This window comes from Succinimonas amylolytica DSM 2873, assembly GCF_000378405.1.
Lineage (GTDB): Bacteria > Pseudomonadota > Gammaproteobacteria > Enterobacterales > Succinivibrionaceae > Succinimonas > Succinimonas amylolytica.
In genome coordinates, this window is the sequence record NZ_KB899636.1 from 60,760 (window position 1) to 118,430 (window position 57,671).

The 57,671-nt window shown below is 49.8% G+C and carries 46 protein-coding genes and 2 tRNA genes (2 of these 48 only partly in view); 12 read left to right on the forward strand and 36 right to left on the reverse strand.

The window, feature by feature from the left end:
* The 3 genes from F557_RS18230 to F557_RS0100305 form a co-directional block, all read left to right on the forward strand.
* Positions 1-652, forward strand: partial view of an aminotransferase class I/II-fold pyridoxal phosphate-dependent enzyme gene (locus tag F557_RS18230; RefSeq protein WP_019000273.1) — the 3' portion only. 584 nt of this gene lie to the left of the window's left edge; the window shows 652 of its 1,236 coding nt (coding positions 585-1,236); its start codon lies off the left edge, out of view; the stop codon is at positions 650-652.
* Entirely contained in the window at positions 649-1,437 is a 789-nt protein-coding gene (locus tag F557_RS20825) for a methyltransferase domain-containing protein (protein ID WP_019000274.1), read from the forward strand. Before F557_RS18230 ends, F557_RS20825 begins: the two co-directional genes overlap by 4 nt.
* A gap of 80 nt (positions 1,438-1,517) precedes the next feature.
* The gene (locus F557_RS0100305; RefSeq protein WP_019000275.1) at positions 1,518-2,207 is read left to right on the forward strand and encodes a hypothetical protein; all 690 of its coding nucleotides are present in this window, start codon (positions 1,518-1,520) and stop codon (positions 2,205-2,207) included.
* A gap of 161 nt (positions 2,208-2,368) precedes the next feature.
* Here F557_RS0100305 and F557_RS0100315 read toward each other — a convergent pair whose 3' ends face one another.
* From F557_RS0100315 to flgE, 5 genes are all read right to left on the reverse strand, one after another.
* Positions 2,369-3,466, reverse strand: coding sequence for a flagellar basal body P-ring protein FlgI (locus tag F557_RS0100315; RefSeq protein ID WP_026297642.1), 1,098 nt, complete (start codon positions 3,464-3,466; stop codon positions 2,369-2,371).
* Between the two features lie 145 nt (positions 3,467-3,611).
* Positions 3,612-4,295 (reverse strand): flagellar basal body L-ring protein FlgH, encoded by a 684-nt coding sequence (gene flgH / locus F557_RS0100320; RefSeq protein WP_019000278.1) that lies wholly within the window; start codon positions 4,293-4,295, stop codon positions 3,612-3,614.
* A gap of 153 nt (positions 4,296-4,448) precedes the next feature.
* Entirely contained in the window at positions 4,449-5,237 is a 789-nt protein-coding gene (gene flgG / locus F557_RS0100325) for a flagellar basal-body rod protein FlgG (protein WP_019000279.1), read from the reverse strand.
* Between the two features lie 85 nt (positions 5,238-5,322).
* Positions 5,323-6,069 carry a flagellar basal body rod protein FlgF gene (locus F557_RS0100330; protein ID WP_019000280.1) on the reverse strand — a complete coding sequence of 249 codons (747 nt, stop codon included), beginning with the start codon at positions 6,067-6,069 and terminating at the stop codon, positions 5,323-5,325.
* Positions 6,070-6,335: 266 nt separating this feature from the next.
* Complete coding sequence (gene flgE / locus F557_RS0100340; RefSeq protein ID WP_019000282.1) at positions 6,336-7,727, reverse strand: flagellar hook protein FlgE; 1,392 nt, start codon at positions 7,725-7,727, stop codon at positions 6,336-6,338.
* 439 nt (positions 7,728-8,166) lie between these two features.
* On the opposite strand from flgE, the gene F557_RS0100350 reads away from it, so the two are divergent.
* On the forward strand, positions 8,167-9,015 hold the full coding sequence (locus tag F557_RS0100350) for a hypothetical protein (RefSeq protein WP_019000284.1): 849 nt from the start codon (positions 8,167-8,169) through the stop codon (positions 9,013-9,015).
* A 283-nt stretch (positions 9,016-9,298) separates the two neighbouring features.
* On the opposite strand, the gene F557_RS0100355 is transcribed toward F557_RS0100350, so the two are convergent.
* The 5 genes from F557_RS0100355 to F557_RS0100375 all read right to left on the reverse strand — a co-directional run bounded on the left by F557_RS0100355 (position 9,299) and on the right by F557_RS0100375 (position 12,788).
* Positions 9,299-9,979, reverse strand: a complete 681-nt coding sequence (locus tag F557_RS0100355; protein WP_019000285.1) for a flagellar hook assembly protein FlgD — start codon at positions 9,977-9,979, stop codon at positions 9,299-9,301.
* Between the two features lie 13 nt (positions 9,980-9,992).
* The gene (flgC, locus tag F557_RS0100360) at positions 9,993-10,421 is read right to left on the reverse strand and encodes a flagellar basal body rod protein FlgC (RefSeq protein ID WP_019000286.1); all 429 of its coding nucleotides are present in this window, start codon (positions 10,419-10,421) and stop codon (positions 9,993-9,995) included.
* A 14-nt stretch (positions 10,422-10,435) separates the two neighbouring features.
* On the reverse strand, positions 10,436-10,846 hold the full coding sequence (flgB, locus tag F557_RS0100365) for a flagellar basal body rod protein FlgB (RefSeq protein ID WP_019000287.1): 411 nt from the start codon (positions 10,844-10,846) through the stop codon (positions 10,436-10,438).
* 107 nt (positions 10,847-10,953) lie between these two features.
* Positions 10,954-11,802, reverse strand: a complete 849-nt coding sequence (locus F557_RS0100370) for a CheR family methyltransferase (protein WP_019000288.1) — start codon at positions 11,800-11,802, stop codon at positions 10,954-10,956.
* Positions 11,802-12,788, reverse strand: a complete 987-nt coding sequence (locus F557_RS0100375; protein ID WP_019000289.1) for a chemotaxis protein CheV — start codon at positions 12,786-12,788, stop codon at positions 11,802-11,804. Before F557_RS0100375 ends, F557_RS0100370 begins: the two co-directional genes overlap by 1 nt.
* Before the next feature lie 192 nt (positions 12,789-12,980).
* Here F557_RS0100375 and flgA point away from each other — a divergent pair, with 192 nt between their 5' ends.
* The 3 genes from flgA to flgN all read left to right on the forward strand — a co-directional run bounded on the left by flgA (position 12,981) and on the right by flgN (position 14,807).
* The gene (gene flgA, locus F557_RS0100385; protein ID WP_019000291.1) at positions 12,981-13,685 is read left to right on the forward strand and encodes a flagellar basal body P-ring formation chaperone FlgA; all 705 of its coding nucleotides are present in this window, start codon (positions 12,981-12,983) and stop codon (positions 13,683-13,685) included.
* A gap of 189 nt (positions 13,686-13,874) precedes the next feature.
* Positions 13,875-14,189 (forward strand): flagellar biosynthesis anti-sigma factor FlgM, encoded by a 315-nt coding sequence (gene flgM, locus F557_RS18240; RefSeq protein WP_019000292.1) that lies wholly within the window; start codon positions 13,875-13,877, stop codon positions 14,187-14,189.
* Positions 14,190-14,381: 192 nt separating this feature from the next.
* Positions 14,382-14,807, forward strand: a complete 426-nt coding sequence (gene flgN, locus F557_RS0100395; protein WP_157617709.1) for a flagellar export chaperone FlgN — start codon at positions 14,382-14,384, stop codon at positions 14,805-14,807.
* A gap of 48 nt (positions 14,808-14,855) precedes the next feature.
* Here the strand turns inward: flgN and F557_RS0100400 are convergent, their stop codons facing one another.
* Positions 14,856-15,284 (reverse strand): LPP20 family lipoprotein, encoded by a 429-nt coding sequence (locus F557_RS0100400; protein ID WP_019000293.1) that lies wholly within the window; start codon positions 15,282-15,284, stop codon positions 14,856-14,858.
* 12 nt (positions 15,285-15,296) lie between these two features.
* Positions 15,297-16,274 carry a FlgO family outer membrane protein gene (locus tag F557_RS0100405; RefSeq protein ID WP_026297647.1) on the reverse strand — a complete coding sequence of 326 codons (978 nt, stop codon included), beginning with the start codon at positions 16,272-16,274 and terminating at the stop codon, positions 15,297-15,299.
* 108 nt (positions 16,275-16,382) lie between these two features.
* Here F557_RS0100405 and F557_RS0100410 point away from each other — a divergent pair, with 108 nt between their 5' ends.
* Positions 16,383-17,549 carry a flagellar assembly protein T N-terminal domain-containing protein gene (locus tag F557_RS0100410; RefSeq protein ID WP_169335140.1) on the forward strand — a complete coding sequence of 389 codons (1,167 nt, stop codon included), beginning with the start codon at positions 16,383-16,385 and terminating at the stop codon, positions 17,547-17,549.
* A gap of 61 nt (positions 17,550-17,610) precedes the next feature.
* Here F557_RS0100410 and zapB read toward each other — a convergent pair whose 3' ends face one another.
* Positions 17,611-17,850: a cell division protein ZapB gene (zapB, locus tag F557_RS0100415; RefSeq protein ID WP_019000295.1), complete on the reverse strand. Its 240-nt coding sequence runs from the start codon at positions 17,848-17,850 to the stop codon at positions 17,611-17,613.
* Between the two features lie 3 nt (positions 17,851-17,853).
* Positions 17,854-18,708 carry an HDOD domain-containing protein gene (locus F557_RS0100420; RefSeq protein WP_019000296.1) on the reverse strand — a complete coding sequence of 285 codons (855 nt, stop codon included), beginning with the start codon at positions 18,706-18,708 and terminating at the stop codon, positions 17,854-17,856.
* A gap of 242 nt (positions 18,709-18,950) precedes the next feature.
* Here F557_RS0100420 and F557_RS0100425 point away from each other — a divergent pair, with 242 nt between their 5' ends.
* The 3 genes from F557_RS0100425 to F557_RS0100435 all read left to right on the forward strand — a co-directional run bounded on the left by F557_RS0100425 (position 18,951) and on the right by F557_RS0100435 (position 21,560).
* Complete coding sequence (locus F557_RS0100425) at positions 18,951-19,721, forward strand: tRNA threonylcarbamoyladenosine dehydratase (RefSeq protein WP_019000297.1); 771 nt, start codon at positions 18,951-18,953, stop codon at positions 19,719-19,721.
* A 54-nt stretch (positions 19,722-19,775) separates the two neighbouring features.
* The gene (locus F557_RS0100430) at positions 19,776-21,401 is read left to right on the forward strand and encodes a DNA primase (RefSeq protein WP_019000298.1); all 1,626 of its coding nucleotides are present in this window, start codon (positions 19,776-19,778) and stop codon (positions 21,399-21,401) included.
* Between the two features lie 84 nt (positions 21,402-21,485).
* Positions 21,486-21,560 (forward strand) — tRNA-Arg (locus F557_RS0100435).
* Positions 21,561-21,621: 61 nt separating this feature from the next.
* Here the strand turns inward: F557_RS0100435 and dusA are convergent.
* The 16 genes from dusA to murJ form a co-directional block, all read right to left on the reverse strand.
* Positions 21,622-22,650 (reverse strand): tRNA dihydrouridine(20/20a) synthase DusA, encoded by a 1,029-nt coding sequence (gene dusA / locus F557_RS0100440; RefSeq protein WP_019000299.1) that lies wholly within the window; start codon positions 22,648-22,650, stop codon positions 21,622-21,624.
* A gap of 136 nt (positions 22,651-22,786) precedes the next feature.
* On the reverse strand, positions 22,787-23,713 hold the full coding sequence (locus F557_RS0100445) for a TPM domain-containing protein (RefSeq protein WP_019000300.1): 927 nt from the start codon (positions 23,711-23,713) through the stop codon (positions 22,787-22,789).
* Positions 23,714-23,751: 38 nt separating this feature from the next.
* On the reverse strand, positions 23,752-24,648 hold the full coding sequence (locus F557_RS0100450; protein WP_019000301.1) for a tetratricopeptide repeat protein: 897 nt from the start codon (positions 24,646-24,648) through the stop codon (positions 23,752-23,754).
* Between the two features lie 259 nt (positions 24,649-24,907).
* A tRNA-Leu gene (locus tag F557_RS0100455) sits at positions 24,908-24,994 on the reverse strand.
* Positions 24,995-25,116: 122 nt separating this feature from the next.
* Entirely contained in the window at positions 25,117-26,193 is a 1,077-nt protein-coding gene (gene lptG / locus F557_RS0100460) for an LPS export ABC transporter permease LptG (RefSeq protein ID WP_019000302.1), read from the reverse strand.
* A complete protein-coding gene (locus F557_RS0100465; protein ID WP_019000303.1) occupies positions 26,186-27,382 on the reverse strand; it encodes an LPS export ABC transporter permease LptF in 1,197 nt (398 codons plus the stop codon). The genes lptG and F557_RS0100465 overlap by 8 nt, the downstream gene beginning before the upstream one ends.
* 103 nt (positions 27,383-27,485) lie before the next feature.
* A complete protein-coding gene (locus F557_RS20830; RefSeq protein WP_019000304.1) occupies positions 27,486-28,460 on the reverse strand; it encodes an AAA family ATPase in 975 nt (324 codons plus the stop codon).
* Positions 28,445-29,086: a dTMP kinase gene (gene tmk, locus F557_RS0100475; protein WP_019000305.1), complete on the reverse strand. Its 642-nt coding sequence runs from the start codon at positions 29,084-29,086 to the stop codon at positions 28,445-28,447. Before tmk ends, F557_RS20830 begins: the two co-directional genes overlap by 16 nt.
* Positions 29,087-29,136: 50 nt before the next feature.
* Positions 29,137-30,261, reverse strand: coding sequence for an endolytic transglycosylase MltG (mltG, locus tag F557_RS18250; protein ID WP_019000306.1), 1,125 nt, complete (start codon positions 30,259-30,261; stop codon positions 29,137-29,139).
* A gap of 554 nt (positions 30,262-30,815) precedes the next feature.
* Positions 30,816-33,689, reverse strand: a complete 2,874-nt coding sequence (locus F557_RS0100490) for a valine--tRNA ligase (RefSeq protein ID WP_019000308.1) — start codon at positions 33,687-33,689, stop codon at positions 30,816-30,818.
* 421 nt (positions 33,690-34,110) lie between these two features.
* Complete coding sequence (locus F557_RS0100500) at positions 34,111-39,753, reverse strand: pilus assembly protein (protein WP_019000310.1); 5,643 nt, start codon at positions 39,751-39,753, stop codon at positions 34,111-34,113.
* A gap of 1,016 nt (positions 39,754-40,769) precedes the next feature.
* Positions 40,770-41,708: a 4-hydroxy-3-methylbut-2-enyl diphosphate reductase gene (ispH, locus tag F557_RS0100505; protein WP_019000311.1), complete on the reverse strand. Its 939-nt coding sequence runs from the start codon at positions 41,706-41,708 to the stop codon at positions 40,770-40,772.
* A 58-nt stretch (positions 41,709-41,766) separates the two neighbouring features.
* Positions 41,767-42,291 (reverse strand): signal peptidase II, encoded by a 525-nt coding sequence (gene lspA / locus F557_RS0100510; protein ID WP_019000312.1) that lies wholly within the window; start codon positions 42,289-42,291, stop codon positions 41,767-41,769.
* A gap of 90 nt (positions 42,292-42,381) precedes the next feature.
* Positions 42,382-45,204 carry an isoleucine--tRNA ligase gene (gene ileS, locus F557_RS0100515; RefSeq protein ID WP_019000313.1) on the reverse strand — a complete coding sequence of 941 codons (2,823 nt, stop codon included), beginning with the start codon at positions 45,202-45,204 and terminating at the stop codon, positions 42,382-42,384.
* A 156-nt stretch (positions 45,205-45,360) separates the two neighbouring features.
* The gene (gene ribF, locus F557_RS0100520; RefSeq protein ID WP_019000314.1) at positions 45,361-46,326 is read right to left on the reverse strand and encodes a bifunctional riboflavin kinase/FAD synthetase; all 966 of its coding nucleotides are present in this window, start codon (positions 46,324-46,326) and stop codon (positions 45,361-45,363) included.
* An 85-nt stretch (positions 46,327-46,411) separates the two neighbouring features.
* Positions 46,412-47,992 (reverse strand): murein biosynthesis integral membrane protein MurJ, encoded by a 1,581-nt coding sequence (murJ, locus tag F557_RS0100525; RefSeq protein WP_019000315.1) that lies wholly within the window; start codon positions 47,990-47,992, stop codon positions 46,412-46,414.
* Between the two features lie 619 nt (positions 47,993-48,611).
* Between murJ and rpsT the strand changes: the two genes are divergently transcribed.
* Positions 48,612-48,875 (forward strand): 30S ribosomal protein S20, encoded by a 264-nt coding sequence (gene rpsT / locus F557_RS0100535; protein WP_019000316.1) that lies wholly within the window; start codon positions 48,612-48,614, stop codon positions 48,873-48,875.
* A 1,087-nt stretch (positions 48,876-49,962) separates the two neighbouring features.
* Here the strand turns inward: rpsT and accA are convergent.
* From accA to fabZ, 6 genes are all read right to left on the reverse strand, one after another.
* Complete coding sequence (gene accA / locus F557_RS0100545; RefSeq protein ID WP_019000318.1) at positions 49,963-50,919, reverse strand: acetyl-CoA carboxylase carboxyl transferase subunit alpha; 957 nt, start codon at positions 50,917-50,919, stop codon at positions 49,963-49,965.
* 201 nt (positions 50,920-51,120) lie between these two features.
* A complete protein-coding gene (gene dnaE, locus F557_RS0100550; protein ID WP_019000319.1) occupies positions 51,121-54,675 on the reverse strand; it encodes a DNA polymerase III subunit alpha in 3,555 nt (1,184 codons plus the stop codon).
* 63 nt (positions 54,676-54,738) lie between these two features.
* The gene (gene rnhB / locus F557_RS0100555; protein ID WP_019000320.1) at positions 54,739-55,419 is read right to left on the reverse strand and encodes a ribonuclease HII; all 681 of its coding nucleotides are present in this window, start codon (positions 55,417-55,419) and stop codon (positions 54,739-54,741) included.
* Between the two features lie 138 nt (positions 55,420-55,557).
* Positions 55,558-56,727 carry a lipid-A-disaccharide synthase gene (lpxB, locus tag F557_RS0100560; protein WP_019000321.1) on the reverse strand — a complete coding sequence of 390 codons (1,170 nt, stop codon included), beginning with the start codon at positions 56,725-56,727 and terminating at the stop codon, positions 55,558-55,560.
* 11 nt (positions 56,728-56,738) lie between these two features.
* Positions 56,739-57,527: an acyl-ACP--UDP-N-acetylglucosamine O-acyltransferase gene (gene lpxA, locus F557_RS0100565; RefSeq protein ID WP_019000322.1), complete on the reverse strand. Its 789-nt coding sequence runs from the start codon at positions 57,525-57,527 to the stop codon at positions 56,739-56,741.
* Positions 57,528-57,547: 20 nt separating this feature from the next.
* A protein-coding gene (fabZ, locus tag F557_RS0100570; protein WP_019000323.1) for a 3-hydroxyacyl-ACP dehydratase FabZ crosses the window boundary here: on the reverse strand, positions 57,548-57,671 show its 3' portion. It continues 347 nt past the right edge of the window; the window shows 124 of its 471 coding nt (coding positions 348-471); its start codon lies off the right edge, out of view — the gene reads right to left on this strand; its stop codon occupies positions 57,548-57,550.

A 57,671-nucleotide genomic window follows, 5' to 3' on the forward strand; every position in this document is an offset into this window, starting at 1 on the left:
GCTTCAGGATCTCCGGGAAAAGTTCCGTGCTCCTCTGATTCTCGATGATGCCCATGGCTTCGGCGTGCACGGTTTCCGGGGACACGGCACCGCCGCTCTCCTGTGCGGCGGATTTCAAAACACCGATATCTATATGGGAACTCTGAGCAAGGCGGCAGGACTTTCCGGAGCATTTATTGCCGGGGATCGGGAATTTCTGAGTTTTATGACCAACACCTCCCGGGAGTATATCTATTCCACCATGGCTCCGGCTTTTCTGGCTCACGGGATCCTAAAATCTCTGGATATCATCGAGGGCGACGAGGGAGAGGATCGCCGCTTACAGCTTGCAGCGCGCATCCGGAACTTTCATACTGCCATGCGGGAACTCCTGCCAGAATACTGTCCGCAATCGGAAACCGCCATTCAGCCCGTGATTATCGGAAATACCGGAATCCTGATCCGGGTAGCGGAGGAACTCCGCCGGGAAGGCATTATCGCCGGCGGCATGAGACCGCCCACTGTGCCTGAGGGTACCGCCCGGCTCAGAATAACGCTGACCGCAGCACACCAAAAACAGGATACAGATTATCTTGCAGAAAAGCTTTCCGGCATTATCAGCAGAATAAGAAACAGCGGTGCAGACAGTAGCAGCACCGGAATCTCGCCATGAACCTTATAGAAAAAAGATTTTCCAAAGCCGCTATGGCTTATGACTCCCGGGCCCTGATTCAGAAAAGAATTGCCGCCGCCCTTCTTGCTGAAATACCGGATGGGTTTTCCCACGCGGCGGATCTCGGTTCCGGTCCCGGAGTAAACTTTAAAAGGCTGCGCCAAAAAGCCATCCAGGTCACCGGCATCGATTTTTCCCCGGCAATGACCGGCATTGCTGCCAGCCTTGGAATCCCCGGAGTCCGGGCTGTTACCGGCAATATCGAGGAAATTCCCCTGCCTGATAACTCCTGCGATCTGCTGTTTTCCTCCCTGGCCTTGCAATGGTGCCGGATGGATCGGGTCTTCCGGGAAATCCGCCGCGTAAGCCGGAACAGATCCTTCATCGCTCTGGCATTTCCGGTTTCGGGAACACTCACCGAGCTCGAAGAGGCCCTCCGGAAGGCGGGACTCCAAAATCGTATCATCAGATTCCATGAGCCGGAAGAAATAAAACAGATCCTTAAAAACACCGGTATTTCCGGAAATATCCGGCTCTCCGAACAGGACTTTACAGAATGTTACTCTTCGGCCAGGGACTATCTGGACTCCATCCGGAAAATCGGGGCCGGATCAGCTCCCGAAAATTCCCCGGTTTCCCGGGACTCCTACCGGAGACTTCATGACCTTCTCAGGGAGCTTGAACGGCAAAACCGTCTTGTCCATACCTACAGAACTCTTTTCATTACAGGATATCTGCTCAAAAACGCTGCCCCGCCCCTACCGGCGCAGAAGTTCATTTGTTAAACAGTCAGAATCTGGGATAATATGGCGATAGCATTACGGCAGTACTGCACTAAAGAGACCAATCACCCGGAGGAAACTCTATGAACAATCTCAAATACCTGATCTCAGCCCTGACCCTCGGGGCCGTTCTGACAGTTCCCGTTCAAGCCTCAGCAAAGGAGGCGGTGACAGCCCCAGGTAATGAAACCGCCAGCAGAATTCTCTCCGCAGAGAGTTCATCCCAGGACCCAGATGACGATACCGAAAAACAGGAGATGCCACGGAATACCGCCCCCGCTCTCCTGCCGGAGAACTGCACCCTTCTGAGCTACACCAAAGACGGGGTCTTTACCTCCTACCGCTGTCCGGATCATGACATCATGGGAATTGTTATCGAACCAAAAAACAACCTGACTGCCGATCTGCTTATTCAGGATCTGGTCACCTCCGGAGACTGTACGGAGCAGGTGAATGAGAACTATATATACGGACAGCGGCTTTCCTGCCGGAATGGCGATGAAACCTATGACGCCTATGTGGGAAAAAGCCCCACCGGATTTCTGATTATGCTGACCGCAGATTCCAGCTATAACGACAGCATCGTGCTGAGCGCTCTCCAGAACCTGACCCTGACCATTTATTTCTTCCAGCGCCATGTGGCCAAGGATCAGGAACAGATCGACTACCTGCACGACATTCTTAATAAGGCCACACCGGCCCGGGATGCCATGGAAATGAACGACATCCGCATGAAAAGCAAAGAGAGAAAAGAAACAAAATCCCGGCAGTGATTCGCATCAGCCCTAACCGCATACTCATCCGCTGTTTTTTTTCCTCCTGACAAAAACCGGAAAAATGAACAAAAAGAGACTTTGCAGTACTGCAAGGTCTCCTTTTTACGAAGCGGCAAGAGACCGGAAGATGAAGGATTCCGGTTATCCCCATAGCGACATCAGATAATCACCAGTTCTCCCTCAATGGCCCCGGCCTGCTCCAAAGCCTCCAGAACGCTCATCAGATCACCCGGAGCCATGCCCACCTGATTTATAGCCCGTACCAGATCATCAAGAGTGGTGCCGGTATCCAGCTTGAACATTTTGCCAGTCTTTTCGGTAACCGAAATATTGCTGTTGGGAACCACTACCGTCTCTCCGCCGGAGAAGGGCTCCGGCTGCGACACCTGAGTGTTCTCCTTGATAGAAACCGTAAGACCGCCATGCGTTATGGCCACCGGCCGCAGTCTGACGTTCTGGCCGATAACAATGGTGCCGGTACGGGAATTTACAATGATTTTGGCAGCTTCATTGCCCTGCTCCACATCCAGATTCTCTATCTGGGACAGATATTCCACTCTCTGATTGGAATCCCGGGGAGCCTGAATTCTGATGGTAACTCCGTCCACAGCCGTAGCAGTACCGTTACCATACTTGCTGTTAATTATCCCTGCCACTCTTTTGGCGGTGGTGAAATCGGATCTCACCAGATTCAGATTGATGGTGTCACCGATATTAAAGGCTGACGGAACCTCTCTCTCCACGGTGGCTCCGTTGGCAATACGTCCCACTGTCGGGGTATTGACTACCACCTTTGATCCATCGGCGCCTTCCACACCAAGACCGGATACCACCAGGGATCCCTGAGCTACAGCATAAATATTGCCGTCAACGCCCTTAAGAAAGGTCTGCAGCAGCGTACCGCCCCTGAGACTCTTTGCTTCACCGATAGCGGAAACCGTAACGTCTATAACCTGACCAGGCTTGGCAAACGGCGGCAGATCGGCATGGACAATTACCGGAGCCACATCCTTGATCTTGGGCCGCACACTGGGATCAACCTTGATCCCGAAATTATTAAGCATGGTTCGAAAGCTCTGTTCAGAAAAGGCATTATTCTTTTCACCAGTGCCGTTAAGCCCCACCACCAGGCCATAACCGATAAGCTGGTTGGATCTGACACCGCCAACATTGGCGATATCCTTGATTCTGGCAGCCTCGGAAATGCCCGGAACAGCAACCGCTATCAGCATCCCCAGCGCCATCAGAACAATCATCAAAAATCTTTTAGTCATAACAGACTCCCGCAAGACAATTCTGTCAGCTCATGTCAGCTAACCGACGCAAACTCCATCTCTGCTTATGATTATTCAAGATATGTGCCAGAATCCCCCGGGGAAATTCCCCGGGAACTCCGCCCGGTCAGAACGGCATCCATTTGCTGTTAAAGAATTTGGACAGCCAGCCCTTTTCAGTTGTATTGGAAAAGTCACCGGTACCGCCGTACTGAATTCTGGCGTCGGCAATTTTCTGAGAGGAAACCGTATTGTCGGCATTTACATCCTCGGATCTGACAATGCCGGTAATTCTGATATACTCGTTGCCATTGGTCAGCATTACCCATTTCTCACCGCGCACCACCAGATTTCCGTTGGCCAGTACCTTGACCACGCTCACAGAAATATTGCCGGTAAGACTGTTACTCTGAGAGGCCTTTGCCGATCCCGAAAAGTCTCCGGAACTTCCCATTCCGGCCTCGGTGGTATAGCCGCCGATTCTGACCGGTTTTCCGCCAAGAGTCAGTGCGGAAAGGCTGTTTTTGTTCTTCTTTTCGGTTTCATTGCTGGCATTCTTGCTGGCACGGGTACTTTCCCGAAGCTCCACGCTGATAATGTCTCCCACCCGGTGGGCCTTGATATCAGTGTACAGATTGTCAGGTCTGGCAATTCCGAAAATCGATCCGTCGGGAACAATGTCCGCCACCGTATCCTCAGGAAGCGCCGGAGCGTACTTGGGATCATCCGGCACCGGATCCATCATGCCGGCGCACCCGGCATTTAACACTGCAATGCCGGCAAATGTCAGGGCTGCTATCGTTCTGTTCATAAAATCACCCTCCGGAGGCTATAACTTTTTCTCTCTTTCCCGGGAAAACCCGCATTGTATTTCCAGGCTGTCAAAATTCTGAATGCTCCCCGGCCGGTTCCGGCACCGGAACTCCGGTACTAAACAATCAGGGAGCTGGTACTAATACCGGTATTAAAGCGTCTGAACCAGATTGCCCATCATCTGATCCACTGTATGAAGAACCTTGGAGTTCATTTCATATACTCTCTGGGCAGTAATGAGGTTAACCAGCTCCTCAGTAACATTAACATTGGAGACTTCAAGACAGCACTGATTGATGGTGCCCACGCCGTCAGCGCCGGCAATACCCTGAATTGGAGCCCCGGATGCCGAGGTTTCGGCAAAAAGGTTTTCTCCGATGGGCTCAAGACCGGTATTGTTAACAAAAGTGGTAACAGTAATCTGCCCCAGAACCTGGGATTCGGCCTGATCAGCAGTGGTTATGCTTACCTGGCCATCCTTGCCCACGGTAATGCTCTTGGCATTTTCCGGAACCTGAATCTCCGGCAGCAGCGGGTAGCCGCTGCCCACGGTAACAATAGTTCCTTCCTGATTCAGGGTAAACTGGCCGTTTCTGGTATATTTGGTGGTGCCATCCGGCATCTGTATCTCAAAAAAGCCATCGCCGGAAATCATCAGATCCAGAGTATTATTGGTGGTCTGCACGTCCCCCTGACCGAACTGCTTCTGGGTAGCAACCACCTTGGCACCGGCCCCCAGCATCAGTCCCGAAGGCAGCGTAGTATCCGCAGAGGAACGGCCACCCGGCTGATTCACATTCTGATAAAGCAGATCCTCAAATACGGCCCGCCCTTTCTTGTAGCCTACTGTTGAAGCATTGGCCAGATTGTTCGAGGTAACGGAAATATTGGTCTGCTGCGCATCCAGTCCGCTTTTGCTAATCCACAATGCCGGTATCATACGTTATTCCTCTTTTCAAAAATCCGTTAATAGTTTTCAGGTACTATCAATATTGCAAGGTCCATGCCATTATCAGCTGACGTGTTTATGACATTCTGAGCAGGGAATTCTGAGCTTCGTCATTCTGCTCGGCATTCCGCATCATCTTGAGCTGCATGTCAAACTGCCGCTGCAGACTGATAATGCTGGTCATCTCATGAACCACATTGACATTGCTGGCCTCCAGAGCACCTCCTATCACACCGACATCTTCATTGAAGGGCACAGTCCCCCCGTCTGCCGGACGGAACAGTCCGTCCGCCCCCTTGACCGTCAGATTATCGGGAATCTTGACCAGCTTAATCTGGGCAAATTCCTCCACAATGGTAATATCCGCTCCGGCCGGCCGGCCGCTTATCACGCCGTCATTGTTTATGGATACCTTATCCAGCGGCACCGGAAGCACAATCTCGTTTCCGGAATCATCCAGGAGTATCTGTCCGTTTGAGGTCTTTAGGACGCCGTTTTCATCAATGGTCAGACTGCCATTTCTGGTATATGCCTCCGCACCATTGCGGTCCTGTACCGCAAAGTAGCCCTCCCCGCGAACCGCCAGATCCAGATCCCTGCCGGTAGTCATCAAAGTGCCAGATTCCAGGTTGTAGCCCGGTCTCTCAGTCATGGAAAAAGCCCGAGATTTAAACCCGGGACCGTAGGCATTGATGGTTCTGGCCTGTTCCAGATCCGCTTTGAAGGCCGTAGTGGACGCGTTAGCCAGGTTGTTGCCGTGAAGTGCAATGCCATGAAAGTTTTCTTTGGCGCCTGACATGGCGATATAGAGCATTCTGTCCATAATCGTTACCTCTTGTACTGATATTTATAGAGAAGCAAATGTCATGCCAGTAAACAGAAAAGCGGGAAAATCTCAGAGAAACAGAGAAATGAGAAGGCAAAGCACCAGGAAAAAGGCCGTAAAAACGACAAAAACCGGAAATCCGGCTACAGGCAGTATAGAAAAAACGGCTATTTCTCTCCCAGAGTGTCGGAATCCTGCCGGATCCCGACAAAAAACCGCCCCGGGGAGAGAACCGGGAGCAGTCTTCAGCAGTATTATCAGGACTACCTGACGTTGAGGATGCTGTCCATCACCGTATTGTTGACCTCAAGAGCCCGGGAGTTCGCCTGGTAATGTCTCTGGGCCGTAATAAGCTCCACCAGCTGGGTCGCCAGATCGGTATTGGACTCCTCCAGCGCGGACGACTGAATAGCCCCCGCAGTACCGACAGTAGCCTGGCAGGGAACGGCGTCTCCGGAATCCAGGGACTTCCTCCAGCAGGTGTCGCCAATCTGAGTAAGGCCCTGCGGATTTGCAAAATTCGCCATGGCAATCATGCCGAGCTTGGCGCTGGTGCCGTTGGAATAGGTGGCACTGGCAATGCCCTTGTCGTCAATCTGCACGTTGGTAAGCTGCCCAACAGTAGAACCGTTCTGACTTATGGCCTCCACTGAGAACGAGGTACCGCCGTACATATGGAGATTCTTGCCGAACAGGTATTCGATCTGCTGTTCCGCATTGGCTCCGGAGGTGATAATCTTGTCCCCACCGTATTCTGCAACAGGAGCTGTTCCCAAAGCCACGGTTTTAATGATGGCGGGAGTATAGCCAGTAATTTCACCGGTATCATTGGTTTTTACGTTTCCCTTGTCATCAAAGACAATCTGTGCGCTTTTAAGCTTAAACCCCGCCTTTGACAGAGAAGACGGCGCAATAAATTCTTTGTCATTGCCATTTTCAATGTCAACCGGCTTGTCATCGATAAACATAAACATCTGCCAGGTATTGGCATCTGTGGCCGCCCCCTGAGCTTCCTGATCCTTGATAAAGTAATAGGTAGCGGTATGAGCCTCGCCCAGGGAATCATAAACCTTAACCGAGGTGGAGGCATTAAAGGTGGTGGAATCCAGAGGATCAAAACTCTTTACATTCAGGTAAGGAGTATCTGCCGGCAGGGTCATGCTGGAATCTACCCTAGTAGTCATTTCCGGGGATCCAGCAGAGCTGGGAATTCTCAGAGGATGCGTGGAATCCAGACTGACCGATTTTACCGTACCGTCGTTATTGACATCATAAACCTGAAGATAGCTGCCCATGGAATTAACCACATAGCCGTCATCATCGCACTGGAAGGCTCCGGCCCGGGTATAGGTGCGATCCAGGGAATTGGCATCAGGAGACAGCACAAAAAAGCCATCGCCCTTAATGGACAGATCCAGCGCGTTCTTGGTAGTGGTCAGAGACCCCTGACTGAACTGCTGGGAAACGCAGGCAGTCTGAACGCCGTTACCTACAGCAGTGCGGTTATCGGTAAAAATGGAATTTGCATACATATCCGCAAATTCCGCCCGGGAATTCTTGAAACCAATAGTATTGACGTTGGCGATATTGTTGGAGGTAACATCAAGGTGCTTCTGCGCCGCATTGATGCCACTTACGGAAATACTCATTGACATACGAACTCTCCTTCCGTTGTCGTTGTTTAAAATTCTTTTGCAGGACTGCTGATTCCTTCATTCCATCTAATGCAACCACTGTGCCATATCGGAATTCTCTTCGTTATTTCCCCAAAGATTTGAATCAAATCACAATATCCTGCAAATATTTCCGGATTCTTCCTGAAAAAATCGTCAAAAATCCGGAACAGCCTGCGAAAAGCAGGTTAACTGCGGCAAAAATTCCCGACATGATTTTGCCAGCTACAGCGGCAGCAGCGGCGGATTACCGCCGGTTTTCCGATTTTCCGAAACACCAGGATATTAAGTTCCGCTCCCCGGGAATCCACTAACCTGCCCGCAGATTTACTTTTATAGGAAGGCCGTTAAAATAGATTCCCTGAACCGGTATCTACCTGAATATCATTTGTCTCCCCCGGTTCCGAAGGTTTCTTCTCCTATGAATTCGCAGCAGCATAACCATAACCGCCCGGCCCCGGATCCCCAGAACCAGAATCCCGATTACGGAATCTGGAATTACAGCCTGCGGGTCTTATGGAGCTCCGGCGCCACACTGGCAGGCCTGATGAGTCCGTTTCACAGTCAGACACTTTTCCTGAAAAGCCTCGCATACCTGCTTGCAGGTGCGGTCACTGGCCCGGGGCTCATGCTGATTACCCCGGTGCTTTCCAAAACCGGCATTCTGCCGCCGTTACGACATTCCAGGGATCGCCAAAAGCTGGGAGACTCTCTAAAAACAGCTTTGGTGCCGGCCCTGTTCTGCGGAGTCCTGAGCGCTTTTCCGCTGGCATTTTGCATAACAGCCATACTGCAGGACACGCCGGATATCATCGGCTACCAGGAACGCCAGCTACTGCTGCTTGGCATTGCCATACTTGCCATGATTCCGGGACTGGTCTCCGGATATCTTATTCTCGAGCTTCGGGAACGCCTTCCCTGGCTCTCCCTGCGCAAGCTTCTTTCCGAAACCGCCTGCATGCTGGGATCCAACATCTTTCAGCTGTTTTTTTTCATCATTCTCCTCTTCGGGCTATTCAATATCCTGGTGATCGCAGCCGAGTATTCCTACGGGATTCTGAATGACGAACTGCTCCTGAAAACCTATAACATGCCGGAGGCGGTGAACCTGATTCCCTATCCGCTGTGGAACTGCATATTTCTGATGTGGTTTCTGGGCAGCCTGACCGTAGCCTCCCGAAATGTCAGCATAAAGCTCGCCGACGATGCCGAAAACAGTATCAGACACAAATCCGGAGAAACCCGATGTAACGCCTCCCTTATGAAATAACCAGGATAATGACAAAACTCTCCGGACAGCGCTGGCGCAGCAACTTTCGGGCTGTTTATACACAGTTTTATCAACAATCTTATCAATAATCTTATCAACAATCTTATCAACAACTCCAGCCGCTAATATCCGGAAACCGCGCCCTGCAAAATACCAGCCCTCCCGCCTTCAGAAAACTGGTGCAATAAAATAAATTTCCAGGGTACTTCTTCCCAAACTCCCCATAAAATTAAAAGGCAGAACCTTCCGATCCTGCCTCTTATGCCGTGATTTTCTGAAACCACTACCCGAAATTCTTGACCTCGGACATCTGAATAGTGCCACCGCCCTGGAGATTCAGCACTGTATCCTTAATACCGTTCCCGAGAGTCACACTGGACACAGTGCCGTAACCGTATACCGGAATCGCGGTATTGGCTCCGTTCTGTCTTCCGGTTACCGCGAAGCTGTAGTTTCCGCTGGGTACCGTATTGCCGTTCTTGTCGGTTCCGTCCCAGTAAAGATTAATGTCGCCGCTGCCGTCTCCGAGATCAATCTCATTCACCAGAGCTCCGGAGGCATCGGTAATGCTGACCTTCATACCAGTAGCGCCGGATCCGGCATCAATCATAAACTGCGTGGCATCGGTACCGTTAAAGTAGGCACTGTTGGTATTAAGCTTCACGTCCTGTCCCACCAGTCCTGAGGCCATCAGAGCCTGCGACGAGGTAACATTTGCTGTCAGGTCGTTGACACTGTCATTGAGAGAAGCTATGCCTGATACCATATTGAGCTGTGCCAGCTGTGTTACCATCTGAGAATTATCCACCGGATTAGTGGGATCCTGATACGACAGCTGTGTGGTCAGAAGACTCAGGAACTCCTCCTGCCCCAGGGTGCTGTTACCCTTTTTCGCAGCCTCCGCCTCATTCTGTGCCTTAACCGAACTTACAGTACTGAGTCCGATGCTATCATAAACCGACATAAACTACCCCCTGTTAGCTTGAACTACCCAGCTTAAGTGTCTGAAGCAGCATCTGCTTGGCATTGTCAGCCACCTGTACCACGGTCTGATAGGAACGGCTGGCACTGACCATATCGGCCATTTCCTCCACCGGATTGACATTCGGCCGGAAGATATAGCCGTCGCGGTCAGCCAGAGGATGATGCGGCATATACTCCCTGATGGGATCCAGCGCGGATTCCACCACCTCCTTTACCTGCACTCCCATGCCCTGAACAGAACCCATGCTTTTTTCCGCCTCCAGAAGAGCGGTGGCAAAAACCGGCCGTCTGGCACGGTAAGTATCTGCCGCATTGGAAGTAATGCTGTCTGCGTTGGCCAGATTTGATGCTGTGGCATTAAGACGAATCGACTGCGCCGCCATGGCGGAGCCGGCAATATCTAAAACTCCGTAAAGACTCATTTTAAATACTCCTTCTATTCACCGCTGAGAACACGTCTGAGACTGCTGATTTTGCCGTTCAGAAAGGCCAGGGTTGTCTGATAGTCAATGCTGTTTCCCATAAAGGCCATACGCTCAACACTGACATCCACGGTATTGCCGTCGCCGGTGTCCGGCTGCAAAGATTCCCGGAAAACCCGGGTTCCGTCCAGCTGCATATCTGATCCTGCAAGATGCCTCTGATTCGTTACAGCAAGATTCGTGCCGGAATGCACTCCCTGCTCTTTAAGAGCCCGGTCCATGGCAGATTTGAAATCAAGATCCTGAGCCTTATAGCCCGGGGTATCGGCATTGGCCAGATTGCCAGCCAGAATTTCCGCTCTTTTGTTTCTGAGATTGAGAGCCCGGGTATGCACCCCGAAGAGATTGTCAAAAGAAATGCTCATAAGTCTGTCCCCGCCAAATCGCTGACACCAGTGTCATCTCCGGACAGATTGATTCAAGATTCATGCCATATGACCCCGGCATTCGGGGAAGGCTGAAAATACTGAGCTCAGTCAAGACGCCTGAAAATAATCCCGGGATTGAGACGGATCATCTCAAAGCTGTCTTCAATGCCCGTCATAAACTCGGAACTTCCCAGGAACATATAGCCTCCAGGCCTGAGCATTCCGGCAAAGCTCTTTACAATACGGAGCTTTTCCTCTCTGGAGAAGTAAATAAGAACATTGCGGCAAAATATAATGTCAAACTTCCCCAGAACCAGAAGGTTCCCCAGAAGGTTGACTCTTTTAAATGACACCATCTTCCGGATATCCTCGGAAATCCGGAAGGCGCCAGTATCCTGATCCCAGACCTCGAAAAACTCCTGTCTTCTTTCGGCACTGAGACCGCGGGACATGGCCAGGGAATCATAAACCCCATTCTGGGCGATCCCCAGCATAGAATCAGAAATATCCGATGCCACAATGTCAACTACGGCAGACTTCAGTTCCGGAAGCTTTTTCTCCTGCTCCCGGACAACCATGGCTATGGAGTAGGGCTCCTGTCCCGAGGAACAGGCCGCCGACCAGATCCGGATCCGGCTGCGTTCCCGTACCACCTCCGGAAGAATTCTGCTCCCCAGAATTTCAAAAGGATACACATCCCGGAACCAGAAGGTTTCATTGGTGGTCATGGCATCGATTACAATTCTTTCAAGAGTCAGGTTGTCGCTCCGTATCACCTTCTGCAGCAGAGCATCCAGACTGACAACACGGAACTGCGGCAGCAGAGACACCAGACGGCTTCTGATAAGGTATTCCTTATCAGCCCCCAAAACGATGCCGCAGCGCTCCTGCAGAAAAGCGCAGAATTCTCGGTATGTCTCCGGACTTACGGACCAGTCAGCTACGTTGTTCATCAGTTATTCCGAATCGCCTGAAACAGCTCTTCCTCCCCCTCATCCATCAGCTTGCGCACGGCCTTTGCCAGTTCATCAGGATTAAACTTGGCAATAAAGTTGTCTGCCCCGACCTTTTTAACCATGGCCTGATTGAACACCCCGGACAGGGACGTGTGGAGAATAACCTTCAAAACCGCCAGCTTGGGATCCTGACGAATATTGGCTGTCAGGGTGTAGCCATCCATTTCAGGCATTTCAATATCTGAAATAAGAAGGCCTATCTGCTCCTGAATCGGGCCGTTCTTTGCCAGCTCCCGAAGCTTGTCCAAAGCCTGCTGGCCGTTTTCTACCACAATTGACTCCAGATTGATGGATTTCAGGGCGCGCTTGACCTGATTACGGGCCACAGAGGAATCATCGGCCACCATAACTTTCCGGATAATTCTGGGTCTGTCCGGCATTTTGGACTCGATTTCCGCCTCCTCTTTCCGGAACTCCTCCACCACTGTTTCACTGACATTCTTGTCATTAGGAGCAATCTCATCCAGAATCTTTTCAACATCCAGAATTTCCACCAGCTGCTTGTCAACCTGGGTTACCGCTGTCAGATAATTGGTCTTGCCCACCACCTTCGGAGGCATAATGGAACTCCAGTCCAGGTTTACAATTCTGTCGACACCTCCCACCAGAAACCCCTGCACGGATCTGTTATATTCCGTAATGATGACATAGCTGTGCTCCAGATCATGATTCATCTTGCCGCCTATGGCCAGCCCCATGTCAATTATGGAAATGGTCTGTCCCCGAACATGAGCCACGCCTCTCACATTTTTGTTAAGCCTCGGCATGGCGGTGAGATGCGGGCACTCCAGAACCTCTTTCACCTTGAATACGTTTATCCCGTAAAGCTGCTCCCGGCCCGGCAGACGGAAAAGAAGAAGCTCTAATCGGTTCTGCCCTACAAGCTCAGTCAGCTGATTGACCGAATCCAATACTCCCGCCATAAATGCTCCTTATTCCCGCACGGAATTCACCGTTCCGAACTGCCCCTCAAAATCTCCGCCTCCCGCACCGGACCGCGGAAACGGATATGGTTCTTATCTTGCATACCGCTCTTTACATAGGAAGTTTTCCTTATCATATAATATTGTCATGATATTGACAGTTCCGGTATTTCCAAAGAGTGATTTTATAAAATGGATAACACTTTTTTTAAGTCTCTGGTCTTCCTGACGGCAGTTTCATGCTTTGGCGGCATCCCGGAAGACAGCCTTGCAGACAGCGAGTACAATGAGGAGCTTGCCGAAGAGGCCCGGGAATGGCTTGAAGGAGAGCTCACCCTGGAAGATGGAGAAACTGCCGAGATTTCCGTTGCCTCCGTCCCCAAACGGGACTACCCGATCTGCGAAGGAGTCGTGACATTTTCCGTGGCAGCTGACAAAATCCGCAAAAACAATTCCATAAAAACAGAATGCAAGAGCGACACCACGCCGTGGCATTTTTACCTCACCGCCAGAGTTATCATAAAAACACCTTTTGTCACCGTAATCGCCGCCGTGCCAAAAAACAGCATCCTCACCCGAGATAATCTGACCATCGGCTACATGGACAAGGTTCTGAACCGCGGTACCTCCTTTACGGATCCGGAACTTCTGAACGGCATCAGAACCAAGCGGGATCTCAAACCCGGACAGCCGGTGCTCAGCAATCAGATCTGCGTCATCTGCCAGGGGGATGAAATTGATATCGAGGCCGCCGGAGGAAGTTTCAGCATAAGAACCCGCGGGGAAGCTATGCAGGACGGCTCCTACGGCGACTTTATCAGAGTGAAAAACAGCAAAAGCGGCAAAACCGTCAAAGCCCGGGTGGTAGACTCCTCCCTGGTAAGAATCGACATGTAGCGCCGGAATTTTCCGTCAGCCCCCCGTTATCCGGTCTATTCCGGATAATGTTTTACGTTTTGCGGCAGCTGTCAAAAAAACTGCCATTTTTCAGAAAAACTCCCTAAAGATATTTACGTTCCTGCCGCTACAAGGTCAAGAGACAACCCTCATTTTGACCAAACGCCCCCGGGGCTGAGGAGTTATAAAATGTCCATTGATATTATGAACAACCAGAGTCTGTCCGTACAGCGTCAGGTGCAGACCGGTTATGTGAAGAACAGCGGGACCGCTTCCAGGACTTCAGAAACGGCAGGCGGCGATAGCGACAACGTAAGAATCACCGACACCGCCCAGACCATGAGTGCCGCCGCAGCAAGAGCAGAAAAGGCAGACGGCATTGATCCTGCAAAAGTAGAGGCGATCAGAAAGGCTATTGAAAGCGGCAGCTATCATATTGACTTTGAAAAACTGGCCAGCCATATTCTTTCTAGCGAAAGGGAATTTGCCGAAGCACTTTCCTGATTCCCGGAATCCACCGCAAGAACCGTGGTTGCCGCCGCGGTTTTTGTGTTCACCAGCATTCCCGGATTACTTCCAGAGCCGCAATCCGGAAGTTTTTTTCTTTCAGAAAAATTGCCTCCGGAGTACCATGTACCAGGAACGCAGCGTAGCAATTCCGCATATCCGCACAATGGAAATGGAGAACTCAGCAGTATGGCAGAACGCACTATCAGGGAAATTCTTAAAGAACAGGCTCAGCTTCTGACCCGGCTTGAGGAAGCTCTGGATCAGGAATTCAGCCTCCTCAAGGAGAGAAAAGCCCTGGAGCTCCCGGAACTATCAAAGGTCAAAACCGACATTCTTCTTAAAATTCAAACCAACGACAGCTCCATAAAAAACCATCCGGAAAAGGATCTCCTGAAAACCGATCTTCTCAGGGCTAAAAACCTGCTTCTGGAGCGGCTGGCAGAGGTAAAACGAAAAAACGAGGTCAACGGCCGGCTCATTGAACTCAACCTGGCCGCCAGCAGACGGCTGTCATCCTCGCTGGTGCAAATCCGGGATACCTCTACCGTTACGTATGACGAAAGAGGCAATAAGAACGCTCTGGCCGGACTTCATCTGGACTTCGAGGCCTGATTTCCCGGCCAAAACACTCTCTCGCGGACACTCAGGCAAAACTGGGGGCTACAGGGCACCACGCATTTTATAAAGATCATAGATCAGCCTGCTGTCCAGCTCCAGTTCGGTAACGTAGGTGTTATTAAGAGGATACGACCGGATCACCCGGGCCCCCTTGATAATTCCTGCCGTTCTGGCCCTGAGCTCGTTGTCGGTCTGAATATTGTCCCGCAGATCGGTATTCGCAATGAGCTGCTGCCCGAAAACCTGTTCACTGAGCTCCCGGTAAGCATCGAGTTTGGAAGCTCTCATAGCCTGAAGAATCCGATCATCTCCGGTGGGTCCCGGCTGCCGGGAAATAATGGCATAGCCGGTGGCTCTCATAATCGGATAACGTGACAATTCCTGAACGCCGTTACCATCATAGCCGGAAGAACAGCCTCCCGCCAGAAAAAGAAGACTCCCCAGGACTGCCGCTATTAATAAAGTTTTCATATAGCCCCCTTGCTATCGTCTGTCATACTGACTCTGGTTTCTGACATCCCTGATAATGGTATCGTTGTAAATCATGCTGGATGCCGGGTAGATCTCGGGATTTACGCATTTGGCACGGCATGAGGACATTCCGTTGCAGTAGGCACAGGGAATGTCAGCATTGCCACGGCTGGTAGCCTCGGCCCCGTTAACCCGCGGCGGAACGCTTTCTGAAGCGGCCGATGCCGGCTTCCCGGAATCCTTCCTGACTGCCGGTTTTCCTGAAGCCCTGGCTGTTTTACCGGAAGCAGGTGTTGCTCCGGAGGGCTTCCGCGCCGCCGTGGCTTTCCCGGAAGCCGGAGCCCCCGCGCCACTCCTTTTGTTCGCATTCCCGCCACTCCTGGTCATGGCCGGATCGTATACCGGATGGTCACCACAGGTCCGGGGATACTTGCGATAGCATTCCGGCAGCTCCTGATAAGGAATAAAGATATCAGATGCCCCCTCAACTACGGAATTTTTCATATTAACCAGCCGGCCGTAAATCATGACTCCGTCATCGTTGCGGCTCATAGTACCGCTTAAAATGTGAGTTATGTTCGCCTTGCCGGCAAGTTTTTGCCAGTTCCGGCTGTAAATATAGTCACCATTCGGGGTAATCTCCAGCCAGCCAGTAAGCTTGTATTCCAGAACCCGATAGCCCTGGCGATGCAGTCCGGCCACAAAATACTCCGCCAGCTCCCGCCCCAGCCAGTCAGTATGCTCCAGCGAAGCCACGTCCACCGGCGTGGCAATAGCCACCCGGGGCTTTTCGCCGGAATCCGGAACTGACCGAACAACCTCTTCCACCAGTCGATCAGCATACGGCTTGAGTCCTTCATGCGACCGCTGCCGCAGTGCCTGTTCTTCGGCGGCTGGCGGATTCTGCACCGGTGCCGGCGGCGGAGAGGAACAGCCTGTCAGAACTGTCAGCATAAACACCGCCACACTGTATAAGAACGCTTTTATCATAAATGTAACCTCTGTCCTGTACCGGGAATGATATTTTTTTGGCACATCTCCTCTGGTATGTATAATGCAATCATTATGCCGGGAGTCAATTTTCAGGAAGCCATCACTATGCTGAAATATATCATTATTCTGCTCTTCCTTTTTCTTGCAGGGACCGGAACAGCATTCGCCCAGTGGTTCGAGGCGGAAGGCTCTGCCCAGATCCGCAACGGAGACACTCCGGCTGCCAGACAGGAAGCTATCGACGATGCCATGCGGCAGGTAATGCTGGAATCGGGATCTTTTATCACCTCCAGCCAGAATGTCAGGGACGGGGTAATCTCCGATGACAGCTTCAATATCGCGGCATCCGGCAATATCAGACAGTATATCCTGCTTTCCGAAAAAAAGGACGGCAGCTTCTTCAAAGTAAAAATAAGAGTATTCGTGGACACGGTACAGAATCAGTGTCTGGGCGCTGCCTGGAAGAAAACCGTTATGCCGGTGCTCTTTACCTACGATTCCGAACAGTTTCAGGAAAGCACGCACGGTCTCCAGGGCATCAATGCCGAAATCACCAAGGTGGTTACCAGAACTATTTCCGGATTCGGCGGAGTAATCAGCCGCTCCTTCTATGACAAAAACCTCGGAATTGATCCGCTCCGGCACGCTCCGGACAGCAAAAGACTGGACACCACCCTCCGGCAGCTGGCACGGAATTTTGACACCGAATATATTCTGACCGGCGTTATCAGGGATCTCTCCCGTTCCCGGCCGGACGACGGCTGGCTGAACCGTACCTTCGGAGATGATATCCGGCAATTCGGTGTCAGCTTTTATCTGTTTGACGGACTGACCGGAGAACTGATTTCCGGAAGTGACTACCGCGGTGCAGCAGAATGGAAGGCTGATTACGGCAGATCCGGGGTACAGAGCCGGGAATTTTGGGATTCCCCATACGGTCAGGAGGTCAGGAAGGTGCTGGAAAAAGGCACCCGGGAAGCCGCACAAATCGTGGCCTGCCGCCGGCCTCTGGCCCGCATCCTCAAGGTTGATGCCGCTACCGGCAGCGTTCTCGTCAATCTGGGACGCCAGAACAATCTGAAACAGGGTACCAGATTCTTTATCGATCACCGGGGAATGTTTACTGATAAAGACGGAAATCTCCGCTTTACCAGCGATCGTGCCAAGACTCCCCTGAAAACAGTTGAAGTTTATGACAGTGCGGCTCTTCTTGTTCCCATCGGCACCGCCAACGGCAACGTGCAGATCGACGATATCGCACAGATTGAATAGGAGCTGAGAAGCATGACAGAACTGCCGGAAACGGTTCCGGCAGCAAAAGAAAACAGAAAAGCTACGGAGCCTCCATCCGGCTCAAAAGGCTCCGGACTCTTTCAGTCCAGTTCTTCTGGTTTTCCATAATACGAAGATTCTCACTCCGGGACTCACTAAGCTCAGACTCAAGAGCGCTCTTTTCCTCCGAAAGCTTCTTCACCGTCTCCCGGAGTTCATCCCGCTCCTTTTCGGAGGTCTGAAGAGCGGTGATTCGCCCTTCCAGCATATCAAAGAATTCATTAATCTCGCCGGTATTCATAGGCTATTCCCTCTCATCCACCAGCCCCTGTTCCCGCATCCAGCTCCGAATCCGGGCAACTGACTCCTCATCCGTAAGGGGAGCGTACGACTCGTCTGGAGTGGCAGGCTCGTGAACGGGAATGCCGTTCGCTTCGGCATATTCGATAAACTGTCTGGCAAAAGCCAGAGAATTGGTATAAAACTCCACCGTATTGTCAGGCTCCTGACTCATGACACTTTCGAATGACTTGTCAAACCGCCAGTGTCTGAGAATCGCCGTTCCCAGAGGATACCTGATTTTATCGGCCGCAGCCCTGAGGGCATCGTACTCCAGACTGTAGCTCTTCCCCTGGGCCAGAACATAGGTGTCCACTTCTACCAGAAACGGCAGATATCCGATATTAAGAAGAGCACTGGCCAGCACCACGTAGTCAAAAACCAGATTCGGCATGATTCCGTAGCGGAGACTGCAAATCGTCAGGGCATAGGAGCAGATCATAAAGCCCCGGGCCAGCTCGGCATGGCAGTATCTGACAACCACCGGGTTCCGAAAATAAAAGCTCTGTTCAATAGCCAAAGCCAGCGCCATGGACACCGTACTGTTCAGCCCGATACGGCTTATGGCAGCCGGAAGAGACGTAATAGTGGTTCCGGGATTGGAATACCGCAAAGTCTGAGACATTCTGATAACCTGTGCGGTAACTCCGGTATCGGAACCAATCACCCGGGCCAGCTCTTTGGTAGTAAGATTCGGGTTCCCGACAAGACGGCTCAGCTTGCTGACCAGCTCCGGCATGGCCGGGATCATCAGATTGTCATTTTTCAGAGAAGCCGCAAGTCGGTTGACAAGCATATCCAAATCAGAAGTAGATGCCATGAAATAATCTCTCAGTAAAACATAATGGTAGCTAGTGGCAGCCGTTCGCAGAATGACTGCATACTTAAATTGCGCTGCTGGAAGCAAAGGATTTACTCTGCGTTTGATCTGCATAGTGTCGCGCAAAACCGGCTTTCTGTTAGAATAATACTACAAATCAGATTTTTAATTGCTAACAGGGCTCAATTTTCCGGTATTTCCTGAATACAGATGATGATTCCGCCTTCATAAAAATTAGTACTATGATTATTACAGATGAAATCAAGCACCGCTTCCGGGGAATCCGGGCAGTATACGGAGAAAACGCCTTCCGGAATTTCACTGCTGCGCACGTGTTTATTGCCGGCGTCGGCGGAGTAGGATCCTGGTGTGCCGAATCACTGATCCGCTCCGGTATCGGCAAAATCACCATGCTGGACTGCGACACTATTGAAGACAGTAATTCCAACAGACAGCTTCATACCATGCAGAGCACTCTGGGACAGTTAAAGGCTGCCGTGCTGAAAAACCGGTTTTCGGACATTAACCCCCAGGCCGACCTGCGGATTATCACAGACAGGCTTACCGGCACCGGCATGGCGGAAACAGTTCCTGATGACGCGGATATCTATATTGACGCCATTGACGATCTGCCGGCAAAAGCAGCCCTGATTCATCATGTGCACCGCAGGCTTCACAAAAAAATCATTGTCTCCGGCGGGGCCGGCGGTAAAAAAAACGCCGGACTCCTGAAGACCGCAGACCTGTCAGCCACCTTTAATGATGCCCTGCTTTCACGGCTTCGCAGCCTTCTCCGCAGAGAATACGGCTACCCGGCCGCCCCGGAGCGCATGGGCATTACCGCCGTGTTCAGCACCGAAAAGGGAGTGTCCGGAAAGGAAGCTTCTCCGGAAGGAACCGATATTCCTGCATTCGGAGCTCTTATGTGCGTTACCGCTTCTGCGGGACTCCTGACAGGCAGCGAAGTTCTGAAATTTCTGGCAGAAAACCGCCCCCTGAAGGAAAATTACTAGCGAAACTTTTCAGGACTGACCAAAACAACAGCATTACAACGGAGACATATTTATATGGATCGTGAAAAGGCCAAGGAATATCTTAAAAGCATGCTTCCCCAGTATCTGAAAAAAAGAGGAATTCTGCCCAGCGGATATTTTAACTGCCTGAACCCGGCTCATCGCGATTCCCGCCCCATGATGAGCTTCAATCCCAAGGACAATACCGTCCACTGTTTCGGATGCGGCGCCACCTATGACATCTTCGGAGTTCTGGGAATTGACTGCGGCTTAAATACCTATGCCGAGCAGTTTAACAGAGCGTGTGAGCTTTTTCTGCCAGAAGAGGCTATTCAGCCCCCCAGGATCAGAAGCTCCGGTATCCGCCAGGTGGGGTCCCGCGCCCAGCCGGAAAAGGCTGTTGACTATTCCGCATATCTCAGGGAATGCGCTTCCCGAGTCCGGGATACGGAGTATTTCAGAGATATCGGACTCTCTCAGGATATTATTCAGAAATACAACCTCGGAATGGATCCGGAATTCAAGGGGGCCAACGGGGACACCTTCCCGGCAGTAATTATTCCACACGGAATCTACGGCTTTCTGGCTATAAATCTCGAAGAGCCCGAGGACAGTGCCTTCAGACTCTACTACGGCCGGGACAGTCTGTTCAATCCTCTTATCCCGCCGAATGCAGACCGGCTGTTTATTACCTTTACGGAACTGGAGGCACTGGCACTTCTGGAGGTAGGCGCTCCGGTAATCGCTCTGGGAAACAGTGCCAATATCGGCGAGCTTATCACGGTAATGAGCCAGCTGCCGCTTAATCGTATCTGCTATCTGGTTGATTCCGGGGATCCGGACTGGCGCGGTCTTACTGAGATCATCAAGGGTGAACTGGCCTCGCTGGGCATAAGATGCGAAACTCTCAGTCTTTCTTACCCCTGGCAAAATGTGGTGGAATACCTGACCCGGGATCGGGAGGACTTCAAACAGCGGCTTCTGAGTCTGGACAGAATCATTCACGCTTCCGGAAAAAGACTTCCCGAAATCCTGCGTTTTTCTCCGGTAACAGACGAAGACAGCTTTATGGAACCTTCTTTTCTTCCCGGAATCTATGCCGTATGCTCATCACCAGAAATAAGACGCCGTCTTGTCGCCTCCTGGGTGCTGCACGCCGATCCTGAAAGCATGCACTATATCTACGTTTCCGGAGAACGGGACTGGATGCTTCTGGGACAGAATATCTACGAAAGCTCGCAAATCATTAATGAGAAATATTCGCTCCAGTTCCCGAAAATCGAACTGGCACTGCCGGGAAACGGCACTGACCCCGCGGAAGCCGCTCTCGAAATCACGAATCTGCTTCTGGCACATCGCATCAAAAACGAAACTGAGAACACTATTCTCATAAATGCGGACCGGCATGGAAATACCGATGACCGGCGGAACTGGTATCTCTCGCTTCTGGATGAGCTTTCTCAGAGACTTGCCGCGCTCAGGGCAGTGGTAGTGGTATTCTTCAGAAAAAGCGAGTACGAACTGGCTTCCGAGGTGGGAGATCAGGTTTTCCGGATCAGCTCAGCTCTGGACTGCGATGCTGTTTCAGGCTGCGACGAGGAACCGGATACCACGACAGCCACAGTACTGACCCGGGAAAACAGCGGAGAACCGGTATCCTTTGAAATAAGACTGGAATAACCGGAATAAAGAAAAGGTCCGGCAATTCCTCGAATCATAAAACAATGGACAAACCGTAGCAAATTGCTATAATTGCCGTGTTTTCTCCCCATAGTTAAATGGATATAACGGCCCCCTCCTAAGGGGCAGTTACAGGTTCGATTCCTGTTGGGGGGGCCATTGGAATTCCGCTGATCCGTCTCTCTGTATTTTCAGTTCTTTTCATTTACCTTTCAGATTCTTACGCTTCGGAAACTTCTCCATTTTCGCAGCTATCACCGGATACCAGCCGGAGAGCCTCTTCAAGAACTTCAATCCCGGCCCCTGGAAGATGCTGGTTCATACTGAGATACTGCCGGAATTTACGGGCATTGGGACAGGACTGAAACATCCCCGTAAAATGCCTGGTGATATGCTTGAGAAGTTCTCCCCGGGAAAGCTCCTGCTCTATATAGGGATACATATCCCTGATAACCTGCGCCCGGCTGCGGGGATTTGGAGCTCCGGCACGGCGCTCTTCACCAAATATTCTGAAATCAGCATCCTCCAGAATATAGGGATCCCGGTAAAGAGCCCGCCCCATCATAACACCATCAACATGCCTGAGATGTGCTGTGGCTGCATCAAGATCCATGATATTGCCATTTATTCCCACAAACAGATCCGGAAAATCTCTCTTAATCCGGTAAACCGCCTCATAATCCAGCGGCGGCTTTTCGCGATTGTCCCGGGGGCTGATATCAAGACAGGCGTTCCTGGCATGAATGATAACGCCATCTGCTCCGGCATCCTGAATAGCCGACACCAGCCTGCTGGTAAAATCGTATCCGGCAAGATCATCCACTCCCAGCCGGGTTTTTACAGTCACCGGAACCGAAACAGCATCCTTCACAGCCCGAATCACCGCAGAAAGCAGGGGAAGATTCTTCATAAGGACCGCTCCGAAGGTTCCGGCCTGCACCCGGGATGAGGGACATCCGGCATTTATGTTGATTTCATCATACCCCCGGTCTTCTCCGATTCTGGCAGCTTTGGCCATATCATGCGGATCAGAGCCTCCTAACTGCAAAGCCACAGGATGTTCAAAATCATCAAAGCGGAGATAATCCCGGCTGCCATAGATAATCGCTCCCGTGGAAATCATTTCCGTATAAAGATAGATGTGCCGGGAAAGGGTTCTCAGAAAATACCGCAGATGACGATCTGTAAGGTCAAGCATAGGAGCCAGAGATAGCCGGGCCTCCGGCGGGAGAGTTTTTCTGGATATCATTAAAAATTCCTTGATAAAATCTGTTTCAGAAAAAAACAGGCCAGGGATGGCCGGGAAACCCCTTGGCACGGGGGGATGGCAGGAACAGCCGCTATGTCGCAGCAAAAAAGCCCTCAGAAGCCCGCCAAAAACACCATCAGCGGGAGGCGCCCCCTCCGCGGGAACGGCCACCGCCCCCGGAACGGCCTCCGGAGGAGTGCCCGCTTCTCCTTCCGGAGCCTGAATGCCACCCCGAACCGGAACCTCCGCCGGAAGAGCAAAGTTTTGCCCAGCTGGATCTCCGGTAAACGGACGGTTCGATTTTTTCTACAATAGTGGCATTAATGGCAATGACAATCACCCAGAAAAAAAATCCCGTAACCGCACCGGAGAGCAGCCTCAGGAAAAGAAAAAGATCTCCGTTAGGGGATTCCTCCGGCCGATCGGCGAAAGGGGCATCGGCGGGACCGCCGTCCGTACTCCCGGTGCTTTCCCGATAAAAAAAACGCAATGCCGGATCCTCAGCCTTTCCCGAAATGGCATAAGCTTTCCTGGCAAGAGCTGTAAAGGAATTGGCAGCCGCCAGATTCCACTCTCCTTTGCTTTTGGGCTCTACCGCATATTCGTCAAGAATTCTTCCGGCTTCGGCATCGGTAATGCTTTCCTCCAGCCCGGCTCCCACCTCAAGACGCACTTTCCTGATATCCTGAACAAAAAGCAGCATAAGTCCATTGTTCCGATCCTTCTGCCCCAGTCCCCAGTAATTAAAAAGCCGGGTGGCATAGCTTTCCAGAATATCCCCGTTAAGCGTAGGAACTGTAACCACCGCAATCTGGACAGTAGTGGCATCCTCCAGTTTTCCGGCGGCTTCCGCAATATACTGCTCAGTATCCCGGGCAAGCATCCGGCCGTAGTCACTGACATAAAATGCTGCCGACGGTTCTGGATAAACACCAAAGCCCCAGCGGGAATCTTCAAGACTGCAGAATACCGGAACTCCGGCCAGAAGCGCCAGAAGAAGAAAAGAGCCGAACGGATGCTTTTCATTAAAACCAAAAAGCCAAAGCGTCATCCTGCGAAACATTTTAAATTCCCGGCCATATGTTTATGGTTTCCTGCTGTCTATTGATCTGCAGCTTCCTGAAGAATCACATGCCTGTCCTGAACTATGGTGCCCTGCTCCTCCTTACGCCGGAGATCATTCTTTTTAATTCTCGCAATTTCTGCCGGAATTGCTTCAGAATCGTACCCCAGAAGCAGAAGTTCCCGGGACAGATCCGCATGGTTTATGGCATACACCAGATCCCGGGCCCAGTTAAAGCCGTTACGAGAATCGCTGTCGCTGAGCACTCCGCGAAGAGAATTTTCATACTTCTGCGCCGAAGTGATATTTTTTTTAAGTGCGGAAAGGTTGCCATAGCGCTTGGACCACATCAGGAAAAATTCAATATTCTTAAAGGCTTCCGCATTTTCCTGAAGCTCCAGCTGCTGTCTGGCAAGATGATAGGCATATTCGTAATTACGGTTTTTAAGGAGCGTCTGATACAGTTCTGCCGCCTCCCGGATATTATCCTGAGAATTGGAACTAAAGGTCAGGGTTTCCGCAAACTGAGCTGTGCATGACAGATCCTCTCCAGGTTCAAAACGCAGGCACAGCCGGAACATCTCCCGGGCCTTGTCAATATCTCGCGGCACTCCCAGACCGTTCCAGTAAAGAACCGCCAGATACCTGTAGGCCATGACATTTCCGGAATCCACAGCCTGCTCCAGATATTTTCTGGCCTGATCCCAGTCTCTTACCGTTCCCTTACCCTTGAGATACATATACCCAAGATACATTGCTGCCTGAGGATCCCCCTTTTCGGTCTCATTTTCACAAAGGGTAAATGCATTGTCATAACGCTCTTCGGAAATCGCCTTGAAGCAGGTATCACTGTTGATATCGCTGGCAACGGCAGCACTGCCGGATACCACGGCCCCAAGACAAAAAAACAGGTTCCTGAGAAATTTACGGTTCATAGCCACTCCGGGGAAAAACGTCTTCAAAATAACAACCAGCTTTCAGATTTTAAAAAAATATGCTCTTTTTATCCACAACTTTACAATAAACATCTTCGCAGGAAGCAGGCCTGCAACAACAAACAGCACCGGAGACCTTTCCGAAAATCTGCCCGCCAAAACAAACAGAGTCCCGACAGAACACATCCAGAAAGCACGAAATAAAATGCAAAAAACGAAAGGAAAACGAGAAAAAGACAAGAAAATAAAACAGAAAAACTGGTACCAAGAGAGGGACTTGAACCCTCACGGTATCACTACCGGTGGATTTTGAATCCACTGCGTCTACCAATTCCGCCATCCTGGCCCGTTAAGGACACGCTAATTATACAGGTAACGATGGCTTTTGCAAGCATTTTTGAAAACATTGCAAAAACTGTCTCTGCCCTGAAACACTTCTTCCTCTGTTCTGAAAACCTAGCAGGCCGCTCAGGAAGAGCTCCTTTTAAGAAGATATATTCCAACAGACAGCATAAGCAGCGTCGGAAGCACCGCACAAAGCACCGGAGGAATTCCCCAGAAAATGGTAAAGGGAGCCAGAATCTCGTTCACAGCATAAAAAGCAAAGCCCACAATAATCCCCACCACCACCCGGGCCCCCATAGTGGCGCTTCTCAGCGGTCCGAAAACAGTACTGGCAGCCAGTAGCAGGATAACCAGTGACATAAAAGGAGCGATTATCTTACGATACAGATCCAAATAATAGCGATCTGCCTTCTGTCCGTTCTGAGTTATATAATCAATATAGCTGATAAGGCCCCGGATACTGAATTCATCAGCTCCCACCCCCACAACATCCAGCTTCTCTGGCGTCAGATGAAGTTCCCAGTCCACCGCTTCGGGAAACTCCTTGATCACCCGCTCCGTCCCGAAACTGTAAACAGCAACATCAGTCATGTGCCACTTGCCGTCCTGCCAGACGCCCTTTTTGGCCACCATATAACGCAAAAGCTGCTTCGGCAGAGAGGCAGAAAAATCATACCGGTATACCGAATCCAGTGAACCGTCAGTAAGCACTCTGGCAATACTGATAAACGAATTCCCCTCACGGAACCAGATACCGCGGCTGGTCACCGCCACCTGACCTCCGGAAATTGCTGCCGTATGAACGCTTTCAGCCTTTTTTTCGGTATCGGGCACCACAAACTCGCCCATCAGAAAAACCGTCAATACCACCGGGAGCAACCAGAAACAGGCGGCAGACACAATGCCAAGACGGGATTTTCCCAGCCCCTGCATCACGATAAGCTCGGAGCTGGACGCCAGATTTCCCAGGGCAAGTACTGTTCCTATCAGTACTCCCATAGGAAAAAACATGCAAATCTGTCCCGGGACTGTCCAGGAAACGTATTCGGCGATGGCAGCCATGTCATAATCACCCCGGCCTACATTGCGGAGCTGATCCACGAATTTAATCAGTGAGGACAGTGCCACCAGCCCCATGGTGGAGGCGCAGGCCCAGATTACAACATTCCGGCCCACATACCGGTCAATAATTCTAAACATTGCCGGTTTTCCTCCGCTTAAAACAACTGCCCAGCTTCCGGAAACGCTCGGTATCCGCCAGATTGAAGGGAATTGCAAAAATCAAAAGGTAGATTACAGGCAGCATAAAAAGTCCTGGAATCAGGGAAAGATGGCCCCGGGTCATACCTGATTTAATGCCAAAGGCAAAAAGGTAATAACTGAGATAAAACATAATAGCCGGAATAACCTTGGCAAAACGCCCCTTTCTGGGATTCACCATGGATAACGGCACAACCATTATAGAAAGCACCAGCACACTGAGCGGCTGCACAAAACGCCACTCCAGCTCGGCCCTCTCGGGAACCGAGGCATCACTTTTCATAAGATCCCGGGTGGCCTTGGCCGAAACCTTGCTAGGTTCAAAGGTCTTCTGAGATTCCGGAATCAGTGCCGTGTACGTATCAAAATACAGCACCTCGAACTGACCGTCTCCTGACGGTCCCTCGTAGCGCAGTCCCGATTTCAGAGTCAGCCACGGCAAAAAATTTTTGTCGTACCTGAGCCGCCCCTCATTGGCAATAGTCACTGAAGGGGGAAGATGCCTGGCTTCATTGCCATGGCTCAGAATATAAATCTGCTTCATGATATTGCCGGAGGTGGCGTATTTTAGATGATCCGGAAGCTCACTGCCCGGCGCGGTACCGGAACGACGCTCTCCTCCGGAAAGCTCAGCGTCCTCCATGTTTTCAATATAAATGACATTGTCCATGAGATTTAGAAAACGGCCGCTGTCCAAAGAGAACATTGACGGATCATTTCTGGCGCTGTCAATAATTTCCAGGGATTTAGATTCGCACCAGGGAGCCAGAAATACGGTACACACCCCATTAATTCCGGCAGTAATAAGAGCCAGAAAGAACACTATTCCCAGAATCCGGTTCTGGGAATAGCCTACTGAACGCATTACCACCATCTCGCTCTGGGAACAAAGATTCCCCATAGTCAGAATAATCGCCAGAAACAGGGACAGCGGCAGCATGAAATTTGCCATGGTAGGAACAGCCAGACTCATCAGCTGGGTTACCAGCTCGGCCGGTATTTTTCCGCGGGAGGCATGACTGATAAAACGGATAAACGACTGACTCATGAAAATCAGCATCAGTATGCTGAAAATTACCAGCTGGGTCTTCAGAGTATTCTTGAGTATGTATTTCGAAATGGTATTCACAGCAGCAGACTCAGTTCAAACTTGCAAGGATCTAAAATCGCCGGATTCCGCCTCCGGTACCGGGACGCCTCCGCAGGATCCCCCGCTCAGCATTATAACCTTTTTATCCCCGGTTTTTACCTGTCAGAAGCTCCAGCCAGGCAGATATCTGCAGGCCTCTGATGTAGGAAAACTGGTTACTGCGAACCATTTTCAGATCATTAAGCCTCTTAATGCCCTGAAGCACGGAATCGGGATCCAGCTCGGACACCCGGGATGCCAGTTCAGGATACGGCTCCAGGAACACCAGATCCTGACTACCGGCCCCGGCCTCAAGCAGCATGGCATCACGCAGAATGCCGTAAAAAAAGGAACAGATGAGATCCCGGCTCTCCAGCTCCGCCAGAAGGTAATCCGCAAGCTCCGGAACGGAACTGCTTCCGGAAAGAACTCCGTTAAGAAGCTCCAGCGCCTGACGAAACTTATCCCCAATACCATTTCCGGCATACTCAACGGCTTTAAGAGGCGAATGACCGCTGATAAATATTTCCACCCGGAAATCCTGTTCCCGGCCAGTTTCCTTTCTGACAAATTCCTGCAGCTCCTTAATGCCCGGCATCAGCACCGAAATCTTCATAGTCCGGCTCAGAATTGTCGGTAAGAGATTCCTGATATTTCCCGTGGTCAGGATAATCAGGCTTTCTGCCGGAGGCTCCTCCAGAGTCTTCAGAAGTGCATTCGCCGCCGCTTCCGTCATCCTGTCAGCCTCAGGAATAAGCAGAACCTTGCCATGATCATTGGTGGAAGTCTTTTCCATGGCGGAAATCCCCTGACGGATTTCATCAATCCCGATGGTACCGGTCTGACCTCCGGAAATCCGGGTCATATCCGGATGCCCGGAAACCCGGAACATGCTGCAGGAGTGGCAGGTGCATTCGTCAGAACGATCTCCAACGCACAGAAAGCGCCGTGCCATTTCCACTGCAAGCTCGGTTCCGCCAAGCCCGGCTGCCGCGGTAACCAGAAGAGCATGGGGCAGGCGGTTTCTTTCCTGCATTTCAGAAAACACCCGAAGTGCAGGGATCAGCCAGCTATGCATTTTGACTCCAGAATTGTCCTGATATCAGCTCTTACAGCTGCAAAATCCTGATCCGCCCGCACCAGTGCTATTCTGTCAGGATGCTGTTCGTATTCGTCAAGAAAGACCTTCCGGACTCTCTCAAAAAAATCCCGATCCTCCTGTTCGAACCGGTCCAGTTCGCCGCGCTTTCCGGCTCTTAACAGCCCCTTTTCCGGAGGGATATCCATCAGAATAGTGAGATCCGGATAAAAATCCCCCAGCACGGCGTCGCGAATACTCCTGATAAGCTCCCGGGAAATCCCCCGGCCGCCGCCCTGATAGGCCAGAGTCGAAAGATCATGACGATCTCCCACCACATACTTACCAGCCTCCAAAGCCGGCATGATCACTGTCTTTACCAGCTGTACCCGGGCAGCATACATCAGAAGCAGCTCTGCCTCGGGACAGAGACAGTCGTCTTTACGGATATCCTTGAGGATTTTTCTGATATCCTCGGCTATCGGGGTGCCACCCGGCTCCCTGGTTCTGACAATAGCGTCATCACTGACGCCCCTTTCCCGGAGATAAGCGACAATCTCGGCAGCCATGGTGCTTTTGCCGGCCCCCTCACCGCCTTCAACGACTATAAAACATCCTCTTTGCATAGTCCCCCGCGTCATCCTTCAAACATTATCCGTATTATCTGAATCAGGTATTATCTGACATCTCCGCCTTCTTCCGGCTTCTGAGAGCTGCCGTTATCCGGAACGGACTCCTGAGTTCCCTGCTCCGGACGTTTTTCTGCGGCGTGCTCGCTTTTGTATTCCCGCACCGCCCTGCGATATTCCTGAACCGCCTTTCGATGGGAGCTGTCGTCTCTGGAAAAAATATGTCCTTCCCGGCTGTCCGGTCCCCGGGCCACAAAAAACAGATACTCCGTGGCATCCGGATGCAGTGCCGCCCTTATGGCATCCTTGCCAGGAGCCGCTATCGGGGTAGGAGGAAGTCCCTCGATAACATAGGTATTATAGGGGTTGCGGTCTTCCAGGAAGCTCCGGTATATCTTACCCTGATAGCGATCCCCCACTCCGTATATCACCGTAGGATCCGTCTGCAGCTTCATTCCCTTTCTGAGGCGGTTCACAAACACTGAGGCAATCTGAGGCCTTTCCTCTTTCACTGCGGATTCCTTCTCAATAATGGAAGCCATGATAAGAGCCTCATAGGCCGAGTTATAGGGAAGATTCTCATCACGGGTTTTCCATTCCTGTTCCAGAAACGTCTTTTCTGCTTCATAAGCCCTTTTAAGGATTGATACGTCGGAATCCCCCAGCCGGAACTGATAGGTATCCGCCAGAAAAAGTCCCTCTGGATTCGGATGGTCGCCGATATCGAGAATTTCCGGAAGATCCTCCGGACGAGCCTCACCGGGAAGAGAATGAACCAGTTTTTCGGAAGCCCGGAGAACCGTCAGCATATCCCTTACCCGGGTTCCCTCCACAAATGTAATCTGATAGCTCTTCTCACGCCCTGAGAGAATAATGCCCAGCACCTGCCGCACACCAGCTCCGGGAGGAATTTCATACGTCCCGGCCTTAAGCTGCGTAAGTCCGGGATTCTGCCGCAGCCACAGCCGTAACACCCGACCGTCAAAACGGTCGTTAAAGAGCTCTCTGATAACACCTCCCGCACTTTCACCGCGCTTTACGGTTACAAGAACAGGTTCGGAATTGGCAGTTCTGGAAAATTCTATGCTGCCAAACTGCCAGGTCAGAAAAAGGCAGGCAAGGATGGCCGCCCCGGCAAGGCAAAGAATCAAAAAACCACAGATAAAACGCATAAGTAAACTCCTGGAAAAGTCCCCCGGCCCGAATCCTGACGATTCTAAAACCGTAAACGAACTCCTGAATTATTATACACTGATTACCGGGGTCTTTCTTTTCCGGAGATTTCCCACACTATTGCAAGGAGATTCCTCTGCCATCAGCTTCTTTTCCGATACGGCCCGCTAATTGATCCTCGTCAGTTTCGGATGAACATTAAAGTTGCTCTCTAATCATGCACTAGGCTCCTTACGGATGAACGCATCAAACAGACCGCTCCTGCAAAGGCAGCATCCAGCAGCATAAAAGTGGCAGAAAAATCCTGAAAGCCGTCAGCAGAAAGACCGGAAACCGCCCCGAAAAATGGAAATATGAAAATGTGGAAAGCTGGGGTTCAGCCCATCTTAAGAAGCAGCCGATTATGCTACCCGAAACGCCGGACAATCAGTTTTTCAGCTTCCAGAAAGCTTCTGGCATGTTTTTGGACATAAAAAAGCGGAACAGTTCATGCTCCGCCTAATTCTGAAACCGCCCGGCACTCCTGGGCGGCATTTTTGTTCCCATCCGGAAATCAGAGACTCTCAATCATTTTGAGCTGTTCCCGGAGCTTGCCGAGACTTTCTTCAAAACCGGGAAGCTTGGCCTTTTCCTTCTCAATAACCTGAGCCGGAGCCTTAGAGGTAAAGGCCGGATTCCCCAGCTTGTTATTAACACGGGTAATTTCCGCTTCTACGTAGGCAATATCCTTGCGGATTCTGACAAGTTCCGCCTCCTTGTTCAAAACACCGGCTGCAGGGAAGAGAATTTCACTTCTGCCCACTATAACAGCAATTACCGGCGGCAGGTCTCCGTCTGCCGGGAATACCGATTCCAGATTTGCCAGAGCATTTACAAATTCGGAATTTCTGTTAATGATATCGATTTCCGACGCATCGCCTCTCATAAACGGACTCAGCTTCTGAGCAGGAGAAAGATTCTTCTCTGCACGGAAATTACGCACGGTAACCACAAAGTCCTTAATGTAATCCAGTTCCCTGAGAGCCTCGGCATCTACCTGATAATCAGCTGCCTCAGGATAGGCCTTCAGCATTATGGTGTCCCCCTCACGGTAGTCTGAACATACCAAAGGAGCAACGGAACGGTATATCTCTTCGGTGATGAAAGGCATTATCGGATGAGCCAGTCTCAGAGTTACCTCCAGCACCTCCAGAAGGTTATAAAGAGCAGCATTCTTCTGCTTCTCAGTACCAAAACCGGAAGTCGGATTTTTAGCCCAGAGAATAGGCTTGGTGAGTTCGATGTACCAGTCACAGAGCTCATTCCAGATAAACTCGTAAAGAGCAGCGGCTGCCAAGTCGAAACGATAGCTTTCAAAAGCTGATCTGACCTCTCCTATGCATTCAGAAAGCTTGCTTCTGATGTAACGGTCGGCCAGAGTGTAATCATCGGCCGCAGGCTTTCTTAAAGACTTCCCCTCGGCATTCATAAGAACATAGCGGCAGGCATTCCAGAGCTTGTTGCAGAAATTTCGATACCCCTCAAGACGCTTCATGTCCCAGTTAATGTCACGGCCGGTGGAAGCCAGGGCAGCCAGGGTGAATCTGAGCGCATCTGTACCGTGAGCCTCAATGCCGTTCGGGAACTGCTTTTCGGTTCTCTTGGCAATTTTCTGAGCCTTCTGGGGCTGCATCATATTTTTAGTGCGCTTTTCCAGAAGTCCGGCAAGATCAATGCCGTCAATCATATCCAGAGGATCCAGCACATTCCCCTTGGACTTGCTCATTTTCTGACCTTCCTCGTCGCGGATAAGTCCGGTTACATACACCTTTTTGAAGGGCACCTGGGGATTTCCATCACTGTCCTTAATAAAATGCATGGTCATCATGATCATTCTGGCAACCCAGAAGAAGATGATGTCAAAGCCGGTTACCAGAACATTGGTAGGATGGAACATTTCCAGTTCCGGAGTCTTTTCCGGCCATCCCAGAGTGGAGAATGTCCAGAGTCCGGAAGAAAACCAGGTATCAAGGACATCCTCGTCCTGTCTGAGCACCGTATCGGCTCCCAGATGGTTCAGCTGACGAACCTCCTCCTCGCTGTGGGCAACATAAACCCGGCCGCTTTCGTCATACCAGGCGGGAATCCGATGCCCCCACCACAGCTGCCGGGAAATACACCAGTCCCGGATATCACGCATCCAGGAGAAATACATGTTTTCATACTGCTTCGGAACAAACTGGATATCACCTTTCTCCACGGCCTCAATGGCGGGCTTGGCCAGAATGGCTGCCCGGACGTACCACTGATCGGTAAGCATGGGCTCAATGGGAACCCCGCCGCGATCGCCATAAGGCTGCATCAGCGTATGATCCTCAATTTTAACCAAAAGCCCCGCTTCCTTTAGATCCTGCACCATGGCCTCACGGGCTTCATAGCGATCCATACCGCGATAACGGGCCGGGAGCTCCTTGCTGTAGGCATCGGATGGCTCACCGTTAACATTGAACACCTCCGCCTCGTCCCGAATTCTGGCATCCGCAGTAAGAACGTTGATCATCGGAAGGGCATGCCTTTTCCCGACCTCATTGTCGTTAAAATCATGAGCCGGGGTAATCTTCACACAGCCGGTTCCCTTGGTCATATCGGCATGCTCATCGCCGATTACCGGAATTTCACGGCCAACCAGGGGCAGAACCACCTTTGATCCGATAAGATCACGGTAGCGGGGATCCGCACTGTTAACGGCCACCGCAGTATCACCAAGCAGGGTTTCCGGACGGGTGGTAGCCACTACCAGATAATCAAGGCCTTCAGCAGTCTTGCGGCCACCGGCAAGAGGATAGCGAATATGCCACATGGAACCCTTGATTTCCCGATTCTCCACCTCCAGATCGCTGATAGCCGTGCGCAGCTTGGGATCCCAGTTAACCAGACGCTTTCCCCGGTAAATGAGGTCTTCCTGATAAAGCCGGATAAATACTTCCTGCACAGCCCGGGACAGCCCTTCATCCATAGTGAAGCGCTCTCTTTCCCAGTCAACGGAGTCCCCGAGACGACGCATCTGTCTGGTAATTGTGCCGCCAGACTCCTCTTTCCATTCCCAAATCTTATTTATAAAGGCATCGCGGCCATAATCCTGTCTGGTTTTTCCTTCCTCTGCCGCAATCTTTCTTTCAACTACCATCTGAGTTGCAATACCGGCATGATCTGTTCCGGCCTGCCAGAGGGTATTGTCCCCCAGCATTCTGTGGTAGCGAATCAGAATATCCATAATGGTCTGCTGAAAGGCATGCCCCATATGAAGAGAACCGGTCACATTAGGCGGAGGCAGACAGATGCTGTAGGAAGGACGTGAGGAATCCATGCTGGGCTTGAAATATCCGGATTTTTCCCAGTCCTCGTAAATAGCCTTTTCTATTGCGCTGGGATTGTATGTTTTTTCCATGATGGTAGTCTTCTATATTCTCAGTCAGAACCGGAGAGCCCAGAAGGGAATTTTAGGGATTCCGCTAATTCCCTTCTGCCGCTGCTCCCTGTTTTCAGAAAAGGACCTGATCGATACGATGATTCGAACAGTGCCTCAAAAATCCGGTGCTATTTTACTCTAAAACAGGATCAAAATCACGTATGACGCCATTATCTCACTTGATGACGTAACCGGTATTCCGCACCATCCTCTGGTAATCACACCTGATTCCTGATGACCAAAAATTCACTTAACATCCGGATTATCAGGGGAACATTACATAAGTACTGTCCCTCCGGACATGTTTGGGATTTCATCCAGCTGATACATAACCAGCCACACAAAAAAAGGTGCCCCTCTCGAGACACCTTAAATATCAGACTACTAAACCGGAACGAAATTAGTACAGCTTCATCCAGGAAGAATTCTTGGTCTCCTGGAAAGGATGAGGCTTATCAACAGATCCCATACCGTCTTTACCTTCTTCGTTACCTTCCGCATTGTCCAGACCGGCATGCACAGATACACTCTTTTTTTCAGAATTATTATAGTGAATTGTTACACTCAGCTTATTTACCAAAGCTTTAATCTCACGATCCGTGGAACCAACACCATTGATATAATCTATGGTAATCATTGATGATCTGCCACTGGCGGAACAAAGATCGCCCACTATCGGGATATTAGGTGTAACAATCACTGTATTGTCAAGAACTAACATGTTTGTGCTGATTCTTTCACCAGAATGATAAATCGGCCCCTGTCCGGTTACCGGATCATAAGGATTCAGATCAACATACCAGCCATAATTTCCTGCCTGCTGATACGCATTCAGGTTAGGCAAATTAAACTGACGATAATTGGTTTCTGTCTGTTTAGTGACCGTCAAAGGCTTAAGACAGTGCTGCCCGTTCTGATCTTCACATCTTCCTGTAAACGCATCATCAGCAACCGTAACAGAACCAGCGTCTCTGAACATATACAGGGACTGCGCATCATTGTAGGTCTTCGAAACATCATCAGAATCATAGGAATACATGTAAGAACCGGTTCCAACAATGATGCCAATACCGTCACCGCCATAGTATCCCATCACCGGAACTGCGGTTATAGGCTGATTCTTCTTGTATTTATCCTGTGCAATGAAAATCACCTTCGGAGTGTTAGTATCTCCCGAACAGGCAGAATTCCCAGTCTTGCACTTGAACCAGTTGTAAGGACGGTCAACATAGCCAGTAATACTGGTACCGAGAGTATGCTTCCAGACATAACCAAAGGTATCAGCAAAGTAAAAACCAATAGAATCTGCATCATCGCCGACCAGATTAATTACTTTGGCCGCAGTATAAGCAGGTCTCCTTCCTAATCCCCAGGGATCACTGAAGGCATTCGTTATATCAACTTTATTTGCCTTCTGAATCTCGTCCAACGAGGTAGCAGCAACCACACACGGAAGCTTGTAATCCGCTGCTGTTTCTGCCGTAATCTCCTTATTAAACTCACCGGATTCCAGAGAAGCATAGCATTTCTTGGTACTGCCGCCTATAGATGCACCGGGATCGGTCGGATCAACAAAGCCATTTTCTCCCAGCATATCTACAATGAACACCCCAGGCACACCGGAATAATCGAGACCGCTGGTAAACAGCAGATAAGGCACATTCTTATCATTATTCTCATTACCTCCTGCGTTAATAAGGGTCGGCGCATCCCTGTACTTCCCTACATAGCTGGAACCAGCATAGAATCCCGCACCAGGAATAAGAGTTTTATCTGTAAGCTCCCACTTCAGCATATCTCTAGCAAAAGTCAGCTTATCTTCATCATTCTTGGACGCAAAAGTATGAATTCCCGTAACATCAAGGAGATACGCTCCCTTAAGTCCCAACCCGAAGGTACCGTAGACATAAGTATGACCTTTACGACTATAAATTTTAGGTGTACTGTCAACAAAAGGGAAGTGATCGTAATCCTGTCTGCTAAGCTGCTTCAGTTCTCCCCAGGCGGCTGACGGAATATAAGAAAGAACCGGCTTCATGTCCTGAGCATTAATGAAATGAAGCATACCATCATTGGCACCTACTACAATGAAACCTTTCGTTTCGGCAGTGGTGGTTCCGTCTTCTGCTGTAGTATTTATGACATCCGAAAAATAAACCGCATTCGAATTGATAATATCAGCCAGTACGAAAGATTTTCCGTCAGCATCACGTCTTTCTCTCAGCGGGGTACCCTGTGATCCCTTGCCACCTCCATTCAAAACGAGTCTCTTGCTGGCATTCTGGGAAATATCCAGGCCTTCATAGCTGTGATCACCAAGAACCCATCTGACAAACTGATTCATAAAACGCCTGGAATCAGTATTGTCCTGAGAATAGACACCGTCAGTACAGGTACCTTCCTTAAGAATCTGCTGAATAATATTACAGGTAAGATAATGGAAGGCTCCATCTTCAATCATTCCGTCGGTAGTGTTATCAATTCCAGAGTAAAATCTCCGAACTCTATCGGCTTTATCGGCAACAGTCATATCATAGGTAAATACAAATCTGTTGGCAGGATCTGCAGATACATCATTAAATCCATCACTGGCCTTCTTTGCACCACTGTATTCGGAAAAATCATAGCCGCCTGAATTGCTAACCTTGGCTGTAACAACATCACCTTTCCAAATCGAAGGGTCGTACATCGTCGGATATATTAAATCGCCCGTCTTTGTTTTAGAGGTCGCAGCCGGCTGGAATCCGGAACCGGAATGAGCAAATTTATTAATGTTATTTAACATCTTTGCCATACCGTCCCGCAATTTGGTCATATTGGTAACTTCATAGTAATTATTAGGAGTATCACTATTGGGATCTACCGTTTCAGAAACCGGTCCGAGACCAAATCTTGCGGCATACCACAAAGGAGACTTCAGCCAGTAATTATTAGTGGTCTTGGAAACCTTGAAGACGCGACTTGCAGCGAGTCCGTAATTCTTCCTGACAGAGTCACCGAAAAGACGCTTTATCGACTTCGAGCCTTCGAAGCAACGCGGAGTGATACCAGCACGGTCGTACGGTATCTGATCTGCTCTTGGACAATCACTATCATTAGTTTTCGCAAGAACTTTATTCATCGCATCAGCAATCTGGAGACGGTTTGAATAATAAAGATTGACTGTTCCAAATTTATCGGTTTCATAGCCATCGAGCTCTGTAATATACTGATAATACTGAGCAATATTGCTGGCACTCAATGCTACACCGTTTAATTTATAGTCATTCTTTGTCTTAAATCCTCCATTAGTAAAGCGACAGCTAGAATCATTGTAAAAATCTTCTTTACTGGTATATTTCAGCCCCTTAGCACAATTAATGATATTGGAATCATTGATGATGGTATCGAGATCATAGAACTGATAAATTTCATCAGGATGTGAATTCGCTGTGGACTTTGCCAGATCAACATAAACACCTTCATGCTCAACACCGGTAATCAGATATCCGGCATGCTGCGGTGCATAGGGGTCGCCATCTACATGTCTGGTTACAATTCTGACATAATACTCCCCGTCAGTTCCTTTCATAACCTCATAGTCGTACTCTACAACCCAGTCCATATCGTAATCGGAACCGTACTGGAAATCCTCATAATTGATACGGAAAACACCTGATTTATCAGCAATCTTCTCAACATAGAAGTCAGCTATCTGATTAGTGGAATGACACTGCCGGACCTGCTTCATCTTGTCTTTGTTAAGATAGTGCTCTACCCTGCTTAATTTATCACTTACCCACTGCCCTTTTTCATTCTTCACAGAAGTATAGCACTTTGTCGAAGATTCAGTATCTCCGAAAGTCTTTGCAAACGGAAGAATAGTAATCTGCCGTCCATCCTCTGTATGAAGATTTATCTCCGGAAGATTAGGCTTCATTGCCACAACATATGTCTGTAGCGAATGTTGCTTTGCATCTGTTGAATTTGGCACATTAACCGTCCGCATGGTATTGGCACCAAAGTAATATGCCACACCCGCAACATTATAACTGCCATGGCTATAGGCTGCCGCCGGAGCAATACCCTCAATGTCCCCAAGAGAACTAATCTCCTTCAGAGAAGGGATATAATAGTAGTCGTCATATTCATTGGTATAATTACCGCCAACAATGTATTTACCAGACTTAAACCCTTTTGTAGAAACAGTCGACAATGCATTGGCAACGTTAGTGTTATCATCAGTCCCGGAAACCTTAAACGGATCAGCGCCCCCCCACACATTGTTGTAATCAAAGGACACGTTTTCATCTGCAATGAGCAGAGTAACAGGTTTAGCACACCAGTCAGTCAAAGTGTACGGATCCTTCTGTTCCGCATATCCGATATTCAGCGTAACTTCACCATTCCATGATGTCATTACATCATTCTTTGCCGGCAAAGTCTTATTCCGGAAATAAAGCACTGAGGAATACAGCAGTTTTGCAACCGGATTACCCCAGTCCTTACATTTTCCGTTCGTCATCTTGGCAATTCTTTGGATACTGTCATTTTTTTCAAAATTTCGGTGACAGTCTGTATAATCACCCGAACCATCATTGGAACCATGGTTTTTCATGGCAATATTCATATTGTCTATTGCCTTTATAAAACCGCAGTTTACCCCCTCCTTACAGCCTACGGCCTTTAGATCAAAATCGCCGACTCTGCCTCCTTCAGGAGCTGAAGATACATACACTTCCTTGGTAAAATCGCCGATATTGGCTCTAAGAGTTCCCAGTCCCAGATTATTGGTCCAGCTCCCCGTTATAAGACCAAAGTTTATACGCGGCTTACTGCCCTCTCCGTATTGCTGCAGCAAGCCCACCGGCTGCCATTCAGGGTTATCACGATCCGATGAGTAGTCCTTACAGTCAGAGCTGGAATGAAAATCCGGAGTACAGGCAACAACCACAAGGTCCACTTCCCTCATTTTGCCGCCGGAACAGTCATCCCATTTAACTTTTGGCAAACTAACCCCTGTAGGGAAACTGCTCCAGTTATCCCCGCTACAGGAACCAAACTTCGAGCTCGAGCTCGCAGCACCGCCCTCTTTATTACTCTTCGTCTGACGGCTGACCCAGTCCCAGATATTCATCTTGGCAGAACTGTTTTCTACCATGGGCATACCGGCATTATCAATCTTGACGATTCTCATCACATGGGGCTGTCCCGGACCACTCGAATCCTGACTGTCATACGAGGTAACCGCAAAAAAATATGCCCCATTTTCTGAAGTACTGGGAAGTCCGGTAAACTGAGAAGCCTTAAGCTTGCCGCCATACATGGCATCACCCAGCACCTTACCCCAGGAATGACCGTCGCGCAGCACACGGGAATGCTTTAAAAGTGTTGCTTTATACGCTTTTCCGTCTTTGGACGTCCCACTGTAGGTGACAAACTTGGAGTCTTTACTTGTCAGAGCGGTATCGGTAAGGCGGGTTCCCCCGTACAGAATCTTCCTTATGGCATCGATTCGCGATGTTGTTACATAATTGAGGAAATTACCAAGCCAGTGTGTAGACCCCTCACACACCGGCACCTTGCGCGACTGGCCACGGCCAAAAGGATCTTTATCTGCGGGAAGCCACAGGTCAGTAAGCGTCACGGGACTGCTCAAACTAGCCTCGGCCACCGGAAGCCAGTATCCGAACAGATCACCATCTCTTGCAGGGGCATTATTCAGCGAACTGGTTCCCTGTTTAAATTCATAGCATAACTTCGGATCAAACAATCCCTCATAGGTGATCGAGGGATCATACATGGTATCGAGACGACCGTCCCCGTCAATATCGGATGCGTCGTCATACGCCTCGACAAAAAGATTGTGTTCACGGCCAAGAACCAGCATTACCGCCGGAGGCACCATCCCTGACAAATTCATGGGCTTGTTGGCAACCTGACCATTTCTGATAACATTTTCCTCATCAGCGGAAAGACCGTAAGCCAGCGAAGATACGCCTATAACCCCTCCGGTGAGCATTGCCAGGGCAATATTACGCGAAAGCTTTGATAATCTGATCATCTTTGTCTCCATTGACAAACATTAATTGAATTTATCTGTGTCCCATTTTACGAAGCTCAAAACAAACCTCTGCTTCGTAAAATCCGCTTATTTGTCGCAGTTGTATTCCGGGGCGACACACCTCCGAAGCACCAAGACTTTCCGGCAAGATACTCTAAAATCGGGACGCGAGCACCCAGCCAGGACAAAATCCTGCAACTTAGTCTAGTAATTTTACACCAGACCACAGTCATGTTTGAGTTTTTAGAAAGTACCGGTTATATTTTTGTTAAGAATCGCACAACTTGAAAAAAAACACCTGAGAAATTAAAGCAATCTCACCGCCTCTCATACGTTACATAAAGCTTTCAAATACGCACCTTTTATGAAAACTATCTCCGTAAGATCAGTTTTTTATCTAACATTCTGTTAACAAATTCATGCCAAACCTAATATTCCAGAAATCCAGTACTTGTCCCGACGTAAGTTATCCCTGATAAAACACCAGGAACGCATGACATGACGGAACTAAATGAGCTATAGAAACTACAGAAATGACTGCAACTGTCGAAAACATATGTTATGCCCGCCTGACTTCAGTCTTTTGGCAGATGAAGCGTGAATATCTTTCATATATGTCAATTTCACGCCAAAAGAACAAATATAACAGGATTAAAGCTGGAACTTTCGCTTTTATAAACAATAATTACTGTAAAAAACTTTAAAAATAAAATAATAATTATTACTTTAGAAAAACCCTCTATTCAGGATTAATCTTGTTTGAGAAATTCAATGTGTTATTAATAACTATAATATTAAAAGGGGTAAAATGGTCTTATGAATATTAAACAATGTTAATAATAATCAGAAATGGTGGCATAAGTGAATGGAACCGGATACTCCCCCTAAAAAAGGGGGAGGGACGCATAGCGGTTCTGCAGTTCCCGATATAACAAGGGAATCCTCCAGAGGAAAATTTGCCTGGGCTTACAGATTCCAGCACGGTATCTAATCCCGCAGATTAGTAAACTTTGGGGCTAAAGATCTCCGGGTAGCCGGAACTTCTGTTTTTCAGTGGAAACCCCAAGCTCCTCGATATCCTCGTACCCGAAATTACGAAGCTCCCTGACAAGATCCTTAAGGAGATACTCCGGAGCCGAAGCCCCTCCGGTTATGCCGATTACCCGGTATCCTGTAATCATTTCCGGAAGAAGTTCCGTGTAGTCGTTTATCAGAAACGCCTTCGCTCCCTCATGCTCGGCCACCTCCCGAAGCCGGTTGGAATTGGATGAATTTCGGGATCCCACAACCAGCACCACATCTGCCTTTTTAGCAAGCTCCTTCACTGCCCGCTGCCTGTTCTGGGTGGCATAGCAGATATCATTTAGTCCGGGACCCTGAATGCCCGGGAAACAGGACTGAAGCTCTCTGATGGTAGCAGCGGTTTCATCAACGCTGAGTGTGGTCTGGGTTACAAAGCTGAGCTTTGCAGGATTTTTTACCTTAAGATTTTCAATATCATGATGATTAACCACAAGATAAATCCCTCCCGCTTCACTGTTATACTGACCCAGAGTTCCTACAACCTCCTGATGCCCGGCATGGCCTATCATAATCACTTCTTCGCCCTGGGAGGAAAGACGCCGCACCTTCCGGTGGACACGATCCACAATGGGGCAGGTGGCATCATACACCCGAAGGTTCCGCATCCTAGCCAGCTCCTCCACATCCGCTGACACCCCGTGAGCAGAAAACACCACAATGCTGTTTTCCGGAATATCGGCAAGACAATCGGTAAACACCACTCCTTTTTGCCGGAGATCATCCACCACATGCTGATTGTGAACCACCTCGTGAAGTACATAAACGGTCTCGGAAGGAAATTTTTCCAGAACCTTTTCCACTGTTTCAATGGCCCGGCTGACTCCGGCGCAGAATCCGTGGGGTACGGCAATAATAATCTTTCTGTCAGACATCATAACTCCTTCATAAATCCACCGGCGGCAACACACCATCCCAATGCTTCAACCTGCGTTACGCCTGTGTATTCTGCCGGCTCTCCGCATCCTTTTTTCCAAAAATTTCGCAGATTATAATCATCGCCACTCCGGTGCATACCCCGCAATCAGCAATGTTGAATGCCGGGTAATGATGGGTTCCAACATAAAAATCCAGAAAATCGATGACATAGCCATAAAAAACACGATCATAAAGATTGCCAATAGCCCCGCCAATAACAAGAGCATAACCCGAATTCAGAAACCAGCGGCTTCGCGGTGTTTTTTCCATAAGGTAAACCAGAAACAGACTCACCAGAACAGCAATCCCCCCGAACAGCCATTTCTGCCAGCCTGGGTAGTCGGCCAGAAAACTAAATGCGGCACCGTGGTTATGCACATGTATTATTCTGAAAAAACCGTCAATAACAGAAATTGCCGCCTCCGCACTGTAGGGGGCCAGGTTATCCACAATCCAGGTCTTGGATACATAATCCAGAATAATCACCACGACAGTCAGCAGCAGGTAAGCAATTCCGGACTGCTTTAAAGAATAGCTCATATCAGCGTTATCCCCACAAATAAAACAAAGGCCGGAATGAAACCGGCCCCTTCAAACTATTCCTGAGCGTATTCGGCCAAATGCCGGATATCAGGCAAACTTGCGAATCTCACCTGTACCATCAATATTGGTAACACAGCGGGTACAGACATCTTCATGACCGGCGATGGTGCCTACAGAATCCTCATAATGCCAGCACCGGGTACACTTCTGGGCAGAGCTGTGCCTGACCTCAAAAGCCAAACCGGAAATATCGGCATCCTTTGCAGCGGCAGTCTTTTCAGTCAGGGGACGAACATCACAGTGAGATACTATGAGAACATAAATGAGCTCGTTTTCCAGACGATCCAGAATCCCCTTTCTGGCTTCATCGGCATAGATTACCACATCAGCCTCCAGCGGCGATCCGATAACCCGATCGTTTCTGGCCTCCTCCAGCTTCTTGTATACCTCGTCCCGTACCTGCTTGACCTCATGCCAGAAGCTGTCATTGAACACAGCATCAGAAGAAAGCGGGGCCAGACCGTCATACCACTCGGAAGTGAATACATACTTCGTTCTTCTGCCCGGCATAAAACTCCAGGTTTCCTGTGCCGTGAAGCTGAGTACCGGCGCAAACCAGCGTACCAGGGCCTCTGCAATATGATAAAGAGCGCTCTGACAGGATCTCCTGGCCAGACTGTCGGCTTTGGCGGTGTACTGTCTGTCCTTGATGATATCAAGATAGAAGGAGCCCATTTCCACAGAACAGAATTCCATGATCTTCTGAACCACGGTATGGAAATCGAAAGAGTCGTAGGCCTTGATAATTTCCTTCTGGAATTCAAAGGCACAGGCAACAGCCCAGCGATCCAGTGCTACCATTTCCTCCAGAGGAACCAAATTCTTATCAGGATCAAAACCGTTCAGGTTGGCCAGAAGGAACCGGGTGGTATTTCTGATGCGACGATAGGCATCAGCACTTCTCTTGAAGATTTCATCGGAAACAGTCATATCTCCGGTATAGTCAGTAGAAGCCACCCAAAGACGGAGCACATCAGCTCCCATCTTGGCGATTACCTCCTGAGGACTTACCACGTTTCCAATGGATTTGGACATCTTGCGGCCCTGAGCATCCACAGTAAAGCCGTGGGTGAGAACGGTTCTGTAGGGAGCCTCGTTCTTAATGGCCGTGCTCAGCATGAGTGATGACATGAACCATCCACGATGCTGATCCGAGCCCTCAAGATACATATCGGCACTCTGACCGTTGTATTCGCTTCTCTTATCCACCACCGTAAAGCTGGTAGAGCCGGAGTCAAACCAGACATCAAGGGTATCACCAACCTTTACATAGCGCTCCCGCTCTTCCGGAGCAAGCACCTCTGCCGGATCCAGATCCCACCAGGCCTGAATACCGCTCTTCTCTACCCGTTTGGCAACTTCTTCAATAAGCTCCTTTGTTCTCGGGTGAAGCTGGGAGGTATCCTTGTCCACAAAGAGGGCAATAGGAACACCCCAGGTACGCTGCCGGGAAATACACCAGTCCGGACGGTTCTTAACCATGGCTTCAATACGGTTCTGTCCCCAGGACGGCACCCACTTCACCTGCTGGATTTCCTCCAGGGATTTCTGACGAAGGCCATGATCATCCATGCTGATAAACCACTGAGGTGTAGCCCGGAAAATCACCGGACTCTTGTGTCTCCAGCAGCACGGATAGGAGTGATCAATCTTGTTAAGGGCCAGAAGAACGTTCTTCTCCTTAAGTAGCTCAATAACATTCTTGTTGGCATCGAATACATTCAGACCTGCAAAGAATTCCACGTCCGGCAAAAACCTTCCATCAGGTCCTACCGGGCAATCCACCGGAAGACCGTAGCGGGAACCTACCATATAGTCGTCAAGACCGTGAGCCGGAGCAGTATGAACAGCACCAGTACCGGAGTCGTCAGTTACATGGGCACCGAGAATCACCGGAACCTCACGGTTAAGGAAAGGATGGCGGAATTTAAGGTGCTCAAGCTTTTCACCCTTTGTCTCTGCCAGAACCTCATAATCCTTAACCCCATAGCGGGCAAGAGCAGTTTCTGCAAGACTGGCTGCAAGAACCAGACGTTCCTTTTCAGGCGCGTTCACCTGAATCAGCTGATAGGTAAAATCCTTGTTAAGGCAGATAGCCTGGTTGGCCGGCAATGTCCAGGGGGTAGTTGTCCAGATTACCGAACTTAGCTGCCCTTCTCCCCGGTCAGTTCCGAAGGCTGCCAGCACAGCCCCTGCATCAGAGGCCGGGAAGCGCACGTCAATGGCATAGGAGCTCAGGTCCTTGTATTCAACCTCCGCCTCGGCCAGCGCGCTGCGACAATCAATACACCAGTGAACCGGCTTAAAGCCCTTAACCAGATGACCGTTTTCAGCAACTTTTCCAAAGGCCCGAATAATATTGGCCTCGGTCTCAAAATTCATGGTGAGGTAGGGATTATCCCAGTCTCCCAGCACTCCGAGGCGCTTAAAGTCGGCCATCTGGGCAGAGATCTGGGAACGGGCATACTTGCGGCATTCCTCTCTGAATTCGCTGGCAGAAACCTTCTGCCCGGGTTTTCCCACTTTTTCCTCAACCTTAAGCTCTATAGGAAGTCCGTGGCAGTCCCAGCCGGGAATATAGGGAGCATCAAAACCTGACAAGGTCTTAAACTTGATAATGATATCCTTGAGAATCTTGTTTACAGAATGCCCCAGATGAATATTTCCATTGGCATAGGGCGGCCCGTCGTGAAGAATAAAGGACTTACGGCCTCTTCTGGCTTCCCGGATCTGTCCGTAAAGATCATCCTGATACCACGCATCAAGCATTTCAGGTTCACGCTTAGCCAGATTTCCCCGCATAGGAAAGGGAGTATCCGGCAGGTTCAAAGTATTTTTATAATCTGTCATGAGCTCAATAAAGTCCCTTGTTTAGGTTACAACTTAATCATCAAACCAGACGCCTCATAGTTCTCCAGGAACAACCCCGGAACAAGGCATCCGACAATAATTCAAAATCTCAGGTCAGAAGACACCTTCCGGCCCGTCTTTACGATTTCCAATCCTTTAGCTGCTGCGGTATTCACCTTCAAAAAAGTCCCGGGCTACCGCTTCATCCTGCTGTATCTGCTTTTTCAGTTCCATAAGTGATGAAAATCTTCGTTCAGCCCTGAGTTTTTTCAAAAAAGCCACCCTGATTTCCTGACGGTACAGATCACCGCTATAATCCAGAATAAAAACCTCCAGACGCGGCACCTTTCCGTCTACCGTAGGCCTGATACCGACATTGGCAATCCCGTTTCTCCAGATACCGTCGGGAAGCATGGCTCTGACTGCATACACCCCAGACACCGGCACCACCCGTCTCTTAAGATTGACGTTGGCTGTTGGAAAATTTATGGTTCTTCCCAGCTCCTGACCGTGGCAGACCTTTCCGGAAATAACGTAGTCTCTTCCCAGGAGAACCTTCGCCAGATCCAGCCTCCCCTCCTCCAGGTATTTTCTTACCAGAGTGGAACTTACTCTGTCATGAAGCCGTTCAAAGCTTTTCAGGCTCTCAGTTTCAAATCCGGCCTCCCGGCCTTTCTGCTTCAGAAAGGCATAGTCTCCAAGGCCGTACCTGCCAAACCGAAAATCATCCCCCACCAACAGATATCTTACATGCATCCGGTTCCGGAGTATCTCAAACACAAAATCTCCGGGAGGCACACTGGCAAGTTCGCTGTTGAATCTCAGACAGAACATAATTTCTATCCCCAGATCCCGAAACCCCTGAAACTTATCCCGAAAGCGGCTCAGTCTGGCGGGAGTCTCCTTCTGGAAAAACTCCTTTGGCTGCGGTTCAAAACACATTACAGCAGCCTTAAGATTTCTTTTCCGGGCCTCTCTGACAAGCGTCCCCAGAACAGCACGATGACCTGCGTGAAGGCCGTCAAAATTCCCGATGGTAAGAGCAATGTCAGGATTCTTTTCCAGGGGACTATCCTTATCCCTGCTGAAATGATAATGGCCTAAACTTCTCACAAGCAGCATAGCCGAAACATTCTCAAACCGTCAGAACACTAAAACAGCTGTAAATTATATCAGAAAATGTAACCTGCTTAACAAAATATCGCCGCTACCCCCGAAGCTCCCGGGGACGCACCCCGAGAATTAAAAGGACTGCTCCGTAAACCAGACCACCGGCAAGGATAAGCCCAGACATGAACATAAAGGCCTGCCACAGCGGAAGATCCGCCCAGCCGGCAACATCCATAGCCACCTGCATCTTGAGAACAGTAACGGCGGCAAACATAATAAGGGAACCAAGCACCACCTTGACGACATACAAAATGACAGGCCGGGTCAGACTATAGACGTTACCTCGCCGAAGACCTCTAACAAGAAGGAAGGCGTTCACAAAAGCTGCCAGCGAAGTGGAAAGAGCCAGGCCGATATAGCCATACCCCCAGAAATGCTCTATCGGCCACACCAGAATCAGATTGAAGCACAGATTGGAAATCATGGAGATAATCCCGTACTTCACCGGGGTCTTGGTATCCTTCCGGGCATTATAGGCCGGAATCAGCACCCGGGACAGCATGATGGCCCACAAACCGGAAACCGAGGCGATAAGACTGTAGGACGAATGCTCTGCCGCTTCAACTCCGTACTCGCCTCTCATGAAGAGAACTCTGAGAATCGGTTCCCTAAGCGCAATCATTCCCAGCATCGCCGGGATCCCCAGGGTTAGCACCAGCTTCACCCCCCAGTCCATGGTTTTTCTGAAGCCCGCGGCATCATTGTTAACCTGCACCCGGGACAGAGCCGGAAGGATTACTGTGCTTATGGCCACGGCGAAAATTCCGATGGGAAACTCCAGCAGTCTGTCGGAATAGTAGAGGTAGCTAATGGCTCCGGTTGCCAGAAAGGATGCCAGCATGGTATTCACAAGAAGATTCAGCTGACTTACGGAAACCCCGAACAGCGCCGGAATCATAAGGGTTCTAATCCTTTTTACACCATCATGATTCCAGCCCCATTTCGGCCAGACCAGTTTACCGAGCCGGTAAAGAAACGGAAACTGAAATAAAAACTGCACAATACCGCCGATAAGAACTCCCACTGCCAGTGCGGTATTGGGATCCTCAACCTCCGGGGCCAGAAAAATACAGCAGGCAATAACAGCCAGATTTAAGAAACAGGGGGTTACCGCAGGAACCAGGAACCGGCCACAGGTGTTCAAAACCGCTCCGGACACGGCTGTCAAAGTAATAAAGAAAAGATACGGAAAGGTTATTTTCAGAAGAAAGGAGGCCTGAACAAACTTTGCAGCCTCCGGACCTCCGGTATACCATTCCCAGAACCAGCCCCACCCGAACAGAGCTGTGATAACCGCACTTCCTGCCATTCCCAGAACTGTAACCAGAAAAACTATAATCCCCAAAGTACCGACAGTGCATGACAGAAGCTCCTTTTGCTCAGCCTCGGTTTTCTGTTCCTGAAATTCGGTCATTATGGGAACAAACGCCGAGCTAAACGCCCCTTCAGCAAAAAGACGTCTCAGAAAATTCGGAATTCTGTTGGCAAAGAAGAATACGTCAGCGCAAAGTCCGGCTCCCAAAAGGTGCGCAATAAAAATATCCCGTACCAGTCCGAGAATACGGGACAAAAAAGTAGCTCCGGCCGTAACCAGACCGGATCTGAAAAGCTTGGCCATAACTTAAACTCCGTGACGCCGCAACACCAGAATGATTCCAGTATGCAGCCGGTCCTAACTGTCCTGAACAAGGAAAATATCTTTATGAAGATTCATCCCGAAAAATTCCGGAATTCCGCAGTCTGAAGACAATCAATATCACTGAAACAGAAACAGATTTTATATCAGGGGGGCATATTCTTCAATTACCGGCACTTCCCGGAACTGAAACCAAAATCACCGAGAGACTCCTTATCCACCTGTACCGGATGACGTTTCCGAAATACTGCGACTGGCGGAAACAAAGATTTTGTTTTCACCTGCTGACAAACCGGAAATAAAGATATAAAATACGCCCCGGTTTATTGGACTAATGCCGGAACTAGGGCAGCATGAATTTCTGAAAGGAAGTGTCTCTTTGTGCCGCTTTCACTGCCGGATTTCAGGAAAGGGAGTCAGTAAAAACTCCGCGGCGCTTTTCTGATTTCAGGCATGGTTGTCTTTTATACACCGGTAACCATAGTCGCAGTTTTATACGGATTGCTGAGTTCTTATATAGGAAGACAATACCGATTCGGTACGATAAACTTTAGTTAAATCTGTAATGCACTTATTTTCTATCAAGTTTTAGGAGTTTACTTTGGCAAATATCAAGTCTGCTAAGAAGCGTGTTGTTATCGCTGAAAGAAATCGTGTTCACAATGTTGCTAAGCGTTCTGAAATGCGTACTGCCGTGAAGAAGGTAATCAATCTTTGCAAGGCCGGTGACAAAGAGGCTGCAAAGGTTGCTTTCGCAAGAGCGGAAGTTCTTCTTGACCGTGCTGCAACCAAGGGACTGATCCACATTAATAAGGCAGCCAGACATAAGTCTAACCTGAGCAAGAAAATCAAGGCTTTAGGTTAAGTCAGGATTATTTTCGGAAACCCCTCCGCAGCGAGGGGTTTTTTATTGTTAGTCATTCGGCGTTTTTCCGGTTACCGGCATTGCGCGGCACCGCTTTCCCGGAAACTCAGTCCCCAAAAACACTCCCTGCCATTATTTCCGGGATTATCGGTTACCAGAAAAAATCTTTGCAGATAAAAGAATAGTATAATTTATACTAATAAAAGCATATAATTACCAAAAAACAGGGTAGCACTCCTTATAATTAGCCATTGTCAAAAATTGTTTAAAATTTTACAATTTTTTTGGAACTTTTCCCTGCAGGACTACTCTAAACATACAGATTAAGTATAGAAACTTCGGTTTTCGTGTTTAGTCTCCTTCATAATACTTCTTTGTCCCATGCGGTTTCCGCATGGGTTTTTTATTTTCTGTTTGTGCAAATTCACATTTTTCAATAAAACTGCCCGTCTTTTACAATTTTTTCTAAGATTTTGAACTTTTTACAGTTTAAATGTTCTAAACTAGTACCTGTGAAACGAAGATCCTATCTTTGTTTTTCATTCCGTGTTTTCGGTCATCCCCAACAGGATGACCGTTTTTTGGAGCATGGACAATACGACTAGCCTTAAATTAATATAAATTTAGTGCAAAAACGAAGGGCATCCCGCTTGCTGTCTAGGGGATGCCCTTTATTCTTAACCACTCCAAAATCTGCCGCCCCTGCCCCAGTAATATCATCAGGTCGTAAAACTGGTCATCAACACTATACACTATGTGTTCCACAAAAATTCCCCGCAGATATACATGCTCACATATTTATGGAGATTAAAAACCCTTTGGCATTGTCATCCGGCAGCATACTAATGACCTCGCCGTACAATACCGACACCGTGCTGATTGCGAAAAAAAAAAAACAGAAAGCCACAAACAAACATCCCGGACTAAACCGGGACTTCAGAAGAAAGACAAAAAAGGGGGTAATCCCCCCGGAGAAAAAGCCGACTAAAGTAAAAAGTTTCGGTTCATAGCGTCATTCGAGGCACCAAAAAACCGCAGCATCACTGCCAGACATCATACCCCTGCCGGAATTGTCAGAAATGACGGATCAGCAGTAGCCGTATTTCATAATACGGTCATATCTCTTTTCCAGAAGAGATTCCGGAGATTCGTTTTTAAGCTCGCTCAAATCCTTCAGAAGCTGCTTCTTAAGATTTTCGGCCATCTTCTGATAATCCCGGTGCGCCCCGCCGAGAGGCTCTTCAACAATGCTGTCAATAAGCTTCAGTCTTTTTAAATCCTTGGCGGTAATATTCATGGCATCCGCAGCCAGAGGTGCCTTGTCCGCACTCTTCCAGAGAATTGAGGCGCATCCTTCGGGAGAAATTACAGAATAGGTGGCATACTGCAGCATGTTCACCCGATCTCCAACCCCAATGGCCAATGCGCCGCCGGAACCGCCTTCACCAATAACAGTGCAGATAATAGGAACTTTGAGAGCACTCATAACTTTTAGATTTCTGGCTATAGCTTCAGCCTGCCCTCTTTCCTCGGCACCTACCCCCGGATATGCGCCCGGAGTATCAATAAAGGTAATAATCGGCAACCGGAATCTCTCGGCCATCTGCATAAGACGCAACGCCTTCCGGTAACCCTCGGGACGCGGCATTCCAAAATTTCTCATGGTTCTGGTCTGAACATTGCGGCCCTTCTGATGTCCCACCAGCATTACCGGCTCGCCGTCAATTCTGGCAATACCGCCGATAATCGCCTTGTCATCTGCATAGGCCCGGTCTCCGTGCAGCTCCTCATAATCCGTAAATATTTCCTTGATGTAGTCAAGAGTATACGGCCGCAGCGGATGACGCGAAAGGCGGGAGATCTGCCAGGCTCCCAGATCGGAAAAGGTCTTTCTGGTCATTTCCACGGCCTTTTTCTCAAGAGATGCAATCTCGTCCGAGAAATCAACGCTTTCACCGATATTGCTGCTTACGTGCTTAAGTTCATCAATGTGAGCCAGGAGCTCTGCAATAGGCTGTTCGAAATCCAAATAATCTATATTCATGCGTAAACCCTGTAAACTGTGCCGCCGGATCGGAAGGCATTCAGTATCTGCCGCATTTCTGCAACAGTCTCAGAAATCAAATACCCAATTTTAACCTACGCCCCGGTAAAATACGAGACAGAAAAGACAATTTCTTATATCACTTCATAAAACGCCTCCGGATTCCCTGCTCCGGAGCCATTCAGAAATCCCACCAGCTCGTCACTCTTGAAACACCGGCCTGTCGGGTGGCAGATAAGAAACAGCCGCCCTGCCGTCGCAGTAGTACCGGAGATCATCAAGAAGCTCGTCGCAAGGATCAACCTGATAATGGCTTTGTACCAGCATGGCGCCTTTTTCCTTTTCGTAAAGAATTTCCAGGGGCATGGACCCCGGATAGCGGAACAAAGCATCTCTGATGTGGGAGAGCTGGTTTTCCTTTTTCATAAGCCGGTCATTGAGACAGATCCGTACTGCACGTCCGTAACGGTGCCGGGCTTCAGAAATGCTGATAATCTCGTCAACCCGGATTTCCACGCTTTTGTTGTAGTTGTCATAGCCCACGCTGCCGTAAAAAACCGCCAGCATATCGTCATGCACCAGATTCCGGTACTTGTCAAACTTGTCCCGCCATAAGGAGAACACCACATCTCCGGTATAATCGATAAGATGTCCCTGAATAAACTGATTACCCGATTTGGTAGTACGAAATTCCAGATGCTGGATTATTCCGGCAGCAACAATCTTTTTTCGTTCCTCACCAAAACCGCCAGAAGACGGACGCAGTTCTCCCAGTCTGGCTCCGCTGAAATGGAGCACCTCGTTACGATAACGATCCATGGGATGCCCGGTAAGATAAAGTCCCAGAGTTTCCACCTCGCCGTCCAGATTAACCTTGTCGGGATACGGCTTCACCTCCGGATACTGCGGCTCTGCGATCTCCGAAAACATCATTCCCCCAAACAGATCCACTTCTCCCGAAGCCCGATCCTTGGACGATTCGGTATTCAGTTTCAGGGCGGCATCCACCGATGCCATGAGAGCGGCCCGGTGCGGTCCTATGCGATCCAGGCTTCCCGCCTTAATAAGAGCCTCCAGAACTCTGCGACTCATGGACATCCGATCAATTCTGCGGCACAAATCGAAAATGCTGGTAAAGGGGTTCTTTTTGCGTTCCTCCATGATAGCCTTCACCGGCCACTCTCCGACTCCCTTGACAGCCGCCAGACTGAACACGATGTGCCCCTTGCCGTTAACAATAAAATGCACATTTCCCTCGTTGATGTCCGGGGGATCAACGGGAATATTCAGTCTGCGGCATTCGTTAATGTAGGAAACTATTTTGTCGGCGTTTTCCTTATCTGCCGTCATCATGGCTGCCAGAAATTCAGCAGGATAGTGAGCCTTGAGCCACAGAGTCTGAAAGCACACCAGAGCATAGGCTGCAGAATGCGATTTGTTAAAACCGTATTTAGCAAATTTTTCCACCATGTCGAAGATTTTCATGGCCAGATCGCCGTCAATCCCCTTTTCCACAGCCCCGGCCCGGAACTTGGCCCGCTGCTTCTGCATCACATCCATCTGCTTTTTACCCATGGCACGGCGCAGAATATCAGCACCGCCCAGACTGTACCCTGCCATGGCCTGGGCAATCTGCATTACCTGTTCCTGGTAAATAATAACGCCGTAGGTGGGCTTGAGAATCGGCTCCAGGCACGGGTGCTGGAATTCCGGATCCGGATAGGCGATTTCTTCCTTGCCATGCTTGCGGTTAACAAAGTTATCCACAAGTCCGCACCCCAGAGGCCCCGGGCGGTAAAGAGCCACCAGAGCGATGATATCCTCAAAGCAGTCCGGCTGCAGCTTCCCAATAAGCTCCCGCATGCCGCGGGATTCCAGCTGGAACACCGCCGTAGTTTCCGTGGATTTCAGCACCTCATAGGAAAGAGGATCCGCCAGGTCTATCCTGCGGATATCCACGAGAGGCTTCCCTTCCCGTTTCATCCTCTCATTTATCATATCCAAAGCCCAGCGAATAATGGTCAGAGTCCGGAGTCCCAGAAAGTCAAACTTTACCAGACCGGCCTCTTCCACATCATGCTTGTCAAACTGGGTCTTGAAATCGCCGCCGGCTTCGTCACACATCAGGGGAGCAAAGTCTGTAATTACCGAGGGAGAAATTACCACACCGCCGGCATGCTTGCCATGGGAGGTGGTAAGTCCCTCCACCCGGATAGCCTTGTCCACCACCTCACGGATTTCCTCATCCTCGGCATATTTTTCCCGGAAGGCTTTTGCCGCATCATCAGCAGGATCCCGGGGAGGCGCCAGAGCTTCTGTCAGGGTATAGTCCAGCTTGTCATTGACCTTTTTTGGCAGCAGTTTTGCCAGCCGGTCTCCAAAAGAATAGCTCTTTCCCATAACCCGGGCCACTGCCTTTACAGAGGCCTTGGCCGCCAGAGTGCCGAAGGTGATGATCTGGGAAACTGACTGTCTGCCGTACAGTGCCGCTACATGCTGAATAACCTTGCCGCGGTTATCCATGCAGAAATCCACGTCAAAGTCCGGCATGGAGACACGTTCCGGATTCAGGAATCTTTCAAACAGGAGATCAAATGGCAGCGGATCAAAATCGGTAATGCCAATGCAGAACGCCACCAGAGAACCGCCGCCGGATCCGCGTCCCGGACCTACCGGAATATCATGATTCTTGGACCACTGGATAAATTCCATCACAATGAGGAAGTACCCGGGAAAGTCCATCTGAATAATAACCTTAAGTTCCTTTTCAAGGCGGATGAGATAAGGCAGACGCTTTTCGTTCCGAACCGCGGGATCCGGGTACATAAACTCCAGCCGCTTTTCCAGTCCCTGATAGGATTCCTTCTTTAAAAACTCAGCATCAGACAAACCGCCGGTAGGAAATTTCGGAAGGTAGTTCTTGCCGAGATGCATATAGACGTTACAGCGTTCCGCAAGACAAACAGTATTTTCCACAGCCTCGGGAATATCTCTGAAGAGTTCAATCATCTCCTCCTGGGAACGCATGTACATCTTCGGAGTGTACGGAGGATGCCAGTTTTTATCGGCCAGAGTCACCTTGTCCTGAATGGCCACCCGGATGTTATGAATCTCATAATCCTCCTCTTTGGCAAACTGCACGTAGTTAGTGGCAATCACCGGAAGATCAAGCTTTTGCGCCAGTAAAAGGGCCTCCGCGATGTACCGTTCCTCTCCGGGACGATCCATGCGGGTCAGTTCAAGGTAATAAGAATCCGGAAAAAGCTGCCGGTAAAGTTCTGCCCTCTTTTCAGCCAGATCCTGACGCCCCTCGAGAATGAATTTTCCGACATCACCGTCAATACCACCGGAAAGCACGGCCACTCCCTCGGAATATTTCCTGATATTAGTGAGGGGAACACAGAACCGGTAATCTATAACCCCCTGACGGTAACCGTCCGCCTGAAGCTCCACAATATTGCGATATCCGGTTTCGTTAAGAGCCAGCATCTCCAGAGTAAAAAACTCTTTCTTTCCCCTGACTACGGTGTCATCGTAAACACAGAGCTCCATACCGAATATCGGCTTCAGGCCGCGAGGCAGGCACTCTTCATAAAGCTTTACGGAATTGCACTGATTCATGTGGTCAGTAATGGCCAGAGCCGGCATCCCGAGCTCCTGGGCCTTCTTGACCACTGACTTTACATCCATTAGTCCGTCATGAATGGAATAGTCGGTGTGCACATGAAGATGGACAAATCTGCCGCTTTCGTTCATATCCTGAAATCCTGATCAAATATCAAACCGGCCTCCGAAACTACGGATCTCACTTCCCCGGTCCTAAAATAATTCCGTGTTTTTACCGCAGAGAAGAACATCATCCGCAAATCTTCCGTCAGTTTCCAGAAGAATCTCCCGAACCGGACGGTAACTCTTCCGGTAACAGGAAAGCACCCCCAGCTCCCGGATTCTGGCAAGATGTTCCGCAGTAGGATATCCTTTATGTCTTGCAAAGCCGTACTGAGGATACCGGGCATCCAGTTCCCGCAGCTCCCGGTCCCTGGTAACCTTGGCCAGAATCGACGCTGCACTGATTTCCGGCACCAGAGCATCCCCCTTGACCACTGCCCCGGCGGGAATTCCAAGATTCCTGGGAATACGGTTTCCGTCTACCAGTACATAGTGAGGCTCAACCTTAAGAGCCCGGATCGCCCGTTCCATGGCCAGCATGGAGGCCCAAAGAATATTGAGAGAATCGATCTCCCCAGGAGTGCACTCCCCAATACCGAAGGCCAGTGCCTTTTCAGTGATCTCCAAAAACAGCTCCTCGCGTTTTTTCTCGGACAGCTTTTTGGAATCCCGAAGTCCCGGTATCGGCCGTGCCGGATCCAGAATCACTGCTCCAGCCACCACATTACCGACCAGAGGTCCCCGGCCGGCCTCATCAGTTCCGGCAAAAATAGTTACTCCCGGAATGTCGGGATAACGAAATAAAGAGTTCGCGGAGTTATTCTGAGACATAAACTGGGAACCTGTAAATACTGACAGAAATCTTCAAAACCGGTAATCTGCTAAGATCCGACCGAAAATCTCAGTACTGCATTGGGAAAAATATGACATACAAGACAAAACACCTGTCCAGGAGCCGAAAAGCACCTTTTAGCTTTCAGCAACCTTCAGCACTGCCTCGGCCGCTCTGGCATCAGAGTCCATCCTGAGTTCCTTGTGAATTCTGGCAAACTCCAGCATCTGATCCCGGTTTTCCTGGGTATAGATCTTCTTCACCTCTTCACAGATCCGTACCGGGTTGCAGTCATCCTGAATAAGCTCCGGGACAATGCGCTTTCCGGAAAGAAGATTTGGCAGGGAGTACATATCCACCTTTACCACCCGCTTTCCAATCATGGCAGTAATTCTGCTGATAATGTAGCAGACCACCATCCGCTTTTTAAGAAGCATGGCCTCCAGCGTGGCAGTACCGGAAGACAGAATTACGGCGTTGGCAGCCGCCATTACTGCATGGGATTTCCCAACCCAGATGGTAAGAGGAATTGAAGGGGCATGCTCCCGCCATAGCCTGCTGATAAGCCGGGCTTTGGCTGCGGAGGTGGCGGCACAGATAAAACGCATTCCGGGATAGCTTTTCTGGAGAAGATAGGCAGCCTCGGCAAACTCCGGAGTAAGAAAGGTAATTTCCGCAATACGGCTTCCCGGAAGAACCGCAGTAACCATATTGCTCTTAAAGACGCTTTCCGAAAAATTCAGCTCCAGTCTGGCGGCGGTAATCGGATACTCCATGGGAATCTCTTCAGCCAGCCGGTGCCCCACATAGGTACAAGGAGCGTCATATCTGGCATAGAAATCCTTCTCGAAAGGAAGAATCGACAGCACCATGTCAGTGGCAGCCTTTATCTTGTGAATTCTTCCGGAACGCCAGGCCCATACTGAAGGGCTGACATAGTGTACCGTGCGGATACCGGATTTTTTAAGAAACAGTTCCACCGAAAGATTGAAGTCCGGACCGTCAATTCCCACAAAAACATCGGGATGTCTTTCCAGCACGGCAGTTTTGAAATTCTTGCGGATTTTAAGGAGCCGGGGCAAAGATTTAATAACCTCCCCGATCCCCATAACCGAAAGCTCCTCCATATCGTAGAGCTGTTCGTAACGGGAGCCTGCAGCAGCACGCATTCTAGGCCCGAAAATCCCGGTAAACCGGGCCCGGGAATCTCTTTTCATAAGCTCGCAGACAAGCCCGGCCCCAAGAGCATCTCCTGAGGCTTCACAGGCCGAAAGCGCATAAAGATGATTACGCGAAGCAAGGGGCATCAGGGATTTCCTTAACGACAGATACCGCGGGTGCTGTCTTTGAGGAAGTCCGACAGAAGACTGATAGAAGGTTCCTCGGCTATCAGTTCCTGAAGCTTTTCAATGGCTTCCGGAATAGTATTACCTTCCTTGTATACAATCATATAGGCACGTCTGATGGCAGCAATGCCCTCAGGAGAAAAACCTCTTCTCCTGAGCCCCTCTCTATTAATTCCAAAGGGCTTGGCATAATGACCGGCGGCCATTACGAAAGGAGGGACATCCTGATTAAGAGCTGCCATCCCGGCAATGAACGCATGATCCCCGACCCGGCCGAACTGATGAATTGCCGCCAGTCCCCCGAAGATCACCCAGTTTCCGATATGAACATGACCGGCAAGAGTGGCATTGTTGGCAAAAATACAGTCATCGCCCACCTGGCAGTCATGAGCCACATGAACATTGACCATCAGGAGATTACGGCTGCCGACCCGGGTTACCGAACCGCCTTCCTTAGTTCCCCGGTGCAGGGTGCAATGCTCGCGAATCACATTGTCATCACCTACTTCCAGAAAGGTTCGTTCTCCGCCGTACTTCTTATCCTGACAGTCCTCGCCGAGAGTAGCAAACTGAAAAATCCGGTTCCGCTCTCCGATTTTGGCCGGCCCCCTGAGAACACAGTGGGAAGAAATCCAGGTATCAGCACCGATCTCAACTTCAGGACCAACCCAGGTCCAGGGACCGATCTGAACCCGCGGACCAATCACCGCATCCTGACTGACAATGGCAGTTGGATGAATAACGGCACTCTCATCAATCATGGAAATCTCCTTAATTAAAATCAGCCGCGGCGCTTAGCACACATAAGCTCGGCAGAACATACCTCATGTCCGTCAACGGAAGCTACACCGGTAAACTTGGCAATGCCCCGCCGCTCTTTCAGATATTCCACATCAAGAATGAGC

Bases quoted from the DNA above. Each gene is read 5' to 3' on its own strand.
- F557_RS20825 (WP_019000274.1), top strand. From the start codon at position 649: ATGAACCTTATAGAAAAAAGATTTTCCAAAGCCGCTATGGCTTATGAC.
- F557_RS0100305 (WP_019000275.1), top strand. From the start codon at position 1,518: ATGAACAATCTCAAATACCTGATCTCAGCCCTGACCCTCGGGGCCGTT.
- F557_RS0100315 (WP_026297642.1), bottom strand. From the start codon at position 3,466: ATGATTGTTCTGATGGCGCTGGGGATGCTGATAGCGGTTGCTGTTCCG.
- flgH (WP_019000278.1), bottom strand. From the start codon at position 4,295: ATGAACAGAACGATAGCAGCCCTGACATTTGCCGGCATTGCAGTGTTA.
- flgG (WP_019000279.1), bottom strand. From the start codon at position 5,237: ATGATACCGGCATTGTGGATTAGCAAAAGCGGACTGGATGCGCAGCAG.
- F557_RS0100330 (WP_019000280.1), bottom strand. From the start codon at position 6,069: ATGGACAGAATGCTCTATATCGCCATGTCAGGCGCCAAAGAAAACTTT.
- flgE (WP_019000282.1), bottom strand. From the start codon at position 7,727: ATGTCAATGAGTATTTCCGTAAGTGGCATCAATGCGGCGCAGAAGCAC.
- F557_RS0100350 (WP_019000284.1), top strand. From the start codon at position 8,167: ATGAATTCGCAGCAGCATAACCATAACCGCCCGGCCCCGGATCCCCAG.
- F557_RS0100355 (WP_019000285.1), bottom strand. From the start codon at position 9,979: ATGTCGGTTTATGATAGCATCGGACTCAGTACTGTAAGTTCGGTTAAG.
- flgC (WP_019000286.1), bottom strand. From the start codon at position 10,421: ATGAGTCTTTACGGAGTTTTAGATATTGCCGGCTCCGCCATGGCGGCG.
- flgB (WP_019000287.1), bottom strand. From the start codon at position 10,846: ATGAGCATTTCTTTTGACAATCTCTTCGGGGTGCATACCCGGGCTCTC.
- F557_RS0100370 (WP_019000288.1), bottom strand. From the start codon at position 11,802: ATGAACAACGTAGCTGACTGGTCCGTAAGTCCGGAGACATACCGAGAA.
- F557_RS0100375 (WP_019000289.1), bottom strand. From the start codon at position 12,788: ATGGCGGGAGTATTGGATTCGGTCAATCAGCTGACTGAGCTTGTAGGG.
- flgA (WP_019000291.1), top strand. From the start codon at position 12,981: ATGGATAACACTTTTTTTAAGTCTCTGGTCTTCCTGACGGCAGTTTCA.
- flgM (WP_019000292.1), top strand. From the start codon at position 13,875: ATGTCCATTGATATTATGAACAACCAGAGTCTGTCCGTACAGCGTCAG.
- flgN (WP_157617709.1), top strand. From the start codon at position 14,382: ATGGCAGAACGCACTATCAGGGAAATTCTTAAAGAACAGGCTCAGCTT.
- F557_RS0100400 (WP_019000293.1), bottom strand. From the start codon at position 15,284: ATGAAAACTTTATTAATAGCGGCAGTCCTGGGGAGTCTTCTTTTTCTG.
- F557_RS0100405 (WP_026297647.1), bottom strand. From the start codon at position 16,274: ATGATAAAAGCGTTCTTATACAGTGTGGCGGTGTTTATGCTGACAGTT.
- F557_RS0100410 (WP_169335140.1), top strand. From the start codon at position 16,383: ATGCTGAAATATATCATTATTCTGCTCTTCCTTTTTCTTGCAGGGACC.
- zapB (WP_019000295.1), bottom strand. From the start codon at position 17,850: ATGAATACCGGCGAGATTAATGAATTCTTTGATATGCTGGAAGGGCGA.
- F557_RS0100420 (WP_019000296.1), bottom strand. From the start codon at position 18,708: ATGGCATCTACTTCTGATTTGGATATGCTTGTCAACCGACTTGCGGCT.
- F557_RS0100425 (WP_019000297.1), top strand. From the start codon at position 18,951: ATGATTATTACAGATGAAATCAAGCACCGCTTCCGGGGAATCCGGGCA.
- F557_RS0100430 (WP_019000298.1), top strand. From the start codon at position 19,776: ATGGATCGTGAAAAGGCCAAGGAATATCTTAAAAGCATGCTTCCCCAG.
- dusA (WP_019000299.1), bottom strand. From the start codon at position 22,650: ATGATATCCAGAAAAACTCTCCCGCCGGAGGCCCGGCTATCTCTGGCT.
- F557_RS0100445 (WP_019000300.1), bottom strand. From the start codon at position 23,713: ATGTTTCGCAGGATGACGCTTTGGCTTTTTGGTTTTAATGAAAAGCAT.
- F557_RS0100450 (WP_019000301.1), bottom strand. From the start codon at position 24,648: ATGAACCGTAAATTTCTCAGGAACCTGTTTTTTTGTCTTGGGGCCGTG.
- lptG (WP_019000302.1), bottom strand. From the start codon at position 26,193: ATGTTTAGAATTATTGACCGGTATGTGGGCCGGAATGTTGTAATCTGG.
- F557_RS20830 (WP_019000304.1), bottom strand. From the start codon at position 28,460: ATGCATAGCTGGCTGATCCCTGCACTTCGGGTGTTTTCTGAAATGCAG.
- tmk (WP_019000305.1), bottom strand. From the start codon at position 29,086: ATGCAAAGAGGATGTTTTATAGTCGTTGAAGGCGGTGAGGGGGCCGGC.
- mltG (WP_019000306.1), bottom strand. From the start codon at position 30,261: ATGCGTTTTATCTGTGGTTTTTTGATTCTTTGCCTTGCCGGGGCGGCC.
- F557_RS0100490 (WP_019000308.1), bottom strand. From the start codon at position 33,689: ATGGAAAAAACATACAATCCCAGCGCAATAGAAAAGGCTATTTACGAG.
- F557_RS0100500 (WP_019000310.1), bottom strand. From the start codon at position 39,753: ATGATCAGATTATCAAAGCTTTCGCGTAATATTGCCCTGGCAATGCTC.
- ispH (WP_019000311.1), bottom strand. From the start codon at position 41,708: ATGTCTGACAGAAAGATTATTATTGCCGTACCCCACGGATTCTGCGCC.
- lspA (WP_019000312.1), bottom strand. From the start codon at position 42,291: ATGAGCTATTCTTTAAAGCAGTCCGGAATTGCTTACCTGCTGCTGACT.
- ileS (WP_019000313.1), bottom strand. From the start codon at position 45,204: ATGACAGATTATAAAAATACTTTGAACCTGCCGGATACTCCCTTTCCT.
- ribF (WP_019000314.1), bottom strand. From the start codon at position 46,326: ATGCTGCTTGTGAGAAGTTTAGGCCATTATCATTTCAGCAGGGATAAG.
- murJ (WP_019000315.1), bottom strand. From the start codon at position 47,992: ATGGCCAAGCTTTTCAGATCCGGTCTGGTTACGGCCGGAGCTACTTTT.
- accA (WP_019000318.1), bottom strand. From the start codon at position 50,919: ATGAATATAGATTATTTGGATTTCGAACAGCCTATTGCAGAGCTCCTG.
- dnaE (WP_019000319.1), bottom strand. From the start codon at position 54,675: ATGAACGAAAGCGGCAGATTTGTCCATCTTCATGTGCACACCGACTAT.
- rnhB (WP_019000320.1), bottom strand. From the start codon at position 55,419: ATGTCTCAGAATAACTCCGCGAACTCTTTATTTCGTTATCCCGACATT.
- lpxB (WP_019000321.1), bottom strand. From the start codon at position 56,727: ATGCCCCTTGCTTCGCGTAATCATCTTTATGCGCTTTCGGCCTGTGAA.
- lpxA (WP_019000322.1), bottom strand. From the start codon at position 57,527: ATGATTGATGAGAGTGCCGTTATTCATCCAACTGCCATTGTCAGTCAG.